Origin of the sequence: Brevundimonas intermedia (assembly GCF_027922165.1) — a bacterium.
Lineage (GTDB): Bacteria > Pseudomonadota > Alphaproteobacteria > Caulobacterales > Caulobacteraceae > Brevundimonas > Brevundimonas intermedia.
The window spans coordinates 863,248-917,500 of sequence record NZ_BSFD01000002.1; the positions used below are offsets into that span (position 1 = coordinate 863,248).

56 protein-coding genes, 1 pseudogene and 1 riboswitch (2 of these 58 running past the window's edge) are annotated in these 54,253 nt (G+C 68.2%); of the genes and pseudogenes, 22 read left to right on the plus strand and 35 right to left on the minus strand.

The window, feature by feature from the left end; genetic code table 11:
* The 12 genes and pseudogenes from hisG to PKE72_RS06785 all read left to right on the plus strand — a co-directional run.
* A protein-coding gene (gene hisG, locus PKE72_RS06730; protein WP_271164598.1) for an ATP phosphoribosyltransferase crosses the window boundary here: on the plus strand, window positions 1-532 show its 3' portion. It extends 350 nt beyond the left edge of the window; only the last 532 of its 882 coding nucleotides appear in the window; the start codon falls outside the window, past its left edge; the stop codon is at window positions 530-532.
* Window positions 532-1,839: a histidinol dehydrogenase gene (hisD, locus tag PKE72_RS06735; protein WP_271164599.1), complete on the plus strand. Its 1,308-nt coding sequence runs from the start codon at window positions 532-534 to the stop codon at window positions 1,837-1,839. Before hisG ends, hisD begins: the two co-directional genes overlap by 1 nt.
* Window positions 1,836-3,260, plus strand: a complete 1,425-nt coding sequence (gene hisB / locus PKE72_RS06740) for an imidazoleglycerol-phosphate dehydratase HisB (protein WP_271164600.1) — start codon at window positions 1,836-1,838, stop codon at window positions 3,258-3,260. The genes hisD and hisB overlap by 4 nt, the downstream gene beginning before the upstream one ends.
* Window positions 3,257-3,859 (plus strand): imidazole glycerol phosphate synthase subunit HisH, encoded by a 603-nt coding sequence (hisH, locus tag PKE72_RS06745; protein ID WP_271164601.1) that lies wholly within the window; start codon window positions 3,257-3,259, stop codon window positions 3,857-3,859. Before hisB ends, hisH begins: the two co-directional genes overlap by 4 nt.
* A gap of 145 nt (window positions 3,860-4,004) precedes the next feature.
* Complete coding sequence (gene hisA, locus PKE72_RS06750) at window positions 4,005-4,742, plus strand: 1-(5-phosphoribosyl)-5-[(5-phosphoribosylamino)methylideneamino]imidazole-4-carboxamide isomerase (protein WP_271164602.1); 738 nt, start codon at window positions 4,005-4,007, stop codon at window positions 4,740-4,742.
* The gene (hisF, locus tag PKE72_RS06755) at window positions 4,739-5,506 is read left to right on the plus strand and encodes an imidazole glycerol phosphate synthase subunit HisF (protein ID WP_271164603.1); all 768 of its coding nucleotides are present in this window, start codon (window positions 4,739-4,741) and stop codon (window positions 5,504-5,506) included. Before hisA ends, hisF begins: the two co-directional genes overlap by 4 nt.
* 143 nt (window positions 5,507-5,649) lie before the next feature.
* Entirely contained in the window at window positions 5,650-6,279 is a 630-nt protein-coding gene (hisIE, locus tag PKE72_RS06760) for a bifunctional phosphoribosyl-AMP cyclohydrolase/phosphoribosyl-ATP diphosphatase HisIE (protein WP_271164604.1), read from the plus strand.
* Window positions 6,280-6,321: 42 nt separating this feature from the next.
* Window positions 6,322-7,779 carry a glucose-6-phosphate dehydrogenase gene (zwf, locus tag PKE72_RS06765; RefSeq protein WP_271164605.1) on the plus strand — a complete coding sequence of 486 codons (1,458 nt, stop codon included), beginning with the start codon at window positions 6,322-6,324 and terminating at the stop codon, window positions 7,777-7,779.
* The gene (gene pgl, locus PKE72_RS06770; RefSeq protein WP_271164606.1) at window positions 7,772-8,488 is read left to right on the plus strand and encodes a 6-phosphogluconolactonase; all 717 of its coding nucleotides are present in this window, start codon (window positions 7,772-7,774) and stop codon (window positions 8,486-8,488) included. The genes zwf and pgl overlap by 8 nt, the downstream gene beginning before the upstream one ends.
* Window position 8,489: 1 nt before the next feature.
* On the plus strand, window positions 8,490-10,379 hold the full coding sequence (gene edd / locus PKE72_RS06775; RefSeq protein WP_271164607.1) for a phosphogluconate dehydratase: 1,890 nt from the start codon (window positions 8,490-8,492) through the stop codon (window positions 10,377-10,379).
* 27 nt (window positions 10,380-10,406) lie between these two features.
* A pseudogene (glk, locus tag PKE72_RS06780) lies at window positions 10,407-11,381 on the plus strand (glucokinase); the annotation flags it as partial.
* A 79-nt stretch (window positions 11,382-11,460) separates the two neighbouring features.
* Window positions 11,461-11,766 (plus strand): hypothetical protein, encoded by a 306-nt coding sequence (locus tag PKE72_RS06785; RefSeq protein WP_271164609.1) that lies wholly within the window; start codon window positions 11,461-11,463, stop codon window positions 11,764-11,766.
* 127 nt (window positions 11,767-11,893) lie between these two features.
* Here PKE72_RS06785 and PKE72_RS06790 read toward each other — a convergent pair whose 3' ends face one another.
* The 14 genes from PKE72_RS06790 to tolB all read right to left on the minus strand — a co-directional run bounded on the left by PKE72_RS06790 (window position 11,894) and on the right by tolB (window position 25,880).
* Window positions 11,894-12,706, minus strand: a complete 813-nt coding sequence (locus tag PKE72_RS06790) for a DUF1295 domain-containing protein (RefSeq protein ID WP_271164610.1) — start codon at window positions 12,704-12,706, stop codon at window positions 11,894-11,896.
* 37 nt (window positions 12,707-12,743) lie between these two features.
* Window positions 12,744-13,325 (minus strand): nucleotidyltransferase family protein, encoded by a 582-nt coding sequence (locus PKE72_RS06795; protein WP_271164611.1) that lies wholly within the window; start codon window positions 13,323-13,325, stop codon window positions 12,744-12,746.
* 528 nt (window positions 13,326-13,853) lie between these two features.
* Window positions 13,854-14,654, minus strand: a complete 801-nt coding sequence (gene thiD, locus PKE72_RS06800) for a bifunctional hydroxymethylpyrimidine kinase/phosphomethylpyrimidine kinase (protein ID WP_271164612.1) — start codon at window positions 14,652-14,654, stop codon at window positions 13,854-13,856.
* Window positions 14,651-14,995: a DMT family transporter gene (locus PKE72_RS06805; RefSeq protein WP_271164696.1), complete on the minus strand. Its 345-nt coding sequence runs from the start codon at window positions 14,993-14,995 to the stop codon at window positions 14,651-14,653. Before PKE72_RS06805 ends, thiD begins: the two co-directional genes overlap by 4 nt.
* Before the next feature lie 55 nt (window positions 14,996-15,050).
* Window positions 15,051-15,854, minus strand: a complete 804-nt coding sequence (folP, locus tag PKE72_RS06810; protein ID WP_271164613.1) for a dihydropteroate synthase — start codon at window positions 15,852-15,854, stop codon at window positions 15,051-15,053.
* Window positions 15,851-16,153: a winged helix-turn-helix domain-containing protein gene (locus PKE72_RS06815; protein WP_271164614.1), complete on the minus strand. Its 303-nt coding sequence runs from the start codon at window positions 16,151-16,153 to the stop codon at window positions 15,851-15,853. The genes folP and PKE72_RS06815 overlap by 4 nt, the downstream gene beginning before the upstream one ends.
* Window positions 16,154-16,156: 3 nt before the next feature.
* The gene (locus PKE72_RS06820) at window positions 16,157-16,810 is read right to left on the minus strand and encodes a hypothetical protein (protein WP_271164615.1); all 654 of its coding nucleotides are present in this window, start codon (window positions 16,808-16,810) and stop codon (window positions 16,157-16,159) included.
* A gap of 60 nt (window positions 16,811-16,870) precedes the next feature.
* The gene (locus PKE72_RS06825; protein ID WP_271164616.1) at window positions 16,871-18,085 is read right to left on the minus strand and encodes an acyltransferase family protein; all 1,215 of its coding nucleotides are present in this window, start codon (window positions 18,083-18,085) and stop codon (window positions 16,871-16,873) included.
* A 290-nt stretch (window positions 18,086-18,375) separates the two neighbouring features.
* Window positions 18,376-20,337 carry an ATP-dependent zinc metalloprotease FtsH gene (gene ftsH / locus PKE72_RS06830; RefSeq protein ID WP_271164617.1) on the minus strand — a complete coding sequence of 654 codons (1,962 nt, stop codon included), beginning with the start codon at window positions 20,335-20,337 and terminating at the stop codon, window positions 18,376-18,378.
* Window positions 20,338-20,387: 50 nt separating this feature from the next.
* Entirely contained in the window at window positions 20,388-21,686 is a 1,299-nt protein-coding gene (gene tilS, locus PKE72_RS06835) for a tRNA lysidine(34) synthetase TilS (protein ID WP_271164618.1), read from the minus strand.
* Complete coding sequence (locus PKE72_RS06840) at window positions 21,677-22,525, minus strand: tol-pal system YbgF family protein (RefSeq protein ID WP_271164619.1); 849 nt, start codon at window positions 22,523-22,525, stop codon at window positions 21,677-21,679. The genes tilS and PKE72_RS06840 overlap by 10 nt, the downstream gene beginning before the upstream one ends.
* A 43-nt stretch (window positions 22,526-22,568) precedes the next feature.
* On the minus strand, window positions 22,569-23,705 hold the full coding sequence (locus PKE72_RS06845; protein ID WP_271164620.1) for a DUF3667 domain-containing protein: 1,137 nt from the start codon (window positions 23,703-23,705) through the stop codon (window positions 22,569-22,571).
* 107 nt (window positions 23,706-23,812) lie between these two features.
* Window positions 23,813-24,367, minus strand: coding sequence for a peptidoglycan-associated lipoprotein Pal (pal, locus tag PKE72_RS06850; protein ID WP_271164621.1), 555 nt, complete (start codon window positions 24,365-24,367; stop codon window positions 23,813-23,815).
* 133 nt (window positions 24,368-24,500) lie between these two features.
* Entirely contained in the window at window positions 24,501-25,880 is a 1,380-nt protein-coding gene (gene tolB / locus PKE72_RS06855; RefSeq protein WP_271164622.1) for a Tol-Pal system beta propeller repeat protein TolB, read from the minus strand.
* A 142-nt stretch (window positions 25,881-26,022) separates the two neighbouring features.
* On the opposite strand from tolB, the gene PKE72_RS06860 reads away from it, so the two are divergent.
* Together PKE72_RS06860 and PKE72_RS06865 are read left to right on the plus strand one after the other, a co-directional pair.
* Complete coding sequence (locus PKE72_RS06860) at window positions 26,023-26,250, plus strand: CopG family transcriptional regulator (RefSeq protein ID WP_271164623.1); 228 nt, start codon at window positions 26,023-26,025, stop codon at window positions 26,248-26,250.
* Window positions 26,247-26,684 (plus strand): TA system VapC family ribonuclease toxin, encoded by a 438-nt coding sequence (locus tag PKE72_RS06865; RefSeq protein ID WP_271164624.1) that lies wholly within the window; start codon window positions 26,247-26,249, stop codon window positions 26,682-26,684. The genes PKE72_RS06860 and PKE72_RS06865 overlap by 4 nt, the downstream gene beginning before the upstream one ends.
* Before the next feature lie 3 nt (window positions 26,685-26,687).
* Here the strand turns inward: PKE72_RS06865 and tolA are convergent, their stop codons facing one another.
* From tolA to PKE72_RS06930, 13 genes are all read right to left on the minus strand, one after another.
* Entirely contained in the window at window positions 26,688-27,518 is an 831-nt protein-coding gene (gene tolA / locus PKE72_RS06870; protein ID WP_271164625.1) for a cell envelope integrity protein TolA, read from the minus strand.
* A gap of 4 nt (window positions 27,519-27,522) precedes the next feature.
* A complete protein-coding gene (tolR, locus tag PKE72_RS06875) occupies window positions 27,523-27,978 on the minus strand; it encodes a protein TolR (protein ID WP_271164626.1) in 456 nt (151 codons plus the stop codon).
* Window positions 27,979-27,981: 3 nt separating this feature from the next.
* Complete coding sequence (gene tolQ, locus PKE72_RS06880; protein ID WP_271164627.1) at window positions 27,982-28,737, minus strand: protein TolQ; 756 nt, start codon at window positions 28,735-28,737, stop codon at window positions 27,982-27,984.
* Between the two features lie 141 nt (window positions 28,738-28,878).
* Window positions 28,879-29,289, minus strand: a complete 411-nt coding sequence (locus tag PKE72_RS06885; RefSeq protein ID WP_271164628.1) for a hypothetical protein — start codon at window positions 29,287-29,289, stop codon at window positions 28,879-28,881.
* A 45-nt stretch (window positions 29,290-29,334) separates the two neighbouring features.
* A complete protein-coding gene (gene ybgC / locus PKE72_RS06890; protein WP_271164629.1) occupies window positions 29,335-29,793 on the minus strand; it encodes a tol-pal system-associated acyl-CoA thioesterase in 459 nt (152 codons plus the stop codon).
* A 9-nt stretch (window positions 29,794-29,802) separates the two neighbouring features.
* The gene (locus PKE72_RS06895; RefSeq protein ID WP_271164630.1) at window positions 29,803-30,084 is read right to left on the minus strand and encodes a hypothetical protein; all 282 of its coding nucleotides are present in this window, start codon (window positions 30,082-30,084) and stop codon (window positions 29,803-29,805) included.
* 102 nt (window positions 30,085-30,186) lie between these two features.
* The gene (locus PKE72_RS06900) at window positions 30,187-31,665 is read right to left on the minus strand and encodes an alpha/beta hydrolase (RefSeq protein ID WP_271164631.1); all 1,479 of its coding nucleotides are present in this window, start codon (window positions 31,663-31,665) and stop codon (window positions 30,187-30,189) included.
* Window positions 31,666-31,731: 66 nt separating this feature from the next.
* Window positions 31,732-32,772 carry a Holliday junction branch migration DNA helicase RuvB gene (gene ruvB, locus PKE72_RS06905; protein WP_271164632.1) on the minus strand — a complete coding sequence of 347 codons (1,041 nt, stop codon included), beginning with the start codon at window positions 32,770-32,772 and terminating at the stop codon, window positions 31,732-31,734.
* Between the two features lie 202 nt (window positions 32,773-32,974).
* Entirely contained in the window at window positions 32,975-33,592 is a 618-nt protein-coding gene (gene ruvA, locus PKE72_RS06910; protein ID WP_271164633.1) for a Holliday junction branch migration protein RuvA, read from the minus strand.
* 184 nt (window positions 33,593-33,776) lie between these two features.
* Window positions 33,777-34,295: a crossover junction endodeoxyribonuclease RuvC gene (gene ruvC, locus PKE72_RS06915; protein ID WP_271164634.1), complete on the minus strand. Its 519-nt coding sequence runs from the start codon at window positions 34,293-34,295 to the stop codon at window positions 33,777-33,779.
* 81 nt (window positions 34,296-34,376) lie between these two features.
* Window positions 34,377-34,895, minus strand: a complete 519-nt coding sequence (locus PKE72_RS06920) for a hemerythrin domain-containing protein (protein WP_271164635.1) — start codon at window positions 34,893-34,895, stop codon at window positions 34,377-34,379.
* Window positions 34,896-35,024: 129 nt separating this feature from the next.
* Window positions 35,025-36,374, minus strand: coding sequence for a hypothetical protein (locus PKE72_RS06925; protein WP_271164636.1), 1,350 nt, complete (start codon window positions 36,372-36,374; stop codon window positions 35,025-35,027).
* A 153-nt stretch (window positions 36,375-36,527) separates the two neighbouring features.
* Window positions 36,528-37,301 (minus strand): YebC/PmpR family DNA-binding transcriptional regulator, encoded by a 774-nt coding sequence (locus PKE72_RS06930; RefSeq protein ID WP_271164637.1) that lies wholly within the window; start codon window positions 37,299-37,301, stop codon window positions 36,528-36,530.
* 147 nt (window positions 37,302-37,448) lie between these two features.
* Here PKE72_RS06930 and PKE72_RS06935 point away from each other — a divergent pair, with 147 nt between their 5' ends.
* Entirely contained in the window at window positions 37,449-37,646 is a 198-nt protein-coding gene (locus PKE72_RS06935; protein WP_271164638.1) for a hypothetical protein, read from the plus strand.
* Between the two features lie 7 nt (window positions 37,647-37,653).
* Here PKE72_RS06935 and PKE72_RS06940 read toward each other — a convergent pair whose 3' ends face one another.
* On the minus strand, window positions 37,654-38,088 hold the full coding sequence (locus PKE72_RS06940; protein ID WP_271164639.1) for an acyl-CoA thioesterase: 435 nt from the start codon (window positions 38,086-38,088) through the stop codon (window positions 37,654-37,656).
* A gap of 114 nt (window positions 38,089-38,202) precedes the next feature.
* On the opposite strand from PKE72_RS06940, the gene PKE72_RS06945 reads away from it, so the two are divergent.
* Both PKE72_RS06945 and PKE72_RS06950 read left to right on the plus strand, forming a co-directional pair.
* A complete protein-coding gene (locus PKE72_RS06945) occupies window positions 38,203-39,333 on the plus strand; it encodes a zinc-dependent alcohol dehydrogenase family protein (RefSeq protein WP_271164640.1) in 1,131 nt (376 codons plus the stop codon).
* Between the two features lie 78 nt (window positions 39,334-39,411).
* The gene (locus tag PKE72_RS06950) at window positions 39,412-40,005 is read left to right on the plus strand and encodes a hypothetical protein (RefSeq protein WP_271164641.1); all 594 of its coding nucleotides are present in this window, start codon (window positions 39,412-39,414) and stop codon (window positions 40,003-40,005) included.
* Between the two features lie 4 nt (window positions 40,006-40,009).
* Here PKE72_RS06950 and PKE72_RS06955 read toward each other — a convergent pair whose 3' ends face one another.
* The gene (locus tag PKE72_RS06955) at window positions 40,010-42,472 is read right to left on the minus strand and encodes an alpha/beta hydrolase family protein (RefSeq protein WP_271164642.1); all 2,463 of its coding nucleotides are present in this window, start codon (window positions 42,470-42,472) and stop codon (window positions 40,010-40,012) included.
* A 236-nt stretch (window positions 42,473-42,708) separates the two neighbouring features.
* On the opposite strand from PKE72_RS06955, the gene PKE72_RS06960 reads away from it, so the two are divergent.
* Window positions 42,709-43,494: a hypothetical protein gene (locus tag PKE72_RS06960; protein ID WP_271164643.1), complete on the plus strand. Its 786-nt coding sequence runs from the start codon at window positions 42,709-42,711 to the stop codon at window positions 43,492-43,494.
* 30 nt (window positions 43,495-43,524) lie between these two features.
* On the opposite strand, the gene PKE72_RS06965 is transcribed toward PKE72_RS06960, so the two are convergent.
* Window positions 43,525-44,373 carry a ribokinase gene (locus tag PKE72_RS06965; RefSeq protein WP_271164644.1) on the minus strand — a complete coding sequence of 283 codons (849 nt, stop codon included), beginning with the start codon at window positions 44,371-44,373 and terminating at the stop codon, window positions 43,525-43,527.
* Window positions 44,370-45,308 (minus strand): nucleoside hydrolase, encoded by a 939-nt coding sequence (locus PKE72_RS06970; RefSeq protein WP_271164645.1) that lies wholly within the window; start codon window positions 45,306-45,308, stop codon window positions 44,370-44,372. The genes PKE72_RS06965 and PKE72_RS06970 overlap by 4 nt, the downstream gene beginning before the upstream one ends.
* 129 nt (window positions 45,309-45,437) lie before the next feature.
* A riboswitch (TPP riboswitch) is annotated at window positions 45,438-45,546 on the plus strand.
* 69 nt (window positions 45,547-45,615) lie between these two features.
* Here PKE72_RS06970 and thiC point away from each other — a divergent pair.
* The 4 genes from thiC to PKE72_RS06990 all read left to right on the plus strand — a co-directional run bounded on the left by thiC (window position 45,616) and on the right by PKE72_RS06990 (window position 50,065).
* Entirely contained in the window at window positions 45,616-47,526 is a 1,911-nt protein-coding gene (gene thiC, locus PKE72_RS06975) for a phosphomethylpyrimidine synthase ThiC (protein WP_373878072.1), read from the plus strand.
* A 610-nt stretch (window positions 47,527-48,136) separates the two neighbouring features.
* Window positions 48,137-49,426, plus strand: coding sequence for a reverse transcriptase domain-containing protein (locus tag PKE72_RS06980; RefSeq protein ID WP_271164646.1), 1,290 nt, complete (start codon window positions 48,137-48,139; stop codon window positions 49,424-49,426).
* Complete coding sequence (locus tag PKE72_RS06985) at window positions 49,426-49,566, plus strand: hypothetical protein (protein WP_271164647.1); 141 nt, start codon at window positions 49,426-49,428, stop codon at window positions 49,564-49,566. Before PKE72_RS06980 ends, PKE72_RS06985 begins: the two co-directional genes overlap by 1 nt.
* Before the next feature lie 247 nt (window positions 49,567-49,813).
* Window positions 49,814-50,065: a hypothetical protein gene (locus tag PKE72_RS06990; RefSeq protein WP_271164648.1), complete on the plus strand. Its 252-nt coding sequence runs from the start codon at window positions 49,814-49,816 to the stop codon at window positions 50,063-50,065.
* 376 nt (window positions 50,066-50,441) lie between these two features.
* On the opposite strand, the gene PKE72_RS06995 is transcribed toward PKE72_RS06990, so the two are convergent.
* The 4 genes from PKE72_RS06995 to PKE72_RS07010 form a co-directional block, all read right to left on the minus strand.
* The gene (locus PKE72_RS06995) at window positions 50,442-51,098 is read right to left on the minus strand and encodes a DsbA family oxidoreductase (protein WP_271164649.1); all 657 of its coding nucleotides are present in this window, start codon (window positions 51,096-51,098) and stop codon (window positions 50,442-50,444) included.
* A 221-nt stretch (window positions 51,099-51,319) separates the two neighbouring features.
* The gene (locus PKE72_RS07000; protein WP_271164650.1) at window positions 51,320-52,231 is read right to left on the minus strand and encodes a DUF1206 domain-containing protein; all 912 of its coding nucleotides are present in this window, start codon (window positions 52,229-52,231) and stop codon (window positions 51,320-51,322) included.
* Between the two features lie 73 nt (window positions 52,232-52,304).
* Window positions 52,305-53,765, minus strand: a complete 1,461-nt coding sequence (locus PKE72_RS07005; RefSeq protein ID WP_271164651.1) for a sensor histidine kinase — start codon at window positions 53,763-53,765, stop codon at window positions 52,305-52,307.
* Window positions 53,762-54,253: the 3' portion of a response regulator transcription factor gene (locus PKE72_RS07010; RefSeq protein WP_271164652.1), read on the minus strand. 189 nt of this gene lie beyond the right edge of the window; 492 of the gene's 681 nt are visible here — the last part of the coding sequence; its start codon lies off the right edge, out of view; it ends in the stop codon at window positions 53,762-53,764. The genes PKE72_RS07005 and PKE72_RS07010 overlap by 4 nt, the downstream gene beginning before the upstream one ends.

Below are 54,253 nucleotides of genomic sequence, written 5' to 3' on the forward strand. Positions count from 1 at the left end.
GGACGGGCTACGCATCGCCACCTCCTATCCCAAGATCCTGCGCCGCTTCCTGGACGAGCGCGGGGTCAAGGCCGACATCGTCGTCATGCGCGGCGCCGTCGAGGTCGCGCCCCGGCTGAAGCTGGCCGCCGCCATCTGCGACCTGGTCTCGACCGGCGCGACGCTGGAGGCCAACGGCCTGGGCGCCAAGGACACGGTGCTGGAAAGCCAGGCCGTCCTGATCCAGTCCCCCGTCGCCCCCGAGCCCGCCCTGCAACATCTGCTGGACAGTATCATCGAGCGGATGTCGGGCGTCGTGTCCTCGCAAGGCGCTAAATACGTCATGCTGAACGCCCCGCGTTCGGCGCTGGATCAGATCACCGCCATCCTGCCCGGCGCCGGCTCGCCCACCGTCATGCCCTTGATGGGCCGCGACGACGCGGTCGCCGTCCACGCCGTCTGCCAGGAGGCCGTCTTCTGGGAGACGCTGGAGAAGCTGAAGGCCGCCGGCGCCTCGGCCATCCTGGTCCTGCCCATTGAGAAGATGATGTGATGAAACTCATCGACTGGTCCTCCCTCGACGCCGCCGGGAAAAAATCGGCCCTCGCCCGCCCGGCCCAGCGCACCGCCGGCGACGTGACCGAGGTGGTCCGCACCATCCTGGACGACGTGCGCCAACGCGGCGGCGCGGCGGTCACCGACTGGTGCCTGAAGCTGGACAAGGCCCCGCCCCGCCGCATCGCCATCACGCCCGAGGCCGTGGCCGAGGCCCGCAACGCCCTGCCCCCCGGCGACGTGCGCGCCCTACGCATGGCGGCCGAGAATGTGCGGGTCTTCCACCAGGCGACCAAGCCGGAGGACACCCCCTTCATCGAGACCACCCCCGGCGTGCGTTCAAAACTGGCCTGGCGTCCCATCGCCTCGGCCGGGCTCTACATCCCCGGCGGCACCGCCCCCCTGTTCTCGTCCCTGCTGATGCTGGCCATACCGGCCGGCGTCGCGGGCGTGGGCCAGCGCGTCGCCGTCACCCCGCCTTCAAAAGACGGCGGCGTCCACCCCGCCATGATCCTGGCCGCCGCTGAGGCGGAGCTGGACGCCCTCTGGCTGATGGGCGGCGCCCAGGCCATCGCCGCCCTGACCTTCGGCGTCGAACTGGAGGACGGAATCATCCCCGCCTGCGACAAGCTGTTCGGCCCCGGCAACGCCTATGTCGCCGAAGCCAAGAAGCAGGCGAGCGCTCTGCCAGGCGGCCCCGCCGTCGACATGCCCGCCGGTCCGTCCGAACTGATGGTCATCGTCGACCGCGACGCCGCGCCCGAGATCGCCGCCGCCGACCTGCTCAGCCAGGCCGAGCACGACGCCGACGCCCAGGTCATCCTGGTCTCCACAAGCCGCGCAACCGTCGACTACATCCTGTCGGAGGTTGAGACCCAGGTCGCGACCCTGCCGCGCGAAGCCATCGCCCGCGCCTCGCTGACCGAAGCCCGCGCCATCCTGGTCCGCGATCTCGACGCCGCCGCAGAGGTCGCCAACCTGTATGGCCCCGAACACCTGGCGATCCAGGTGGACGATCCCGAGCCCCTGGTGGATTCGATCAAGGCCGCCGGCGCCGTCTTCGTCGGCCGGTTCGCAGCCGAGACCCTGGGCGACTACGCCGCCGGCCCCAGCCACGTCCTGCCGACCGACGGCGGCGCCCGCACCCTGGGCGGCGTCACCACCGCCAGCTTCATGACCACCATGTCGGTCCAGCTGGTCACCGAGGCCGGCGCCCGCGCGCTTGCGCCCATCGCCGCCCGCCTGGCCCGGATGGAAGGCCTGGAAGCCCACGCCCGCGCCGCCGACCTGAGGGCCGAAGGATGACCCTGCCCGCCCCCTATCCCCCGCTCGTCTCCGGCGGCGACGGCCTGGACCGCTATCCCGGCGAGCCTGCCGCCCTCGCCGCCCGCATGGCCGCCATCTACGCCGTGCCCGCCGACCAGGTCCTGCCGGTCCGCGGCCTGACCCACGGGCTGGAACTGGCCTATCGCCTCGCCGCCCGCGACGGCGGTTCGGTCGAGGCGCCCAAGGCCGAGCCCTATGACAGTCTCGCCGCCATCTATCCGGCCAAGGGCGAACCGGCAGTGGTGGTCATCCGCGCCCTCGGCTCGCCAGAGGCCGTCGCCGAAATGGCCGCCCGTGTCGCCCCCGCCCTGCTGGTGGTGGACGAAGGCCTGATCGAGTTCTCCGACAGCGTCTCCGCCGCCACCGTCGTCGCCGACCAGCCGAACCTGGTCGTGCTGCGCAGCCTGTCCCTGGCCTATGGTTTAGCCGGCGCCCGCGTCGGCGCCGCCATCGCCCAAGCCCCGACCCTGGCCCGCCTCGCCTCGGTGCTCGAGCCCTACGCCCTGCCCGAACCCCTGGTGCGGCTGGCGCAACAGGCGCTGGACCCGTCGCGGATGATCGAGACTGCCGAGCGGATCGCCTCGGTCCGGCGCGAGCGCGAGCGGATCGCCCGCGAACTGGGCCGCCAGATGCCGGTCGAGCCCGGCGTCGGCCCCATCGTCATGGCTCGACCGGAAAACCCCGCCGCCGCCCTGGCTGCGTTGGCCACCTATGGCGTCGCGGCCGACCTGTCCGGCGAGCGCCTGCGCCTGCCCGTCTCGATCAAGCCCGAGGTCAACGACCGGCTGCTGGCCGCCTTCGGCCTGACGCCCGCCAAGCGCCGCCCGGCCCGCGTCGGCCAGGCCGTGCGCGATACGAAGGAGACCCGTATCGTCTGCGCCGTCGACCTGGACGCCCCCGGCCCCATCAAGATCGAGACCGGCGTCGGCTTCTTCGACCATATGCTGGAGCAGATCGCGGCTCACGGCGGCTTCTCCCTGCGGCTCCAATGCGAGGGCGACCTGCACACCGACCCGCACCACACCATCGAGGACAGCGCCATCGCCCTGGGCCAGGCGCTGAAACAGGCGCTGGGCGAGCGAAAGGGCATCGCCCGCTACGGCTTCGTCCTGCCGATGGACGAGGCCAACGCCACCGTCTCCATCGACCTGTCCGGTCGTCCCTATCCGCTGTTCGAAGGCACGTTCGACACCCCCTTCATCGGCGACTACCGCACCGACCTGACGGCCCACGTCTTCCGCTCCCTGGCCGAGGCCATGGGCGCCGCCGTCCACATCTCGGTCACAGGCCAGGACGACCACCACAAGACCGAAGCCGTCTACAAGGCCTTCGGCCGCGCCCTACGCCAGGCCATCCGGGTCGAGGGCGACGCGGTGCCGTCCACCAAGGGGGTGCTGTGACCGAGGTCGCCGTCATCGCCTATGGCGCCGGCAACGTCGCCTCGGTCCAGTTCGCGCTCGAGCGTCTGGGCGCCACCGTCCGCCTGACCGACGATCCCGCCGTGATCGCCGAGGCCGAACGGGTCATCCTGCCCGGCGTCGGCGCGGCCGGCTACGCCATGAGCCGCCTGTCGGAACTGGGCCTGGTCGAACCGATCCGCGCCTTCCCCCGCCCCCTGCTGGGCGTCTGCCTGGGCCAGCAACTGCTGTTCGAAACCAGCCAGGAGGGCGAGGGCGTCGATCTGCTGGGCTTCATCCCCGGCGCCGTCTCCCGGCTGGAGCCGGCGGGCGCCCTGCCCGTGCCGCATATGGGCTGGAGCCGGCTGACGCGCGACCGCGACGACCCGCTGCTGGAGGGCGTCGCCGACGGCGCCTACGCCTATTTCGTCCACGGCTATGTCTGTCCCGACGGCCCCGCCACCCTGGCCCGCTCCGACTATGGCGGCCCGGTCCCCGCCATGGTCCGATCCGCCAACCGCTGGGGCTGCCAGTTCCACCCCGAACGCTCGGCCGAGGCCGGGGCCATGATTTTGCGGAACTTCCTGCAGGTCGCCGCTTGACCGGCGCCGCCTCCCCCTCTCCGTCATCCTCGGGCTTGACCCGAGGACCGGACCATCCGCCGCTCGTGCGAACGAGGCCCCGCACGAACCGATCCACGCCCGATCCTCGGGTCAAGCCCGAGGATGACGAACGGAAGCCGACCCCATGCTGATCTACCCCGCCATCGACCTGAAGGACGGCGTCTGCGTGCGCCTGATGCACGGCAAGTTCGACCAGGTGACGCAATACGACGAGCAGCCCGCCGTCCGCCTCAGCGCCTTCGCGGCCGAGGGCGCCGAGTGGATTCACATCGTCGATCTGGACGGCGCCGAGGCCGGCCAGGCCATGCAGCACGCCCTGATCGGCGACCTGACCCGCGCCATCCAGGTCAAGATCCAGTCCGGTGGCGGCGTCCGCGGCGCCAATGACGTGGCCAAGCTGCTGGACGCCGGCGTGTCGCGCGTCGTCGTCGGCTCGCTGGCGGTGACCCAACCCAACGACGTCGCCGCCTGGCTCAAGGGCTTCGGCGTCGAGCAGATCACCCTGGCCCTGGACGTCAAGATCGAGGACGGCATGCCCGTTCCCGCCCTGAAGGGCTGGACCCAGTCGTCGGGCGTCACCCTGTGGGAGGCGCTGGATCGGTATCCCAAGGGGACGGCCAAACACCTGCTGGTCACCGATGTCGGCCGCGACGGCGCAATGACCGGCCCCAATCTGGAGCTGCTGGCCGAAATCCGCCGCCGTCGCCCGGATCTGGTGCTGCAGGCCTCGGGCGGGGTCTCGTCGCTGGAGGATCTCGCGGCGGTGAAGGCCCTGGGCTGCAACGGCGCCATCGTCGGCCGCGCCCTGTACGAGAACCGCTTCACCCTGCCCGAAGCCATCGCGACGGCTAAACGGTCGTGACCGCCCGGCGCATCATCCCCTGCCTGGACGTCAAGGACGGCCGGGTGGTCAAGGGCGTCAAGTTCGTCGGCCACACCGACATGGGCGACGCCGCGGAGCTGGCCGCTCGATACCGCGACGCGGGCGCCGACGAACTGGTCTTCTACGACATCACCGCCAGTCCCGAAGGCCGGACCCTGGACTATGGCTGGATCAAGGATATCGCCCGGCTGCTGGACATCCCCTTCTGCGTCGCCGGCGGCATCCGCAGCGTCGATCAGGCCGCCCGCTGCCTGGACCACGGGGCCGACAAGGTGTCGATCAACTCCCCCGCCCTGGAACGCCCGGAACTGATCGCCGAAATGGCCGCGCGGCTGGGCAGCCAGTGCGTCGTCGTCGGCGTCGACAGTCGTCTGGAAGACGGCGAATGGGTGGTCCACAAATACACCGGCGATCCCGACGCGCGCCGCCGCGCCGGCAAGCGCACACTCGACTGGCTCGATGAGGCGCAGGGCCTGGGCGCCGGCGAGATCGTGCTGAACTGCATCGACCAGGACGGGGTCCGCAAAGGCTATGACATCGAACAACTGTCCGCCGCCCGCGCACGCCTGACCATCCCCCTGATCGCCTCGGGCGGCGCCGGCGCGCCCGAACATTTCAAGGCCGTGTTCGAACAATCGGACGTCTCCGGCGCCCTCGCCGCCAGCGTCTTCCACACGGGCGCGATAGCCATCCCCGACTTGAAGGCCTATCTGGCGGGCGAAGGGCTGGAGATGAGATTGTGATTTTATATCTCCGCTCATCCCCGCGAAAGCGGGGACCCAGTGCTTTGGGCGATCATCCTCGCGCCTCTGGCACAGAGCCCTATCCAAGACCCGTCAGACAACAGAACTGGTCCCCGCTTTCGCGGGGATGAGCGGTGAATAAAATGATCGACCCCAACACCATCGATTTCGAAAAAGGCGCCGGCCTGGTCCCCGTCGTGGTGCAGGACGCCGCCACGCTCCAGGTCCTGACCCTGGCCTATATGGACCGCGCCGCCCTGGACGAGACCCTCCAGTCCGGCGAGGCCACCTTCTTCTCACGCTCGCGCGGCGGACGCTGGCGCAAGGGCGAGACCTCGGGCGACCGGCTGCACGTCGTCGGCATCACGGCCGACTGCGACAGCGACGCCCTCGTCCTGGCGGTCAATCCGGTGGGCGACGCCTGCCACCTGCACCGCACCAGCTGCTTCGGCGAGGCCGACGCGCCGGGTCTCGGCCGCATCGCCCGGCTGGAACAGACCATCGCCGAACGCGCCGCCGCCGATCCGTCCGAAAGCTGGACGGCCAAACTGATCGGCAAGGGCGTCAAACGCATCGCCCAGAAGGTCGGCGAAGAAGGCGTAGAGACCGCGCTGGCGGGCGTCGCGGGTCCGGATGAGGAACTCGCCAGCGAGGCTGCGGATTTGATCTATCACCTCTTGGTGCTTCTCCACGCCCGTAACATGGTGTTTCAGGACGTGCTGGACGTGTTGGCCTCCAGAGCGGAAGCGGGCAAAGCGACGCCCAGACCTTAAAGGCGACTGATCCCGGATAATGGGATCGAGCAGGGGACAAGTATGGCGGCTCTCATTCTGTTCGGCGGCGGCGGCGATCTGGCGATGCGCATGCTGTTGCCGTCGCTCTATTTCCTCGAGCACGACGGGCTCTTGCCGGACGATCTCAAGATCATCGGCGCCGCCCGTTCCGAGGAAACCGCCGAAGAATATGTGGCCAAGGTCCACGACGCCGTGAAGGCCAAGGCCGAGACGGACAAGGCCTGGGACGATCACTCCTGGGCCAAGATGAAGGCGCGCCTCGACTATCTGGCCGTGGACGCCACCTCCGCCGACAGCCTGAAGCCGCTGAAGGACAAGGTCGGCGACGGCGAGGTCACCTCCTTCCTGGCCGTCTCGCCGTCGCTTTACGGCCGTATCGTCACGGCGATGAAGACGGCCGGCCTGGCCGAGCGCAACTGCCGCATCGTGTTGGAAAAGCCGGTCGGCCGTGACCTCAAGTCCTTCCTAGAGATCGACGACGCCGTGGCCCACGCCTTCCGCGAGGACCAGGTGTTCCGCATCGACCATTATCTGGGCAAGGAGACGGTCCAGAACCTGACGGCGCTGCGCTTCGGCAACACCATCTTCGAGCCGCTGTGGAACAATCTGACGATCGACCACGTCCAGATCACCATTGGTGAAACGGTCGGCGTCGGCGACCGCTGGCCCTATTATGACGAATACGGAGCATTGCGTGACATGCTCCAGAACCACATGCTCCAGCTGCTGTGCCTGGTGGCCATGGAGCCGCCGTCGGACCTGGACCCCGAGTCCCTGCGCAACGAGAAGGTCAAGGTGCTGCGGTCCCTGCGCCCCATCACTCACGAAGAGGCGGAACGCGTCACCGTGCGCGGCCAGTATGTGGCGGGCGTGTCCGAGGGCAAGCCGGCCAAGGGCTATGACGAGGAGCGCGGCGCGGATTCCGACACCGAGACCTTCGTCGCCATCCGCGCCGACATCGACAACTGGCGCTGGGCCGGCGTGCCCTTCTTCATGCGGACCGGCAAGCGGCTGCCGGAGAAGCGCACCGAGATCGTCATCCAGTTCAAGCCCGTCCCCCACTCCATCTTCGACAACGAAGAGGGCGAGGCGCCGGCCAACCGCATGATCATCGAGCTTCAGCCCGAGGAAGACATCTCCCTGACGGTGATGAACAAGCGCCCCGGCCTGGACAAGCGGATGCAGCTCCAGCCCATCACCATGAGCCTGTCGTGGGGGGTGGACGGCAAGTCGGCCGCCCCGCCGCGCCGCCGCATCGCCTATGAACGTCTGCTGCTGGACGCCATGCACGGCGACTCGACCCTGTTCGTCCGTCGCGACGAGGCCGAACAGGCCTGGAAATGGGTGGACGAGGTCGCCGAGGCCTGGGCCGAGTCCGGCCAGAAGCCCGACGAATATGTCGCCGGCACCTGGGGCCCCGACAGCGCCGACATGCTGATGATGCGCACCGGCCGCGACTGGAACACCACCGATGTCTGAGACGCCCGTGATCGAAACCTTCCCCACCGTCGACGCCTGGGCCGAGGCCATCGCCGCCCGCCTGTCCGAGACCCTGGGCGCCGCCGTCCGTGACAACGGCCGGGCCGTCTTCGCCGGTCCCGGCGGCACCACCCCCGCCCCCGTCTATCGCCGCCTCGCCGCGACCGACCTGGACTGGGCGAAGATCGCCGTCACCCTGGTGGACGAACGCTACGTCCCCGAGACCTCGCCTGAGTCCAACGCCCGGCTGATCCGCGACGTCCTGTTGCAGGACAAGGCCGCCGCCGGCCGGTTCATCCCCCTCTATACGCCCGAAGTCACGGTGGACCGCGCCGCCATCGTCGCCGCTCATGCTCTGGCGGCTGAAGGCGGTCGTTTCGACGCGGTCCTTCTCGGCATGGGTGAGGATGGCCATATCTGCTCCATGTTCCCCGACAGCCCCACCCTGAAGACCCTGCTGACCCCGACGCTGAAGCCGACCGTCCTGGGCGTGCCCCACGGCCGCGACGGCGCGGCGCCGACCCTCGAGCGCCTGTCGATCAACCTGGCCTATCTGATGTCCGCCGGCCGGGTGATCCTGGGCCTTAAGGGCGCAGCCAAACGCCGCGTGTTCGAGGAACAGGCTAAGGGCGACCCCAAGATCCAGCCCATCGCCGCCCTGATCGCCGCCGGCGTCCCGCTTGAAGTTCTGTACACGGAAGCCAGCTGACATGACCCTGCACCCCACGGTGGCCGCGGTCACCGCCCGGATCGTCGAGAAGAGCCGCGCCACCCGCGCCGACTACATCCGTCGCATGGACGCCGCCCGCGACAGCGGGACCGGCCGCGCCAAGCTGAGCTGCGCCAACTGGGCCCACGCCTTCGCCGGCCAGACCATCGCCGACAAACTGACCGCCATGGACGGGTCCAAGCCCAATCTGGGCATCGTCACCGCCTATAACGACATGCTGTCGGCCCACCAGCCGTTCGAGCGCTTCCCCGGCGTTGTTCGCGAAGCTGTGCGTCAGGTCGGCGCGACGGCCCAGGTCGCCGGCGGCACCCCCGCCATGTGCGATGGCGTCACCCAGGGTCGCCCCGGCATGGAGCTGTCGCTATTCAGCCGCGACGTCATCGCCATGTCCACCGGCGTCGCCCTGACGCATGACGCCTTCGACGCCGCCCTGATGCTGGGCGTCTGCGACAAGATCGTGCCCGGCCTGTTCATGGGGGCCCTGGCCTTCGGCCATCTGCCCGTCGTCTTCGCCCCCGCCGGCCCCATGCCCTCGGGCATTCCGAACGCCGAAAAGGCCCGCGTCCGTGCCGAGTACGCCCAGAACAAGGTCGACCGCCAGACCCTGCTGGAAAGCGAGATCGGCTCCTATCACTCGCCCGGCACCTGCACCTTCTACGGCACGGCCAACTCCAATCAGATGATGATGGAGCTGGCGGGCCTGCACATGCCCTCGACCGCCTTCGTCCATCCGGACACCGGCCTGCGCGACGCGCTGACCGCCGCCGCCGCCCAGCGCGCCGTCGAACTGGCCCGCAGCGGCGAAAGCCGCATGGCCGACGTCATCGACGAGAAGTCCATCGTCAACGCCATCGTCGCCCTGCTGGCCACCGGCGGCTCGACCAACCACGCCATCCACCTGGTCGCCATGGCTCGGGCGGCGGGCGTGCTGATCGACTGGACCGACATGGACGAGCTGTCGTCCGTCACCCCCCTGCTGGCCCGCGTCTATCCCAACGGCTCGGCCGATGTGAACGCCTTCCAGGCCGCCGGCGGCGTCGCCTTCGTGGCCCGCGAACTGGCCCAGGCCGGCCATATCCACTCGGACGTCACCACCATCATGGGCAAGGGTATAGAGCCCTATTTCCAGGAGCCGTCGATGGTGGACGGCCAGCTGGTCTGGCGCGACGGGGTCAAGGAAAGCCTGGATCTCGACATCCTGCGCCCCGCCTCCAACCCCTTCGACAAGGAGGGCGGTCTGCGCCTGGTCAAGGGCGACCTGGGCCGCGCGGTCATCAAGGTCTCGGCGGTCAAGCCCGAGAACCGCATCGTCGAGGCCCCTGCCGCCGTCTTCGAAACCCAGGAAGACGCGCTTCAGGCCTTCAAGGACGGCAAGCTTTACCGCGACGTCGTGGTGGTCCTGCGCTTCCAGGGGCCCAAGGCCAACGGCATGCCCGAACTGCACAGCCTGTCGCCCGCCCTGTCGATCATCCAGGACAAGGGGTTCAAGGTCGCCTTCGTCACCGACGGCCGCATGTCGGGCGCCAGCGGCAAGACTCCCGCCGCCATCCACGTCTCGCCCGAAGCCCTGGCCGGCGGCCCCCTGGCCCATGTCAAGGACGGCGACATCATCCGCCTGGACGCCGAGGCCGGGGTTCTGACCACGGTCGGGGTCGACGATCTGACCGCCCGCCCCGCCGCCGCCCGCTCCTCCGCCAACGCCGCCGGCTCGGCCTGGGGCTATGGCCGCGAGCTGTTCGGGGCCTTCCGCCACGTCGTCACCACCGCTGAAGAAGGCGCCACCGTCTGCTTCGCCTTCCCCAGCGGCGGCCAATCGCATACGGACACGCCACCCGATCCCAACTTCGTCGACCGGACCGTGGACGCCTGATCCGACGCACCGACCGCAGGAAACGATTATATGACTGACAAGACCCTCCTCGTCGGCGACGTCGGCGGCACCAATGCGCGCTTCGCCGTCGCACGCATGGTGGACGGCCGTCCCGTGCTGGACCACCACGAAAGCTTCCCGGCCGAGACCTATCCCACCTTCCTGGAAGGCGTAGCCGCCTTCATCGAGGGCTGCGAGGTCAAGCCCACCGGCGGCGTCATCGCCGTCGCCGGCCCCGTCACCGACGGCGAGATCGACCTGACCAACTCGCCCTGGCGCGTATCGGAGGCCGAGCTTCAGACCCTGGGTCTGAAGCCGGTCAAGCTGATCAACGACTTCGAGGCCCTGGCCTGGGGCGCCCCCGTGGTGCCGGAAGACCAGCTGGAAAGCCTGGGCGGCCCCGTCGACGGCGATCCGCACGCCACCATCGCCGTCCTCGGCCCCGGCACCGGCTTCGGCGTCTCAGCCCTGGTGCGCGACGCCCACGGCAAGGAAATGGCCATGCCGTCGGAAGGCGGCCACGCCTGTTTCCCCCCCGGCGATCCGGTCGAGGACGAGATCCTGCGCATCCTGCGCCGCCGCTATGACCGCGTCTCCATCGAACGCCTGATCTGCGGCCCCGGCCTGCTGAACATGCACCGGGCGCTGGCCGAGATCGACGGCCGCGAGACCCATATCGACGACCCGGCCCAGATCACCGAAACGGCGATGAACGACCCCAACAGCCCGTGCGGCGCCACCCTGGCCCGCTTCTGCGCCATCCTGGGCGCGGTCGCCGGCGACATCGCCCTGACCACTGGTTCGCGCGGCGGCGTCTATATCGCCGGCGGCATCGTCCCGCGCATCCTGCCCTTCATCAAGGCCAGCCCCTTCCGCCAGAGGTTCGAGCGCAAGGGCCGGTTCAAGGACTATATGTCCGAGATCCCGACCAAGGTGATCATGCACAAACACGCCGCGCTTCTGGGCGCCGCGCGGGTCGCCTTCGCCGAATCCGAAGGCTGATCTTCACGAAAAACTCACGGCGGCGTGAACCCATCCGCCGCCGTGACGTTTCCTCCGCTCCAAAACGGAAGGAAACCCCATGAAGAAGTTCGCCATCGCCGCCGCCTCGCTGTTCGTCCTGTCGGGCGTCGCCGCCTGCGGTGAAAGCGCCGCCGACAAGGCCGCCGAAAGCCGCGCCGACGCCGTCGAGGCCACGGGCGAAGCCCGCGCCGACCAGCTGGAAGCCCAGGCCGACGCCGCCCCGACCAACGCCCAGGAAGACGCGCTGAACCGCCAGGCCGACCAGGTCGAGGAAAACGCCGACCGTCGCGCCGACCAGATCGAGCAGCAGGGCGGCAACGCCGACGGCGGCATGACCACCAACAACACCCCGACCACCAACTAAGGTCGGCGCATAGGCGATCCGTCGCCCCGCCCCCCGTCCGTCATCCTCGGGCTTGACCCGAGGACCGGGCGCGGGGCGGTCTGTGCTTCGCCCGTTCGCACCAGGGGCGGATCGTCTAATCCTCGGGTCAAGCCCGAGGATGACGGGAGGGCGGCCACGGCACAAACGCACTCGTCCGCTTCACATAGTCCGCATACCCCGGCCGCGACCTGTTGATCGCCTTCTCGGTAATCCCGATCCCCGACCAGCGCGTCAGGGTGAAAGTCAGGAAGATCGGCCCCGCGATCGACCACAGGCCGACGCCCGTCTCCGCCGCGATCAGCCACAGCCCCCACCAGACACAGGCGTCGCCGAAATAGTTCGGATGCCGCGTATAGCGCCACAGGCCGGTGTCCAGCACCTTGCCCTTGTTGGCCGCATCGCGTTTGAACGCCGCCAGCTGAGCGTCGCCGACGCTTTCGAACACGATCCCGACCACCGCCAGAACCGCCCCGACCCCGGCGATCACGCCGAGCCCCGGCTGGGCCGCGACCTGTCCCAACTGCACCGGCAACGACGTCAGCCAGGCCAGCACGGCCTGGGGCAGAAACACGAACAACAGCGCCGTCTTGGCGAACGACCAGCCCTTGTTCCGTTCCTGATCCTCGACGATCTGAACATACCGCCCATCCGCCCCGCTGGCCCGCCAGCGCCGGAACAGGTGCCAGCCCAGCCGCAACGCCCAGACCGCGCACAGCCCGACCAGCAGCGCCTTGCGCGCCGGGTCGCCGTCCGCACGCGGCAGGGTCGCCACCGCCAGCAGCAACATCCCCAACGGCCAGACCGCATCGATGAAACTGACGTCCTTCAGCCTCAGCGCGACCCGCCAAAGCCCCAGCATCACGGCCACGATCAGGGCCAGGTTCAGTCCCAGCAGGATGAGGATGTCGGTCAGGGTCATGGGCATAGTACGCCGATCGTCAGTCTATGGATGGCGCCTAGGCCGCCTCCACCACCGCCAGCTCCGGCCATCGCCCCCGCGCATTCTCGATGGTCTTGACCCAGCCCTTGGCCAGCGGCCGGTTCGGGTTCGGCCGGACGACCATGGCGAACACATCCTCCAGCCCGAACGGCGCCGCCACGGTGATCGTGTCGTCCGCCTCCAGCCGCACCCCGACGGCGAAGGTCGGGGCCACGAACTGGCCCAGGGCTTCGTCGGTCGCGTGCAACGGCGCATAGGGTTCGCCGAACCGGTTCTGGAACCACAGGTGCACCCGCGCCTGATTGCGCACCTCGACCTGGCTGCGGAAGGGTTCGTCGAAGGCGGCGGCGACCTGTTTGATCACCACGTCCTCTGCCTCGTACGACAGGTCCGCGCCGTCGAAATAGGCCAGGTCATAGTCCTTGATCCCGTATCCCGCCGGTCGTCCTGTCTTGGCGTTCCACACCGCCTGATAGACGGCGCCCGACACCAGCCGCCAGTCGGGCAGGCCCAGCCCCCGCACCGTCCGCAAGACGTGCATCAGGGCGGGATCGGCGCGGACGATTTCGATTAGCTTCAGGCTCAGGGCGTCGCTCATCCCCACTCCTTAGCCTCCCGGTCTGTTAAGCGGGAGACGTCACCCGCCTTCATCCCCAGCCCTCTCCCTTCCCCCCCGTCATCCCAGGGCTTGTCCCTGGTATCCATACTCCCGGTATCGACGACGGCGCACTGCGTGGAAACACCGGGCGTATGGATCCTCGCCACAAGAACGAGGATGACGAACTCAATGGACGCCTGCCTTGCAACGGCGGACCCTGCCCATCGTCGACCGCCCGCTACGCGCATAATTTTCGAGCCGAGCCCTCATGGTTTCAAAGGCTTGCAGATTTATTCGGCGCAATATCCGGCGCCCTCTCCGACCTGCTTATAATGACGGCTCGATCTTTGACATCGCCAGCCCCACGACGACTTCTCCGCCGCGACATTGCACCCAATTGCACAGTGCAATTTCAGCTGAAGAATTTCCCATTTAAAAACAATCTGGTTTCGCCGAGATTGCACGCATTGCACCGATTTTCTCGCGTATCGCTCGGTCGCTGAGGCGCGCCTTCCCGCCGCGCCGCCCCTAGCCCCGCACCGGCCAGCCGTGATCCAGCGGCCCGTGTCCGCCGCCCAGGCCCGGCGCGCGCCGGATGGCCTCGCCGACATAGGCCCAGGCTTCCGCCACAGCGACCTCCAGCGGCCGCCCCAGGGCCAGGCCCGCCGCGCACGCACTCGCCAGAGTACAGCCGGTGCCGTGGGTGTGGCGGGTGTCGATCCGTTCCGCCTCCAGCACCGTCTCCCCGTCGGTCGTCATCAGCAGGTCGATCACCGTCGGCCCGTCCACATGGCCGCCCTTCATCAGCACGGCCCGGGCGCCCAGTTTCAGCAGGGCCTCGCCTGCCCGCCGCTGACCGTCGATATCGCGCACCGCCAGCCCGGTCAGGGCCTCGGCCTCGGGCGCATTGGGGGTCAGCAAGGCCGCGCGCGGGATCATCAGCGACCGGACCGCCTCCACCGCCGCATCGGGCAGCAGCGGATGCCCGCCCTTGGCCACCATGACCGGATCGACCACCGCCGGGGCGTCCGCCTCGTCCAGCAGGGCCGCCACCGTCTCGACCACCTCGACCGAGCCCAGCATGCCGGTCTTGAAAGCGTCGGTCCCGATATCCTCCAGCACCGCCCGCGCCTGGGCCGCGATCAGCGCCAACGGCAGGGGATGGACGCCGTGAACCCCCAGGGTGTTCTGCACCGTGATCGCGGTGATCGCCGTGGCGGCGAACCCGCCCATCATCGTCACGGCCTTGATGTCGGCCTGGATCCCGGCGCCGCCGCCCGAATCCGACCCCGCCAGGATCAGCACCCGGCCATGGTGCAGCCCGCTCATGCGTGCGCCCCCGAGAACAGCTTCAGCCCGACGATCCCCGCCACGATCAGCAGGATGCACACCGCCCGCACCGCCGTCGCCGGCTCGCCATAGACGACGATCCCGACCAGGGCCGCGCCCACCGCTCCGATCCCGGTCCAGATCGCATAGGCCGTGCCGATCGGCAGCTTCTGCGTCGCCACCCACAGCAGGACCATGCTGGCCGCCAGCGCGACCAGCACGCCCAGCGACGTCAGCGGCCTTTGCAGGCTGACATTCTTGAGGCCGGACGCCCACAGCACTTCCAGCAGACCGGCGACGACCAGCGTCACCCACGGATTGATCGACATGACCCAGGACATGCCGACCTGATGGCCCAGTCGGCGCGCCCGAGCAAGCATGGAGCAGGCAAGCGTGTCACTCCGCCGCCGCCACCGCCGCCTGCAGCTTCAGCGCCTGAACCGTCTCGCGCACATCATGGACCCGCACCATCCGCGCCCCGCGCCGCGCCCCCTCCAGGGCCAGGGCCAGCGAGCCGCCCAGCCGGTCGGTCGCCTCCACCGCCGTCGCATCGACCGCCTGGATCGTCCGCTTGCGGCTGGCGGCGTACAGCACCGGGAAGCCCAGCCCGACCAGCTCGCCCAACCGCGCCGTCAGCGCCATATTGTGCGCCAGCGTCTTGCCGAAGCCGATGCCCGGATCCAGCCAGATGCGGTCTCGCGCCACCCCCGCCGCCACCGCCGCCTCGGCCCTGTCGCGCAGATAGGCCACGACCTCGCCCACCACCTCGCCATAGCGGGGATCGGCCTGCATGGTCCGCGGCTCGCCCCGCATGTGCATCAGCACCACCTCGCACCCCAGCTCGGCGGCGACCGCCAGACTGTCGGCCGAATGACTCAGGGCCGTCACGTCGTTCCACATGCCCGCCCCCGCCGCCACGGCGGCCCGAGCCACGGCGGGCTTCATCGTATCGACGCTGATCGCCCCATCCCACCGCGCGCGAACCGCAGCGATCACCGGCGCAACCCGGTCGATCTCCTCGGCCTCGCCCACCGGCTCAGCCCCCGGCCGAGTGCTTTCGCCACCGATGTCCAGCACCGCCGCCCCCTGCTCGACCAGCCGCATCGCCTGGTCCACAGCCGCCTGCGTCGACGCCCACCGCCCCCCGTCGGAGAAGCTGTCGGGCGTCACATTGACGATCCCCATGACCTGAACCCTCATCCCGGCCTCCCGATCAGCCCGCCCAGGGCTTCCAGATAGACGCCGAACGCCTTGCGGCCCTCAGGCGTGATCGACACGCGGGTCAGCGGCTTGTTGTTCACGAAGCTCTTGGCCACGGCGACATAGCCGGCCTCCTCCAGCTTCTTGATATGGACCGACAGATTGCCCTGGGTCGCCTCCAGCACCGTCTTCAGCTCGGTGAAGTCGGCCGCCTCGGCGTCGGCCAGATAGACCATGATCCCCAGCCGCATGCGGCCGTGGATGACTTCGTCGATCCGCCCCAGGTCGTTCAGCCCCATGGGTCAGCCGGCGTCCGCATCGACGGGGCGCTTCCTCAGCGCCTCGCGGGTGATGATCCAGCCCGGTCCCGCGAACAGCAGGAACAGCGCCGCCGTGGCGACATACAGATAGATCAGCGGCTGGCGCACCAGCAGGCCCAGCGCCACCGCCGTCGCCCATCCGCCCAGCGACGCCGCCAGCATCCAGCCCTTCTTCTTCAGGGTCCAGGCCACATACCAGGCCGCCGACTGCAGGGCGAAGATCATGGCCGGGTAATAGAGCCAGACGGCGAAGTCCTGGTCCCGCGACGCGCCGAAACCGAAGACGATGATGATGGCCATATTGGCCATGCCCGCCCCGCTGAAGGCTGCGTTCAAGGTCCGGGTCACGATGGGGCTGGCCTTAACCCGCTTGCGGTCCTCCCGGATGGCCCAGACCATCACCACCAGAAAGGCGACGGTGATCCCGGCGACGAAAGTCAGGCTGACCGGCCCTGGCCAGCGGACGACGCCCAGGGACTGGCCGATGTGGACCAGGCACTGGAGGCCGTACAACAGGCCGCCGGCCAGATACATGACGCCCATGGTCAGGGTCGCGCGCGGATCGCCCCCGCCCTGGACGATTGAACGGAGGAAGGCCAGGTCGGCCTCGGGCGTGCTGCGGGACGTGTCGATCATCGATGATTCCTCTGCGGCGGGCGCGTCTCTCGGATGGACGCGGCGGCCGGGGTTGGCAAGCTATTCGGCGGGAGACAGGGCGGGCGTGGGGCTGCGCCGCCAGGGAACCCGGCGGCCGTTCAGCCAGCGGCCCATGAAGCTATGACGGATCAGCAGTTCATAGCTGGCCAGCGAGACGGCCAGCACCCCGCCGACGACCAGCCCCAGCTTGACCGGCCACGACAGGGCCCAATCTTGAACCAGCACCTGGGCCGCCATCACCAGCGGCAGATGGACGATGTAGATCCAGTACGAGGCGTCGGCGAGATAACGTCGCGTGCGGCTGTGTCCTCCGAAGAACCGCAGCGCCAAGGCCACGGCCGCAAAGACCGAGGCATAGGTCGCCACCCCGAACGCCGCCGCCGTCATCGCCTTGGTCGCCGGATCGGTCATCGGGACCAGTCTCGGGTCCGGTCCGCCCGCCAGCATCAGAGCCGTTGCGCCCGCGCCGATCGCCAGGCCCAGATAGGCTGGCCACCAGGCCTGGATTCGGCCCAGCAGGTCACGCCGACGATCCAGCAGGGCGCCGAAGCCGAAGGCCAGACCGAAACCGACCAGGGCCGAGCTATTGGGGATCAGGCCCGCATCCGGCGTCGGCACGCCGAAAAAGGCGATCCAGTTCGGCTGGAACCACAGGGCCAGCGCAAGCGGCGCACCCAGGACGAACGGTCCCCACGGCCCGATCAGGCCAGCGATCACGCCATCGACGACGCGCCCCCAGGCGCCGCTCCGGTCCAGCGCGGCGAAGGGCGCCCTTAGAAGCAGCAGAGCGACATAGAAGATCAGCAGCACCCACAGGAACCACAGGTGGGTCAGCGGAATATTGGTCCAGTCGTATTCCGGCGCCGGCGGCGCATCAGCAGCCGTCATGCCCTGAAGACCCGCGTTCCAGATCAGCACCACGACGATGGCCGTCAGCACCAGACCCCAGAAGACGCCCAGCGGCGCAGCGATCCGCACCAGGCGGTTCTTCACGAACCCCCATACCCCCGCGCGCGCCAGCATCATGTGGGCGAACAGCCCCGCGATCAGGAAGAAGCTCGTCATCCGGAACAGGTGGATAACGAAGAACAGCCCGCTGGCCCAAACCGACCGCTGGTCGTCGCCGACAATCCAGATCTGGGCGGGAAAGAAGGACATGGTCGCGTGGAGCACGACGCCCAGCAGCAGGGCGCCGCCTCTCAGCGCGTCGAGCCCGTGCAGGCGCTCGGATGAAACCGTCTCTGATATCGACATGACGTCCTCCCGTCTTGGATAACGCCGTATCTCACAGACTAGTCTGCAGTGCAAACTAGTTAACAACACTCTCTGGCGCCGCTTTTCGGATTGGGGCGATGGGTCGGGCGTTCACAGGCAAAGAAAAACCCGCCGGGAGATCTCTCCCGGCGGGTTCGTCCACCATCGTCATCCTCGGGCTTGACCCGAGGACCGGATGTTCAGCCGCATTGCGTCGAAGCCGACGCACAGCCAGGTCCCGCGCCGATCCTCGGGTCAAGCCCGAGGATGACGGAGGAGACGCGTCCGCCTCAGTGCACCGTCGGCACACTGGTGACTGCCGGCGCGGCCACCGGAACCTCGACCGTGGTTCCGTCCGAGACCGGCGTCACCGGCACCGAGACCGAGGGTCCGGCGTTGGGGAAGTTGTTCTCATCGCGGTTCGGGGCGACGCCCTTCTCCAGCAGGTCCTTGATCTCCTCGCCCGACAGGGTCTCGTATTCCAGCAGGGCCTGCGACAGCTTCTCGTGATGGTCGGCCTTGTCGGTCAGGATCTTGCGGGCCTCGTCCCAACCCGAGGCGACCAGACGGCGGACTTCCTCGTCGATGGTGCGGGCCGTCTCTTCCGAGACGTTCTGACTGCGAGCGACGGAGTGTCCCAGGAAGACCTCTTCCTGGTTGTCGCCGTAAGCCACCGTGCCCAGCTTCTCGGAGAAGCCCCAGCGCGTGACCATGGCGCGCGCCAGCTTGGTCGCCTGTTCGATGTCCGACGAGGCGCCCGAGGTGATGTTCTCCTTGCCGAAGATCAGCTCCTCGGCCACCCGACCGCCGGCCATGATGGCGATCCGGTCGATCATCTGCTGGTACTTCATCGAATAGCGGTCGCCTTCCGGCAACTGCATCACCATGCCCAGGGCGCGGCCACGCGGGACGATGGTCGCCTTGTGGACGGGGTCGGCCATCTTGACGTTCATGGCGACGATGGCGTGACCGGCCTCGTGATAGGCGGTCAGGCGCTTTTCTTCCTCGTTCATCGCCATGGAGCGACGTTCCGAGCCCATCAGCACCTTGTCCTTGGCGTCTTCAAAGTCGCGATGCGTGACCATGCGACGGTCCTTGCGAGCCGCCGTCAGGGCCGCCTCATTGACCAGATTGGCCAAGTCGGCGCCCGAGAAGCCGGGCGTGCCGCGCGCGATGGTCTTGACGTTGACGTCGGCGGCCAGGGGCACGTCCTTCATGTGGACGCGCAGAATCCGCTCGCGCCCCGAGACGTCGGGGTTGGGCACCACAACCTGACGGTCGAACCGGCCAGGACGCAGCAGGGCCGGGTCCAGCACGTCGGGACGGTTGGTGGCGGCGATCAGGATGATGTTCTCGGAGGCCTCAAAGCCATCCATCTCGACCAGCAGCTGGTTCAACGTCTGTTCGCGCTCGTCGTTTCCGCCGCCCAGGCCGGCGCCGCGATGACGGCCGACGGCGTCGATTTCATCGATGAAGATGATGCAGGGCGCATTCTTTTTGGCCTGTTCGAACATGTCGCGCACGCGGCTGGCGCCGACACCGACGAACATCTCGACGAAGTCCGAACCCGAGATCGAGAAGAAGGGCACGCCGGCCTCACCCGCCACAGCACGGGCCAGCAACGTCTTGCCGGTGCCGGGAGGGCCCACCAGCAGGGCGCCCTTGGGGATCTTGCCGCCCAGACGCTGGAACTTGCCCGGATCCTTCAGGAAGTCGACGACCTCCTGCAGTTCGTCCTTGGCCTCGTCCACGCCGGCGACGTCGTCGAAGGTCTTGCGGCCCTTGTGCTCGGTCAGCAGCTTGGCCTTGGACTTGCCGAAGCCCATGGCCCCGCGCGCCCCGCCCTGCATCTGGCGCATGAAGAATATCCACACCCCGACCAGAAGGGCGATGGGCAGGATGCCCATCAGCAGGCTCATCCAAATCGACTGGCGCGTGGTCTTGGCGTCGACATTGACGTTGGCCGCCAGCATGGCGTTGACCAGCTGTTCGTTCGGATAGGGGGTGGTGGCGGTGAAGCGGCCGTTGTTCTTGTACACGCCGGTCACCTGGTCGCCACGAACGGTGGCGTCTTTGATGTCTCCGGCCTCGACCCGCTGCACCAGCTGGGAATAGGTGATGGTTTCGGGCCGAGCGGCGCCGGGCCCCTGGGCCGTCATGCCAGTCATGGCTCCGCCTTGCGAGACGGCGGCATAGGCCGCGAGCAGGGCCAGGATGATAACGCCCGTGATCGCCAGATTACGCAGGTTCATTGAGGTCCTCGGTCGTCCGCCGGCTCCGATTGGACCGACGGTCTGGATTGTCAGGCACGGAAAATAGGCGCTTCCGCCGCTTTACGCCATGGCGGCGCATTCAGATCGTGTTCATGCGTCGTTTCGTCCAGCGCCAGACTGAGCCTTTCGGAGACCAGTTCGCGCCTTTCGACCTGCGGGTTTGCAAGAACCGGTCCCGCCTCTGCGTTCCGGATCAGGACCGGAAACGCGCCACGAGTCCCGGCCGGCAGCGTGCCGATCATCGTCCTATCCGCAGCAGACAGGGCCGATAATCGCCCCCGCGCCGGAACGACGGACCATCCCGGCGTCCGCGCCAGAAAGGCGAACCGTCCGTCCCAGACCGCCTCGACGCCGGGCGTCAGAACCAGGGGCGACGGCGCGCGTCGCACCAGCTCCCCAGCCTCTCGCATCACGACCACCGCCTCGCCGTTGGCTTCGATCCGCGCCCCGCACAGGGTCGCCGCGAAGTCCTCGCCCACCCGCAATCTTTGCATCAGCCGCCCCAGTCGATCCCCGCGCGGCGGCGTCGCCCCTCCGCCGACGCAGACCAGAACGGCAGCCAGCCCTCTGGCCCCGGCGTCGCGCGCGACCCGCACCGTCCCGTCGGGCGATGCCGAAATCCCGGCGTGCGGCGAGCCATTTTCCACGCCCTCGGTTTCGACATCCGGCGTCGTTCCCGCCAGCGCCCGTCGCGCCCGGCTGCGGCCAAAGCGCGGATCGACGTTGGCCGGGTCGTCGATCCAGTCCGCCGCCTGATCCGCCAACCAGGCCCGCAAGGTCTCGCGCCGCTCGCCCAGCAGCGGCCGCAGCAGCATCAGCCCCCGCCCCTCAGGCCAGACCGGCGCAGGCGACCATTCCCGCACCCTGCCCAGGGTCGAACCCTCGGCTCGCATCAGGTCGGCCTCCGCGACATCGTCGGCCGTATGGGCGAACAGGACGACCCGCGCGCCGGCCTCGCGCGCCGCCTGAGCGATCAGCCGATGCCGCGCCGCACGCGCCGCAGCCGTCAGGCCTGTCGTCGGCTTTTCACCGTTCCAAGCCAGCGCCCGCCAATCAGCGCCCATAGCCCGCGCCGCCTCGCCAGAGAACCGGGTCCAGTCGTCGCTGCGGGGGTTCAGCCCATGATCGACCGTCAGGGCGAACAGGGGCCGTCCGCGCCCGCTCGCCCAAGCGGCCGCCAGCCTCAACAAGGCGATAGAATCCCCGCCGCCGGACAGGGCCAGGGCGACGGGGCGGTCTTCGTCCCATTTCAGCCGTCGATCCAGCCCAGCAAAGACCCGGGCCGTCAGACCCGAGCCGTTTGCAGCGCCGTCGCGCGTCAGCTGCACCCGTTGGCGGTCTTCATCTGGGCCGCGCGGGCCTTCTGAGGGTCAGAGGCGGCGGGCGCATAGCGGCGCGTGAACTCACCCAGGGCCGCGCAGCCTTGCGTCTTGCGGTCTGTGGCGAACAGGGCGTCGGCCAGTTTCAGCGTCGTGTCGGCGGCCCAGCCGATGCGCGGCCAATCCTTCAGAGCGGCGGCGTAGAAGGGCACCGCCCCGGCCTTGTCGTTCGACGACACCCGGATATCGCCCAGGCGCGAATTGGCCTCGCGCGCCTGGGGCGTGTCGGGCCAGGTTGCGACCACCGTCTCCAGCGCCCGCGCGCCGCGCGGTCGGTCGCTGCTCATCAGGCTAACGGCCGCCGCCAGGTCCCGAATCGCGTCGCCGGTCGGGGAATTGGCTTCGATGGGCGCGTTCAGCTCGGCCGCCGTCTCCAGCTTCTCGATCCGAGCCTCGGCGTCCAGCAATCGGGCGCGCAGGGCGGCGCTATCGCGCTGGGCCTCGTCCAGTTGGAAGGTCAGCCGTTCATTGTCGCCGTTGATCCGACGCACCGTCGCTTCCAAATCCCCAAGGCGTTGGTTCATCAAGCCGAACTGGCTCTGCAGCGTGACCACCTCGGGATCCGGCTCGACCAGCACAGGCTCGCCCGCAGCATTGCGCTGCGTCAGCGCCCGCTCAAGCCGGCGGACATTGCGGTCCAGCTGCTCGAGACGGCGTTTGTCCCATTCAATCGGCTGCATGATATTGGGAGCCGCCTGTTGCGCCACTGCTCCCCCGGCGATCAGGACAAGACCGACGGCGGTGGCGGCGAAGGCGCGGGTGCGCATGAAGGAGAGCTTGAGCATCATGGGTCTCTAGGTTCCACCGATTTGGGGCCGCCGCAAGGCGTGGTCAGTGCCCAAGTCCCAGATAGAGGATCGACATGACGAACAGAACCACCACGATGTTGCAGAAGAACAGCAGCAGGATCGTCCGCCACAGGGCCGAAAAGATCGACAGGCTGTAGGCCCCCTTCAGTTGGGCGAAGACATGGACCGGCATGGCCAGCAGTCCGAGCCCGCTGACCCAACCGCCTAGGGCGCTGTTGATCGTGCCGGCCAACACCATGGCCATCAACAGCAGAGCCATGAAGGTCAGGGAATACAGGACGAACACCCCGTGATCATACAGGGTGAAGCCTCGCCGCCACAGAAACAGAAGCGCGAGGAAAGGGATCGAGAACGGCACAAGCAGGAAGGCGAACTTGTACATCGTCTGTTGCAGCTTATAGACGGCCAGGTCCGGATTCTGCAGCTTCTTCAGCACCGTCGCGCCGAAGCCGTGGCCCTCTTTGTCGGCCTCCTTGCCCATGATCGTCAGCTTGGTCGAACCGCCCGACGACTTTTCGCCCGAAGCGATGTCCTTGATGCTGGCCTGCCAACTGCCCGGCTTAAGGCCATCGGCGCGGCCCTCGCGCTGCTCGGTCTCGAGCCGCGCCAGTTCGGCGCGCTTCTGGACCACCAGCGCCTGACCGCCCTCGATGCCGACCCGAGCCATGCCTGACGGGTCTGTCGCCGCATCGGCCCGCACCTCCGCCAGGGCCTTCTCGGCCTCGACCAGCTCCTGCCGCTGTTCTTGAATGTCTTGGGCCAACACTACGGGCGCCTCGTGCTGGGGCATGAAGCTCAGCGCGAAGAACATGACGAACAGGGTGAACAGGAAGATCGCCAGCGGCGACACATACCGTGTCCGCTTGCCCTCGACCCATTCCCGCGTAAGGCGACCGGGATTGAAGGCCAGCAGCGGCAGGGTGCGCCAGACGCGGGCGTCGAAGTGCATGACGCCGTGCAGCAACTCCTCGCCCAGATGCAGCAGAGTGCGGTGGACATGGGTAGGCTGGCCGCAGTTGGAGCAGAAATTACCGCTGGTCGGCGCGCCGCAGTCGGAACAGAGGCCATGTCCCGCCTCGCCCGCATGACCGGTGGGCTTTTCGATCGCCCCCGCGATCAGTCCGCCGGTGATCGCGCCACCGGCTCCTTCGATATCCAACTTCAATCCCCCGACCGAACCAAGCGCCACTTTGAGGACATAGAGCGCAAAAGAAAAGAGGCGCCGGCCTTCGCCGACGCCTCCATTCATTCAGCCTGTCGATCGTCTCAGCGCGGGGCACCCGAGACGATGGCGGTGTGGGCGTTGCGGTTGCGCGCCCAGCTGTCCTCGCTCGAGCCTTCGGCGATCGGGCGCTCCTTGCCATAGCTGATGGTGTCGATACGGCCGGCCGGCACGCCGCGATTGATCAGATAGGTGCGCACGGCCTCGGCACGGCGGGCGCCCAGGGCGAGGTTGTACTCGCGCGTGCCGCGTTCGTCGGCATTGCCTTCGATGCGGACCGTAACCTGGGGATAGCGCGCCAGCCACTGGGCCTGGGCGTCCAGGCGCGGCATGGCTTCCGGACGGACGTCATAAGAGTCGAGGTCGAAATAGATCCGATCGCCGACATTGACGACGAAGTCCTGCTCCGAGCCCGGCGCGGCGGCGCCCATGTTTCCACCCGAGATGGGGCCGGTCGGCGCTGTCGGATAGGCGGGGCCGGTCGTCGGGGCGGTCGGCTCGGTCGGCACTGCGCCTTCTACCGGCTTGCGGGCGCAGGCGGACATGGCGGCGACGGCGCAACCGACCATGGCCAGGGTGATGATGCGTGAAGTCTTCATTGGGTCGTCTCCTGAAACGGTCTTGTTGAGGACGGCGGCCTCAAGCTTGGCCTTATCTTCTGCCTCGGGCGGTTTTGGGGCGCCAGATCGATAACACACTGTTGAGCGCGAAGCTCCCGATCGCCGAACGGCGTCAGGCGGGGCAGCTGTCGGCTCCCTGGCCGAGACCGATGTTCGACGGCGGCGCGTCCAGCAGCGGCGACCATGCGGGATCCGTACCCCGGCCGTTATAGCCGGCCTGGGCCACGACACGCCCCGACAGGTCCACGGTCCACAGCCGGGTGTCGCCGCCCCGCGTCTGGCGGGCGAACATCACATAGCGGCCATTGGGGGCCCAGTTCGGCCCCTCCTCGAAATAGCTGGACGACAGGATGCGCTCACCTGATCCGTCGGCATTCATCACCCCGGTCGAGAACCGACCACCGCCCTGTTTGGTGAAGGCGATCAGATTTCCGGTCGGGCTCCACGACGGCGCCGTATAGACGCCGCCCCCGCGCGAGATCGGGCGCTGGCCCGATCCGTCGGCCCGCATGACATACAGCCGCGCCGTGCCCGAACGGTCCGAGTTGAACACGATCTGGCTGCCGTCCGGGCTGAAGGACGGCGAGGTGTCGATGCCCGGATCCGAGGTCAGGCGCGACAGCTGCCGGCTGCGCAGGTCCATCACATAGATGTCGGTATTGCCGTTGCGGATGATCGAGAAGGCTATCTTGTTGCCGTCGTTCGAGAATCGTGGGGCCAGAACCTGGCCGTCGAACTCGCCCAGGCTCTCGGTGCGTCCGGTCGTCAGGTTGCGCAGATAGATCCGGCTGTAGTCCTTGCCCAGCGCCACATAGGTGATCTCGTCCGGCTGCGAGATCGAGAAGCGCGGCGACATGATCACCTCGTCGCCCTGGGTCAGATAGGTGGGGTTGAACCCGTCCTGGTCGGCGATGGTCAGGCGGTTGATCCGGTTCAGCTGCGTCCCCTCTTCGGAGACGAACAGGACGCGGGAATCGAAGAAGCCGGCCTCGCCGGTCATCCGCTGATAGATGACGTCCGAAATCTTGTGCGCGATCCGGCGCCACTGCTCCTGGGTGGCGGTGAACTGATAGCTGACCAGCTGGCACTGGCGGTAGGGATCATACAGTCGGAAGCCGACGTCCAGCCGGTTGTCCGCCCGCGGCGTCACCGCCCCATACAACACCGCCTGGGCCCCGATCTGGGTCCACTGCGGGAAGTTGGGCGCGTTCGCCAGCGTCAGCCCCGTCTCGATGAACCCGGCCGGGTCCAACGGTTCGAAGAAACCCGAACGCCGCAGATTGCCGCTGACCACATTGGAGATGTCCGTCCCATGGTCGCCGGTGAAGGGCACGACGGCGATCTGGAGCGGCTTCAGCACCCCTTGGTCGATCTCGACCTCGACCGGCTGACCGGCCTGGGCTGGAGGCGCCTGGACCTGGGCCTGGGTCTGGACCGAGGAGGCCGTCAAAGCCAAGGCGGCGGCAGAGGCCAGAAGAAGGTTCAGACGCATGGAATGCTCCCGTAAATATCGAAGGATCGCCGCCCCTTATCGCCGGGTCGTGTGACATTCGCCAGCTTCATGGCGAATGGGGCGACTTTCGGGACAGGGCGATCACATTGATGCGTGATGCGTGATGCACTATCTTCCGCCCATGCGCACCACCCTCGCCATCGACGACGACGTGCTGAACGCCGCACGAGCCATCGCGGTCCATCAAGACCGAACGGTCGGCGAAGTGGTTTCCGAGCTCGCGCGACAGGCGCTGCGAAAGCGGGAGACGACCGTCCGCTTTCGCAATGGCGTTCCCCTTCTGCCAGATCGACCAGGACCAATGGTCACGCTGGAGGATGTCAACGCGCTCCGCGACGAACTGCCTTGATCTATCTGCTGGACGTCAACGTGCTGATCGCCCTCGTCGATCCGCGTCACGTCTTTCACGACGCGACAAACGATTGGTTTCATCGCGAGGCCGCCCGGTCATGGGCCACCTGTCCGATAACCGAAAACGGCCTGGTCCGGATTGTCGGCAACAGTCGCTATCGCAATCCGGTCGGACCTCCGTCCGAGGTTATTCGGATTCTCGAACTGTTGCGGGACATGGCGGGGCACGTCTTCTGGCCGGACGCTATCAGTCTGGCAGACGATCGCCTGTTCGATCCATCGGCCCTGACGACGCCCGAACAGATCACCGATGCCTATCTACTGGCTCTGGCCGTCTCGAACGGCGGTCGCTTGGCGACTCTGGATCGTCGCCTGTCGCCGGACGCGGTCAAGGGCGGCCGAGCGGCCCTACACTTAATAACCGACGCCTGAACCTCAGCGATTACGGCAGGCCCGTTCCGTGTTGAACGTCGGACGATAGACCCCGCCCGGGAAGCCCTGGGGCACGTCGAACGGCGCGGTCTGGCGCAAGGCGCGCAGGGCGCCGTCGGCGGCGGCGCGATAGATCGGCGACGATTGAGGATTGATTAGTGTCGGCCCTCGGGTGATCCGCCCGTCCGCCGACAGGGTCAGCTCCACCTGAATCCGAAGCTGGTCGGCGCCGGGGATGTCGCAGGGCAGAACCCAGTTCGGATAGACTTGGTTGAAGATGGCCGTCACCTGCGGGCCCGTCGCCTGGGAGGCGCTGCCCGAACCCTGCTGCCCCGTCGCCGGGCGTCCGCGCTGGTTGGTGTTGCGCGTCGGTCCCGCCAAGGCGTCCAGGTCCAAGCTGGGCTCATCCCGCTTTGGCGCGGGCCGGGCGGGGGTCGGCGGGGTCGGACGCGGCGGGGTCGGACGCGCCTTTTCCGGGGTCGGCGGCGCGGGCCGGGGGGGCGTGGGTCGCGGCGGCGTGGGCGTCGGCCGTGGAGTCGGACGCGGCGGCGCGGGCGTCGGGGTCGGCGGCGGCGGCGTGGGCTGCGGGACCGGCGGGGTCGGGGTCTCCGGCGCGCTGACCGGCGCGGTCGCGGCGTCGTCGGGCGAGGGTTCCGGCTGCGGATTGTCGGCGGCTGCAGCCTCGATCACCGTCTCCGAGACGATGGACACCGGCACCGAATTCACCAGAGGCGGCGCGTCCTCGGCCTTCTGCGAAAACGACACGAAGGCGAGCACGACCACACCCGCGTGCAGGGCGATGGATCCCAGAATGGCGGGGCTGGGACGGCGCAAGCGATCAGGCCTCCGGCGCCGTGTCGGTGATCAGGTTCAGCTTGGTGAAGCCCGAGGCCGACAGACGCGCCATCACCCGCGCCACCGCCTGATAGGGCGCACGCCCGTCAGCCCGCACGAAGACCGGACGCTCGGACGCCTTGTCCGACCCACCGGCCTCGGTCAGCAGGCGCACGGCCAGATCGTCGAACGCGGTCTCGCTGTCGCCGATGAAGATGGCGCCCTGCTGGTCGATGCTGACCGACAGGGGTTCGTTGTTCGTCTCGACCGCGCTGGCCTCGGTCTTGGGCAGTTCGACCGGCACCCCGACCGTCAGCAGGGGCGCCGAGATCATGAAGATGATCAGCAGCACCAGCATCACGTCCACCAGCGGCGTGACGTTGATTTCGGTCAGGGGACCTCTGCGCCCCCGCCGCCCACGACGCGACCCGCCGCCGCTCGCACCGCCGCCCAGCGCCATGGCTCAGACGCCCCGCTTGAGGTTGAGGCCCGAGGTCGGGGCCGGCGCCGGCGCCGGCGGCGTCGCCGAACTGCCCAGGCGTCGCGCCACGGCCGCCTGCAGATCATCAGCGAAGGCCTCCAGCCGGCCGGTGAACTTGCCAGCGTCGATCGAGAATTTGTTGTAGGCGATATAGGCCGGGATGGCCGCCGCCAGGCCGATGGCCGTGGCGAACAGGGCCTCGGCGATGGCCGGCGCCACAGTGGTCAGATTGGTGTTGCCCGCCGCAGCGATGCGGCCGAAGGCGTTCATGATGCCCCAGACCGTGCCGAACAGGCCGATGAAGGGCGAGGCCGTCGCCACGACCGACAGCACGCCCAGGCCGTTCTCGATCCGCTGGCCTTCACGCGAGATCAGGCTGTTCAGCGCCCGGTCGATACGGGTCATCAGCAGGTCGCCCTGGTGGTCGTTCAACGCCCCGCGCTGACGCGCCTCGCGCCAGTCGGACAGGGCGATGACCAGCATGCGCGGCAGGGCGTGTTCCGGCGCCGGCCCGGCCTGGGTCGCGACGTCTTCCAGCGACCGGCCCGACTGAACCGCCTTTTCGAACTCGTCCGCCTGCTTGTTCAGGGCGAAGAACCGCACGCCCTTGTCGATAATGATGGTCCAGGACCACAGCGAGGCCAGCGCCAGGCCGATCATCACCGTCTTAACCACCCAGTCGGCGGTCAGGAACAGCGCAACGGGGTTCATCATCGAGGCGTCGACGGGCGTAGTCATTCAGGCGCTCCGGGCGGAATCGGGTGCGGGTTGGAAACAGGCGACGCCCCTCTTCGACCGAGCGGGCGTGACCATTGTGTGGCGAGGGCGGCTTCTAGCGGTCCAGAGGACGCCCGTCACCTGACAGGCGCGTCATCCGGATCACTCGGACGCCGAACGACGGTTCGGATCGACCGCCACCGAGACAGGGGCGCCGAGGCTGATGATCACGCCCTCATGGCCTTCCTTGGCGATGGAATAGGTGGCGGCGTCGCGGACCAGCTGTTCCTCGCAGGCCCGGTCGCCGGGTCGGCCCAGGGCCTCGCAACCGCGCTTGGCCGCGTCGGTCCAGCCCAGCACCCGGCGCGTCGCCGCCTCGGCCCGCTTGATCGCGGCCTCGTCCTCGGCCGCCGCCTGGGCGATCAGGGCCTGACGCGCGCCCTGCTGGTATTGCAGCTCGGCTTGGCCCGCCATCTTGCGTTCCCAGACCTTGTAATAGGGGCAGCCGGCAAGCCCGCCGCCGATCACAAGCACCAGCAGCAGGAAACTCACGATGACAGCGCTGGCGGTCATTCCCTGGTTTTGCATGGTCTTCCCCTCCCCCGAGTTCGCCCGATCCTAATCGGCCGCGGTGGCTTTCGCCAGCCAGGGCGTCACCTTCTCGACCAGCCCCTTCGACGGGCGGCGCGGGCGACCGTCCAGGTGGATGCAGACGGCCGTCACCTCGGCCCGGCACAAGACCTCTCCGGCTCGCTCCACGCTCTGGCGGATGATCAGCCGCACGCCCTTCACCTGCTCATAGATTGTGCGCACCACCAGGGCGTCGTCGATCCGCGCCGGTTTCAGATAGCGGATGTTCAGTTCGGACACGACGAAGGCCAGAGGCTCGGCCTCCTCAAGCAGATCCGCATGACCCACGCCGATGGCGCGCAGAAAGTCCGACCGCCCCCGCTCGAAATAGCGGACATAGTTGGCGTGATAGACCAGGCCGGTGAAATCCGTGTCCTCGTAATAGACGCGCACCGGCAACAGGTGGTCGCGTCCGTCAAAACGGCCGGCGGTGGGCAGATCGGTCATGACCCCAGTCTAGCGCGTCGGCGGGGTGGTCAGGAAGCCGGGGCAGTAGCGTTCGCGTATCTCGGCGAATTCGGCCGGCAGGGGATCGTCGCTGAACAGGATGCGGTTGGGCAGGGAGACGAAACCCACCGCCGGCCCGCCCCGTGCACGGCCGACATAGCCGCAAACGGCCCGCTTCTGTCCAGCCTCCGCGTACCGCGGTTCGGCGCGACCTCCCAACTGTTCGCGGATCTGACGGACGGCCCGAAGCGACGGCGCCTCGGGCGGGGCGATGCCGGAGCGTTGGGTCATCAGCCATGTCCCGGCCCCAATCGCGATCACGACGATCAGGACGAACAGGGGCGCCACGAAGGCCCTCGGGGATGACGGGAAGACCCTTGGCTGCAGCATCGGTCAGGTCGCGGCGGCGTCCTCTATGAAGTCCAGCGGCGTGTCGGCGGCCGGCAGGCAACTGCGATCCACCGGCGCCGACGGGTTGCGCAGAAAGTCGCGCGCCATTCGCCGGGTGCAGGGACTGGCGTCGATCACGCCGTGGGTGGCGTTGGTCACGATCACCACCTGGCTGTTGGCGTAGCCCTTGGCCGCAGCCTCCGTCAAATGAGGCGGGCAGCCCGGATCGATCTCGGCGGCGACGAACAAGGTGGGGATCGTGGTCGTAACGGGCTGGTTCTCCACCGGATCGGCGGCGCCGACATCCACGGCCGCGCAGACGTCGAACAGGCGCGCCAGCGACGGGACCAGCACTTGAGCCACAGGATCGCCCTCGGCGCCCGCCGTCAGCCGCGCCCTGGATTCGAACGGCAGCTCTTCCTTGCACAGATGGGCCATGTGCTGGCCTTCGGAATAGTACGTCCTGTTCTCCGCGACCTCCGCCACCGGCGTCAGGTCGCCGGCGATGATCCGGTCCAGGTCGGCGGGCAGGCTGCGCACGCCCTGGCCGCTGTAGGTGGTGTCCATCAGGAAGGCGGACAGGTCGTCAACGGTGAAGGTGCGACCGTCCTTGCCCGTGACCGGTCCGGCCAGCCATTTGCGCGCCTCGGCCTCGAACCGGGCCTGGATGTCCGGATGGCGCGCGGCGCAGGCCGCCTGGGCTGCGCATTTGCTAAGGATCAGCCGCACCGCCGTGGACACCTGCTCGGGCGTGCCGACGGCCCAGTCGCCTTCGGGCGGCCAGGGGCTGTCCATCACCACCGCGCGGACGATCTGCGGCTGGTGGGTGATGACGGCGGCCTCGATCCGCGGCCCGTAGGAGCCGCCGCGCAGGTCGATCTTCTCAAGCCCCAGGGCCTGGGTCAGGTCGCGCACATCATCGGCGATGGCGGCGGCGTTGTACCAGCGCAGGTCCACCCCCTGGGCCTGATAGGATTTCAGACAGGCGATCAGACCGTCGCGGTCCTTGTCCGTGGGCGGGCCGGCGTCGGTCAGCTCGACCCCGGGACAATCCATCGAAGGATCGCTGCGGCCGCCGCCCCTCTGGTCGAACAGGATCACGTCCTGATCCATCGCCGCCAGATCCGGCCGGCGCGACAGACCGGCCAGCAGGCGGCCGGCGCCGGGCGTCAGCGCCCCGCCGGGTCCACCATGAAACATCACCACCGGCGGCAGGAAATGACCCGAGACGTCCTTGTAGGGCTGGCTGGCTTTCAGGATCACCACGGCGACGCCGATGCGCCGGTCGGTCGATCCGTCGCGCGCCTCATCGACCGTCAGGGTTCCGCACCGCACCTCGCTCACGCCCGTCGGCCAATCCGCCGGACAGGGCGTTTCGGTGAACACCGGCGCGGCGGCTCGGGCGGAGGAGTCCGGGAGCGCGCCCAGCCCAAGGAACAGGCCGCCGGCCAGCAGCAGAAGGGCGAGAGGTCGAACGGTCATGGCGCGCTCCAGCGAGGCCTCACATGACGACGCCGTTTCAGGCTTGGCAAGCCTGCGCGCGAGACCTCAGTCGAACAGATCTCCGGGAACCGGCGGAGCGTTCGGGTTGGGCGCAGGCGCGCTGAGGCCCAGGTGGGCGTAGGCCTTGGCGCAGGCCATGCGGCCGCGCGGGGTGCGCATGATGAAGCCCTGTTGCAGCAGATAGGGTTCGATCACATCCTCGACCGCGTCGCGCGCCTCGGCGATCGCCGCCGCCAATGTGTCCATCCCCACCGGCCCGCCGCCGTAGTTCTCGATCAGGGCCTTCAGGAAACGCCGGTCCAGACTGTCCAGCCCGGCCTCGTCCACCTCCAGCCGCGCCAGGGCCTTGGCCGCGACCAGTTTCGAAATGGTCTCGGCGCCGTCCGCCGAAGCGAAGTCGCGCACCCGGCGCAGCAGCCGCCCGGCGATCCGGGGCGTGCCGCGCGCCCGCGAGGCGATCTCGCGCGCGCCGCCCTCGTCGATGGCCGCGCCCATCTTGCGCGCCGTGCCCCGAACTACCGCCGTCAGTTCGTCGGCGGTGTAGAACTCCAGCCTCAGCGGAATGCCGAACCGGTCCCGCAGCGGCGTGGCCAACAGGCCCGCCCGCGTCGTCGCCCCGACCAGGGTGAAGGGCGCCAGATCGATCCGCACCGACCGCGCCGACGGCCCCTCGCCGATAATCAGGTCCAGCACATGGTCCTCCATGGCCGGATACAGGATCTCCTCGACATTGGGGCTCAGCCGGTGGATCTCGTCGATGAACAGGACGTCGCGCGGCTCCAGATTGGTCAGGATCGCCGCCAGGTCCCCCGCCTTGGCCAGGATGGGGCCCGAGGTCGCCCGGAACCCGACCCCCAGTTCGCGCGCCACGATCTGCGCCAGGGTCGTCTTGCCCAGTCCCGGCGGCCCGAACAGCAGCACATGGTCCAGCGCCTCGGCCCGGCCGCGCGCCGCGTCGATGAAGACCTTCAGATTGCCCTTGGCCTGCGACTGCCCGACGAATTCGGACAGGGTCTGGGGACGCAGCGCGCGGTCATAGGCTTCGCCGGGGGCGGCGTCGGCGGCGACCAGTCTGTCATCGCTCATTGAACCGCCCCCCGACGCGACAGGCTTACAGCCCCTTCAACACGACATAGCCGATCACCATGGTGACCAGGCCGACGACGAAGACCAGGACGGTTTGCAATTTCTTGTTCATTATCAAATCCATTTTGACATTCAGGCGCACGAACGACCGAGGCCGCCCGGCCTCGCCCTGAAGTCGCGATCCCCGAGAAGAGTTCCCCCTTCACCGCCCCAACTCCTGCAGGGCCGCACGGATCACCGCCGGCAGTGCGGCCTCTTCGCCCAGCCGGATCAGGGCCTGATCAACCGCCCGACGTGCATTGACCTCGGCCACGCCCAGCCCCAGCAGGGCCGACACGGCCTCGCCGGTGAGGGACGGCGGCGGGGGCGCGATCTCGAGATGAACGCCCGGCGCAGTCGGCGCAAAACTGACGTCGCCGAGCGGTTTGCCCTTCAGCTCGGTGACGATCCGCAGCGCCAGCTTGGGCCCCACCCCATTGGCCCGCGCCACCGCCGCCTTGTCCTCGCGCGCCACGGCCCCCGCCAGTTCGCTTGGCGGCAGCACGTCCAGCACCGCCAGGGCCGCCTTGGGCCCGACCCCCTGAATGGCCAACAGGGTGGTGAAGGCCCGCCGCTCGTCCCGCGTCAGAAATCCGTACAGGCGCGGCCCCGCGTCCTCGCTCCACTGCGAATGGACATGGACCGTGGCCTCGTCGCCCGGCGCCGGCAGCCGCCCCAGGGTCCGCGCCCCGCACGACACCACATAGCCGACCCCGGCGCAGTCGATCAGACAATCCGCCTCCCCGACCTCGGCCAGCACGCCTCTCAGACGACCGATCACGAAAGTCTCCTCCCTGTTCGCGCAGCGAATGGGGAGGGGGACCGCCGGCGCAGCCGGGGGTGGAGGGGCTCTTGACGCCCCACCGACACCTGCCGCGCGGAAAGAACCCCTCCGTCACGGCGCGAAGCCGCGCCGCGCCACCTCCCCATTGCAAGCAATGGGGAGGAGACATGATCCGCCGCCCTCACGCCGCCCCCCGGTGCATGGCTTCCAACAGAGACCGTTTCCTCAGCTGCGCATGGGTGACTGCAACGGCCAGGGCGTCGGCGGCGTCGGCCTTCACGTCGCCGGCAGTCGGCAACAGCCGCTTGATCATGAAGGCAATCTGGCTCTTGTCCGCATGGCCGGCGCCGACCACGGCCTTCTTGATCAGATTGGGCGAATATTCCGCGACCGCCAGGCCCAGCTTGGCCGGGGCCAGCATCACCGCCGCCCGGGCATGGCCCAGCTTCAGCGTAGAGGACGGGTTCACGTTGACGAACACCTCTTCCACCGCCGCCTCCTCGCAGCCGTGGTCGGTGCAAATGACGCCCAGGGCCTCGAACAGGAACAGCAGGCGCTCGGAAAAGGGCGCCGCCTCGGGCGGGGCCACCACTCCGTGCGCGACCCACCGCAGACGCGCGCCGTCCGAGACGATCACCCCCCAGCCGGTGCGCCGCAGGCCCGGGTCCAGCCCGATGATTCTGACAGGTTCGTTCGCCATCCGTTCCCCTCATGCCGCAAAGAGGGTTATCGGGCAATGAACAGCTTGGCCTCCCGGATCGAAACGGCGCCGACGCCAACCTCAGCCGTGCGCCTCGACATAGGCCTCGGGGTCCTTGTTGACCGGTTTCACCCCCGTGATGTGCTCGGCTTCGAAGGCGGCGAACTTCACCGCCAGGGCATGCCGCGTCGCCACGTCGGCGTTCAGGCGGAAGTCGGTCAGGCCCTGGCGTTCCTCCTCGCCCATATGTTTGGAGTTGACCACATTGGCCTCGCCCACGGCGGCGAACCAGGCGGGGCTGCCGACCTCATGCGCCTCCACGGCCTTGACCGCGTCGCGCAGCTTGTTGTGATCCTCGATGGCGTCCTCGGTCTCGCCCTCGACCGTGCCGTCTTCAGCGTCGTTGGCGCCCTCGCCCAGTTTCATCAGGTCGGGATAGAAGAACCGCTCTTCGGCCTCGGCATGGACGTCCAGAAAGGCCGACAGCCTCAGCCATACCGCGCTCAGCGCCTCGACGTCCGTCGGCTCGATTTGTTCGATGATCGAGAACAGCCGGCGTTGCTCGGCGTGGTCGTCGAGGATCAGCTGGGTGATGTCCATGGGCGGTCGTCGTCTCTGCGACCCGGACGCCATCCACCCCGATATGCGGGGCGGCCGCCGGGATCGGCGGGTCTCGCGGTCCCCGCCTTAATCCAGCTCAAAGGCGCAGGTTCCGCGCTTCGATCCCGATCAGCCGACGATGGCCTGCAATTGGGCGGCGGCATCGGCGATGGTGGCCCGCCCGCCACGGCCGCGACGGGCGGCGTCCAGGGCGGCGGCGGACATGGCCCCCTCGGCGCGGGCGCTTTCCAGATCCTCGCGCAGGGCGCTGATCTGCTGAGTCAGGGTCTGGACCCGGGCCTCATGCTCGTCCTGGGCGGCGGCCAGTTTGGCCTGCAGCTTGGCGGTGCGCTCCTCAGCGCGGGCGATGGCCTTGTCGTGGGCCATGGCCGCCTTGGTCAGGGCCTCGGCGCGATCGACGGCGGCGACGCGCGCCACTTCCATCGAAGCCTGACGCTGACGCGATTCCTCGGTCTCGATCTCCAGGGTGCGGACTCGTTCCACGGCCCGGTCCAGCGCGACCTGAAGCGTGTCGGCCCGCCGTTCGACGGCATGGGCGCCGGTCTGAAGCTCGTTCAGGCGCGACGCCTGTTCGCTGTTCAGCACTTCCAGCCCATTGGCGCGCGCCGTGGCGGTGTCCAGTCGGGCGGTCAGGGCGGCGATCTCGGCGCGGGCCGATTCCACCTGGGTCTCCAGCGAGCGGATCGCGCGGGCGGCCTCGGCCTGTTCCGAGGCGGCGCGGGCGCGTTCGGTGGCCAGCTGGCCTTCGCCGGCGGCGGCGGTGCGGGCCAGCCCCGCGACCTCGGCGCCGACCTCGTCGATCCGGCGGCGCAGGGCGGTGTTTTCTTCCAGCACCAGGGCCAAGTCGCGCTGCACCTGACTGCGCGTCTTGTCGGATTCGGCGCGACCGGCCTCGGTCTGTTTCAACTGGTTGCGCAGGGCGTCCTGATCCTGCTCCAGCTCGCGGATCCGTTGAGCTGAGGCGCGTTCGGTCGTCTCAAGCCCCTCCAACCGCGTCGCGGCCTGGGCCAGTTCGCTGCGCAGCCGGCCCAGATCGACCCGGGCTTCCTGCAAATTGTTCGTCGCCTCGCCGCCGCGCGCCGCCAGATCTTCGGCCTTGGCCTCGGACTCGGCCAGGGCGTCCGACAGTTTGCGGACCTCGGCGTTCAACGCGCCGACCTGTTTCATCGTCGCCGCATTGGCGTTGCGCAGATTGATCAGCTCGATGTGGTTGTCGCGCCGCGATTTGAACTCGGCGTCCAGCGGTTCGCGCAGCTGACCCAGCAGGCTTTCGAACGTCCCGAACCGCTGCGCCATTTCCGACAGCTGATCCAGACTGTCCTGGATCGTCTCGAACCGTTCGCCGATCAGGCCGGCGACGTCCTGTTCAGCAGCGCGATCCAGCGCAGACGGCGCATCCTTGGCCTGTTCCGTCTTGCCGCCGCGCGACAGGACCCGGTCAATTCTGGTCAGTTTCATGGTCGCGCCCCGCGTCGTATGCCCGCATCGCGGTAGGCGGCACCGATGTCTGCCCCAGAGGCGAATCGAACCGCTCACCGTCCTAAGACCATACGTTAATCTCGGGTTACGAAGGTGTCGAGACCTCCGTTCGTCGATCACCCCGTATACGTATTATCCAGCGTATTTGGCCGCGTCTTCGTCCGAGATGTCCTCGTTCGAATAGACGTTCTGCACATCGTCCTCGGCGTCCAGGGCGTCCAGCAGTTTGAACAGGGTGCCGACAGCCTCGCCGGTCACGGTCACTTCCGACTGGGGCTTCCAGACGATGGCGGTTGACTTGGGGTCGCCCAGCACCTTGGACATGGCCTCGGCCACTTCGTTCAGGTCCTCGAAGGCGGTCCAGATGGTGTGGCCCGGCGCATCCTCGTAGATATCCGGCTTGACCAGGTCGCTCTCGACGTCCTGGGCGCCGGCCTCGATGGCGGCCTCCATCACTTCGTCCTCGGTGCCGGCCTCGGCCTTGTAGATAATCTGGCCGACCTTATCCCACATGAAGGCGACCGAGTTCATCTCGCTCAGCGCGCCGCCGTTCTTCTTGAAGGCCGCACCGATGTTCGAGGCCGCGCGGTTGCGGTTGTCGGTCAGGGCCTCGACGATGATGCCGACGCCGCCGGGGCCCCGGCCCTCGTAGCGGACCTCTTCCATCGTATCGACGTCGCCGCCCGAGGCCTTGTTGATGGCCCGTTGGATCACGTCCTTGGGCAGGCTTTCGGCCTTTGCGTTGTTGACCGCCAAACGCAGGCGCGGATTGGCCGCCGGATCGGGCAGGCCCGACTTGGCCGCCACCGTGATGTCGCGCGACAACTTGGAGAACAGCTTGGAGCGCTGCGCATCGGCGCGCCCCTTGCGGTGCATGATGTTCTTGAATTTCGAGTGGCCGGCCATGGGGATCGTCTTCGAGAGTCTGAAACCTGAGCCGCGCGTCCTAGCCGATGCGCGACGGGCTGTCACGATGGGCCGAGAACAGGCGTGTGGGGTGGAACCGCGACGGTTTGCGGGTATTGATCCCTGAAGCCGACGAAGGAGCCCCCGATGAACACCACCGACATCTATGAAGCCGAGGGCCGCGCCGACGACGACCTGCACGAGGCCGACATCGTCGAATGGTACGAGACCCGCCCCGTCACCGTCCCCGCCGCCGTCGCCGCCGGCTCAATCCTCGCCGCCTTCACCCTGGGCGCCCTGACCGCCGTCGGCGTGCTGTTCCTGACCGGTCGGCTGGACGACTGAACCGTCCTCAGTCGGCCCGCAGATTCTCCACAACCGCCCTCAGCTTGGCGGGCAGGGGTTTGGGTCGGCGCGTCTCGGCGTCGACATAGACATGGACGAAATGGCCGACGGCGGCAGGCACGTCGGCGCTGCGCTTGAACACGGCGAAGCCGTAGCTGACGCTCGAGGTGCCGATCCGGTCCACCTTGATCCCGACCTCAATTACATCGGGGAATTTCAGCGCCGAGGTGTATTGGCAGCCGCTGTCGACCACCAGGCCGATGGACTCGTCCAGCGCATTGGCGATCAGCAGATGGGCGTTCACCGCCGAGTCCACGAATTCGTAGAATTTGGCGTTGTTGATATGGCCGTACTGGTCGTTGTCGGCCCAGCGGGTCGAGACCATGTGAAACGCCTTGTAGGTCGCGCGTTCGGCCAAGGGCCCCAGTTCGGTCTTCGGCATTGTCAGTCGTCCTCTACCGGGCGACATTCCGCGCCGCCCTGCCCGTGACGCTCGGGCTTGGACGACGTTGCGTCAAGCGCCTATCGATAAGGGACCGATGACGAAGGCTTGACCATGAGCATCCAGACCCGCGCCGCTGTTCTGTTCGCCATGGGCGCCACGCCCCCTTACGCCGACAGCCGCCCCCTGTCGGTCGAGACCGTGACGCTCGCCCCGCCCGGCCCCGGCGAGGTGCTGGTGTCGATCAAGGCCGCGGGCCTGTGCCACTCCGACCTCAGCGTCATCAACGGAGACCGGCCTCGCCCCCTGCCCATGGCCCTGGGTCATGAAGCCGCAGGCGTGGTCGAAGCCCTCGGCGAAGGCGTAACGGACTTGGCCGTCGGCGATCACGTCGTCATGGTCTTCATGCCGTCCTGCGGCCATTGCGCGCCCTGCGCCGGCGGCCGCCCCGCTCTCTGCGAGCCCGGCGCCGCCGCCAACGGCCGGGGCGAACTTCTGTCCGGCGGGCGGCGCATTTTCCGCGAGGGCGAACCCGTCAGCCATCACCTCGGCTGTTCCGCCTTCGCCCAGCGCGCCGTGGTCTCGCGCCGGTCGCTGGTGAAGATCGACCCGGAGCTGTCGTTCGAGGAGGCGGCCCTGTTCGGCTGCGCCGTCCTGACCGGCGTCGGCGCCGTGGTGAACACCGCCGGCGTCAAGGCGGGACAGAGCGTTGTCGTGATCGGCCTGGGCGGCGTGGGTCTCGCCAGCGTCCTCGGCGCCCTGGCAAGCGGCGCCAGCCCCGTGATCGCCGTCGATCTGTCCGAGGACAAGCTGGATTTGGCCCGGTCGCTCGGTCCCGTCCAGACCGTCAACGCCGCCGACGCCGATGCGGTGGATCAGATCCGCGCCCTGACCAACGGCGGCGCCGACTTCGCCTTCGAGATGGCCGGCTCGGCCCGCGCCCTCGACAACGCCTGGAAGATGACCCGGCGCGGCGGAACCACCGTCACCGCCGGCCTGCCCCCGCCCGACGCCGCCTTGGCCGTCAACATCGTCTCACTGGTCGGCGAGGAGCGGACGCTGAAGGGCTCCTACATCGGCGCCTGCGTGCCCAGCCGCGACATCCCCCGCTACGTCGCGCTGTACCGCCAGGGCCGCTTGCCGGTGGACCGTCTGATGAGCGGCGTCATCCCCCTGGACGACATCAACGCCGGCTTCGACCGCCTGCATGCCGGCGAAGTGGTGCGGCTGATCGTCAGACCCTGACAGCACCGTAATCCCGCCGCCCGGATTCGGCCGCAAACACGCCGATCAATCCCGGCTCAAACTTCAGCGGAGATCCCAATGCGTCTGTCCTGCGCCGCCGCCGTCGCGGCCGTCGTCCTCGCCATCGGCGCGCCCGCCTTCGCCCAGAACGCCCCGGTCCAGGACAACGCCGAAATGGCCGCCATCTTCGCCGCCGACCAGTCCATCCGCCAGGTCGCGCCCGAACGGTTCAGGGACCGCGCCTTCGTCACGGAAATGCACGCCGCCGACGCCGCCCGCCGCGTCCAGACCCGCGCCCTGCTCGACGCCGGCGCGCTTCAGACCGGCGAGGACTACCGCGCCGCCGCCTTCGTCTTCCAGCACGGCTCCACGCCCGAAGACTATCTTCTGGCCCACAGCCTGGCCGTCGCCGCCGTCGCCAAGGGCTCGCCCGAAGGCGCCTGGATCGCCGCCGCGACCCTGGACCGCTATCTGCAAATGATCGACAAGCCGCAGATCTACGGCACCCAGACCCGCAAGACCCGCGACGCCCCAGCCACCCTGGAACCCTACGACCGCGCCCTGGTCCCCGACAGCCTGCGCGCGGTCTTCGGCGTCCCGCGCCAGGCGGAACAGGACGCCCGGCTCGCCGCCGTCAACGCCGCAACCGAAGCGGCTGCGGCGAAGCCTTGAGCCCTTAGTTAGCCGCCGGCTTCGGCGGCGCGTTCTTCACGTACAGGTCCAGCCAACGGGTCATCTCCCACAGGGTATGACCCACGGATTCCCGCGCGCGATAGCCGTGCGCCTCCAGCGGCAGGGTGACGTAACGCGCCGTCGCCCCCAGCCCCTTCAGCGCCGCATAGAAGCGCTCGGACTGGACCGGGAAGGTGCCCGAGTTGTCGTCCGCCTCGCCGTGGATCAGCAGGATCGGCTCGTTCAGCCTGTTCGCATAGGTGAAGGGCGACATCTCGGTATAGATCTCGGTCGCCTCCCAATAGTTGCGCTGCTCCGACTGGAAGCCGAACGGGGTCAGGGTGCGGTTATAGGCGCCGGACCGCGCGATGCCGGTGCGGAACAGGTCGCTGTGCGCCAGCAGGTTGGCGGTCATGAAGGCCCCGTAGCTGTGGCCCCCGACGGCGATCCGGTCGCGATCCGCCACCCCCATCCCGACCACCGCATCGACGGCCGCCTGGGCGTCGGCGACCAGCTGTTCGACATAGGTGTCGTTCGGCTCGGCCCCGTCCTTGCCGATGATGGGCATGGAGGGGTTGTCGAAGATCGCATAGCCCTGGGTCAGCAGGAACAGATGGCTGGACCCGCCCGGCCGCACGAACCGGTTCTGCACATCCACCGTCTGGCCCGCCACCGCCGCATCGGTGAACTCGGCCGGATAGGCCCACATCAGCATCGGCAACGGCCCGTCGCGATCCTTGTCGTAGCCGGCCGGCAGATACAGGGTCCCCGACAGCTTCACCCCGTCCGCCCGCTCATAGGTCACCAGCTGGCGCGTCGCCCCGGCCAGCTGCGGGGCCGGATCGGGGAACTGGGTCAGTTGCGTGGTCTGGCCCGTCGTCAGATCGCGGATCTGCAGGTTGGGCGGATCCAGCCGCGTCTCGCGCTGCGTCACCACCCGTTTGCCGTCCGCGTCCAGGAAGCCGACCACCGCCTCGTAGTCCGTGTCGGCCGATGTCCACAGCCGCTCGCTGCGCCCCGTCGCCGGGTCCATAGCGGCCAGGAAGGGGAACTCGCCCTGCGGCGTCGCCCCGGCGCCCGACATCAGGATCCGCCCCTGCGGATCGAACCGGATCACCGACCGGCCCGCCGCATTCGGCTGGGTCACCGGCTGGCCCGGATTGTCGTAGCGGGCCTGATAGTTCCGCTCCAGCAGCAGCCTGCCCTCGCCCGGGTTCGACGGATCGACCACGAAGCGCGTCTCGTGCCGGGTGTTGAACCAGCGGCTGTTGACGACGGCCAGGTCGTCCTTGCCCCAGACGATCCCGCCGAACCGCTCCTTCAGATCGATCAGCTTGATCGGCTCGCCCGCGAAGGGCGCGGCCTGCATGAAGACCCGGTCCCTGAACTCGGCCTCGCGCTTGATGTCGCCGCCGTCCAGCGCCTCGACCCAGGTCAGGGTCGCCGGCGCATCGGCCCTCCAGCCCACCGAACGCGGCCCCGGCGCCACGGCGTCAAAGGCGGTCGGCACATCGTCCCTCAGCGGCAGATCGGCGACGGTGCGCACCACCCGCCCGTTCAGGTCCGTCACCACGATCTCGGTCGGGAACAGGCCCGCAGGCACGGCATAGGAATAGGGCCGCTTGGCGATCTCGTGCAGGATATAGCGCCCGTCCGGCGACACGGCGCTGTCCAGATAGACCGCAGGCGCTCCGATCGTCCGTACACGGCCGTTCAGCGGAACCAGGGTCAGCTGCGACGTGAAATAGTGATCAAACAGAGCCTCGTCGCCGGGGTTCGACAGCAGGTCCTGATAGGTCCGCACCGGCGCTGCGCGCCCGGCCGTCTCCTCGATATTCGGCCCCGTCGGCGCCGTCGTCACATCGGGCGCCGGCCCCCGACCGGCCGGGACCGCCTCGACCAGCAGGCCCGAACTGTCGGGCAGCCATTCATAGCCCGTTCCGCCCGTCATATTGACCACCGGCTCGGTCAGTTTGCGCGCCCGCGCCGTTGCCACATCCACGATCCACAGCTCCAGCCCCGTCGGCCGGTCCAGCACCAGGGCCAGATGTTTGGCGTCGGGCGAGAACCGCGGCGCGGTGAACCGCGCCTCGGCCGGCAGAGCCACCACGCGAGACGGTCCGCCATCCACCGCCTGCAGACTCAGCCCTGTCAGCCACGACACCCGGCTTTCCGCCATGCCGTTGTTGCGCGGATTAATCCGCGTTCCCGCCAGCCGTAGCATCGGCTCGGCCAGGGCCTTGATGCTGGGCAGGTTCGACCGGTCCATCAGCACAAGAGTCTTGCGATCAGGGCTCAGCATCGACGACGGCGTCGGCTTGGCGTCCAGAATGTCGGCGATGGGCTGTGGCGGCTGCTGATAGACGCTAATCGCCGGCGCCGGGCTTTGGGCGAACGCCGCCCCCGTCGCCGACGCCATCAATACAGCCGCCAGCGCTACACCGGCCCCACGAACGCGCATCATCATCAGACATCCCCACAAAACTCGAAGCCGCAGCTAAGGGCGCCGCGACGCAGGCGGCAAGCCCTTACGGCGTTACAGTGTCACATCGCCGCTGAACTGATATCTTCGAGCCTTCCTCGACAACAGCGCTCGCTCCAGCCCAAACCGCCCTCGACCCGGCCCCTCACATTTCGTTGATATTCGAGATTGAAATCTTCATGCCGGGCGATACAGTCCCGCGCGGACATCGGGGGGTGGTTATGACAAACGCACACAATGCGCCCGCGCGCACGCCGGCGGTTGAACGGGTCTTTCCGGGACTCGCCATCGTCATGGTTCTGGTGATCGTCGCGGGCTTTTCGCTTCAGCTGGCGATGGGGCGGTCCAGCTTTGACGCCCCGCTGCTGCTGCACGCGCATGCCGTCGTCTTCATGGGCTGGCTGGCGATCTTTCTGACGCAGAATCTGCTGATCGCCACAGGTCAGGTCCGGTGGCATCGGCCGCTGGGATGGCTGGCGACCGTCTGGCTGGCGCCCATGCTGATCCTGGGCTGGCTGGTGACCGAGGCTATGGTGCGTCGGGGCGAGGTTCCCTTCTTCTTCCGGCCCCTGCAATTCCTCGTCTTCGACCCCCTGTCGCTCATCACCTTCGTGGGCCTGACGATTGCGGCGGTCGTTCTTCGGCGATCGACCGACTGGCATCGCCGCCTTCACTATTCGGCCATGGCCATCCTGCTGGGGCCGGGCGTCGGTCGGCTGCTGCCCATGCCGTTGCTAGCTCCTTGGGCGTGGGAGGCGACGGCGGTCGTGACCCTGCTGTTTCCGGTCATCGGCATGATCGTGGACCTGCGGAAAGCCCGTCGGATACACCCGGCCTGGTATTGGGGTCTGGGGGTCCAGGTCGCGATGATCGTGGTGATCGAGGCCGTCACCTGGTCGCCGGTCGGAACGCGTCTGTACGAAATGGTCGTCGCCGGCTCCCCCGGGGCCGCCGTCGCCCCCCTCGACTTCCCCCCGCCTCCCGGCCCGCCGCCCCCGGCCGCTTGAGCCGAGACGTCCCGGTCTGCGCCCGGTCGATCAGCCCCTCGCCACCGCGGCCAAAACCTCCGCCCGCTCCGGCGCGGACGGCTGAGCTCCCGGCCGCGTGGCGGCGACAGCGCCCGCCGCACAGGCGAAGCGCAGCGCCTCGTCCGGCTCCATCCCCTCCAGCAGGGCCACGGTGATGGCCGCCACGAAGGCGTCGCCGGCTCCGGTCGCATCGACGGCTTCGACCATGGGCGGGGTCGCCCAGGCCATTTCGACTCCGCGCTGGTACATGGCCGCGCCCTTGGCGCCCTTGGTCACGACCACGCGGCCGCCGCCGCGGTGCAGGCTGTCGCCGTAGAAGGCGGCCTCGATCTCGTTGACGACGATCAGGTCGGCGCGGCGCAGCAGCAGTTCCGACACCGGCGCCGCCGGGGCCAGGTTGGCGCAGACGAAACCGGTCGCACGGCCCACCGCCGCCTCGACCGTCTCGACCGGCAGCTCCAGCTGGACGATCAGAGCGCCCTCTATCCGCTGCGGCAACTGCTCTGGTGTGACGAGGTGATTAGCCCCGGCCGCCACCACGATCTGGTTCTCGCCGCCGGGATCGACGGCGATCAGGGCCACGCCGGTCGGGGCCGCAAGGTCCACCTCGACCCCCGCCAGATCGACGCCCAGATCCGACATCAGAGCCAGGGCCTCGCCGGCCATGGCGTCGTTCCCGACCCGGCCGATCAGGCTGACCTCGGCGCCCAGTTTCTCGGCGGCATAGGCCTGGTTGGCGCCCTTGCCGCCCGGATAACGGGCCAGGCTGGCCCCCGTCACCGTCTCGCCCGGGGCCGGCAGGCGGGGCGCCGCCGCCACCAGGTCCAGGTTGATCGAGCCGACGACGGTAATCCTCATTTTTTGGCCTTCAGCGTCTCGGCCAGCAGGTCGAACACCCCCTGCGCATCCGCCGCGACGGCCCAGCGGTGGCGCGCGGCGGCGGGATCGACGCGGAACTCCACCGCCGTATGGCCGCGCGTCAGCTCCGAGTTGGTCTCGACCTCGATCCGGCAGGGCTTCAGGGTGAACAGGTCCGGCCTCATCAGCCAGGCGATGGGACAGGGGTCGTGCAGGGGCGGCGCCGCCTCTCCTGTCGCCTGCCGCTCGGTCCGTTGCGAGAACCGCAGCAGGGCCGCCGTCGTGCGCGCCGGTTCGGTGCGAATCTTCTCGATGGCGCGGATCCGGTCCTCGGTCGCCCGCACCTGGTGCGTCGCGTCCAGGCCGAAGGCGATCACCTCGCAGCCCGCGCCGAACACCACCGCCGCCGCATCCGGGTCGGCCCAGATGTTGAACTCGGCCGAGGCGGTGACATTGCCCCCCTCCGACCGCGCCCCGCCCATGACCACGACCGGGCCCAGATGCTCGGCCAGACGCCGTTCGCGCTTCATCGCCAGGGCCAGATTGGTCATGGGGCCCAGGACGGCGACGGCGACCGATCCGGCCGGGCGTTTCATCACCAGGTCGACGATGGCGTTGGCCGCCGGCCCGTCGGCGATGATGCCGGTCGGCGCGAACGGCTCCAGGTCGCCCAGACCCTCCGCCCCGTGGAAGTCGCCCGCCCCGGCCGGCGGCCGTTTCAGCGGCCGTTCGGCGCCGCCGAACACCGGCACGTCTTCACGGCCGGCGATCTGGCGCATCATCCGCGCATTACGCTGGGTCAGGGCGCCGGGGACGTTGCCGCCCACGGTGGTGACGGCCAGCACCTCCAGCTCGGGGGCGGCGAAGGCCAGGAAAAGCGCCACGGCGTCGTCCACGCCGGGGTCGCAGTCGATGATCAGGGATTGGATAGACACCGGCCCCGTTTGCCGCCCCGAAGACCGACGGGCAAGACCGTTTCGCCCCTTATCCCACGCGAATTCGAGGTGTTTTCCAGCCAAGCTCGCCCCCCGCTTGACGCCGACCTCCCCCGGCGTCACCCTGATCCTCGTTCTCCGGGGGGTCGCGATCGAGCGGCTGAGATTGGCGTAGCCGCCTGACCCGTCGAACCTGATCCGGGTCATGCCGGCGAAGGGATGAGTACGCTTTTGGTCCACGCGCCCTGTTCGCGCTCAAGGACCGGCACGCCCGACGTCGGCGGACCTCAAACCGTTTGAGGCCGCCATGAACATCCAAGTCACCCCGCCCGCCCTGCCCGAAGAGCCCAACGTCGAGCTCGCCCTCAAGGACGCCCGCGAGCAGGTGATGAAGGAGACCGGCGCCATCCCCACCGGCGAACGCGCCGGCAGCCGCAAGGTCTATGTCGCCGGCGAACTCTACCCCGATATCCGTGTCCCGTTCCGCGAGGTCGCCGTCCACCCGTCGGCCAACGAGCCGCCGGTGACCATCTATGACTCCTCCGGCCCCTACACCGACCCGACCGTGACCATCGACATCAAGCGCGGCCTGCCCTCGGTGAAGTCGTCGTGGCAACTGGATCGCGGCGACATCGCCCCCGTCGCCAACCCGCGCGAGGTCAAGCCTGAGGACAACGGCCACGCCAGCGGCAAGAACCTGGCCCCCCGGTTCGACACCTCGCACCACCGCGTCTTCAAGGGCGTCGAGGGCCGCCCGGTGACCCAGTACGAATACGCCCAGGCCGGGATCATCACGCCCGAGATGGAATATGTCGCCATCCGCGAGAACCTGCGCCGCGAGCAAAACAGCCCCTGTATCCGCGACGGCGAAGACTTCGGCGCCGCCATCCCCGACTTCGTGACGCCCGAGTTCGTCCGGCAAGAGATCGCCCGCGGCCGCGCCATCATCCCGCACAATATCAACCACCCCGAGGTCGAGCCGATGATCATCGGCCGAAACTTCCTGGTGAAGATCAACGCCAACATCGGCAACTCGGCCGTCCTGTCGAGCGTGGACGACGAGGTCGACAAACTGGTCTGGGCCACCCGCTGGGGCGCGGACAATGTCATGGACCTGTCGACCGGCCGCAACATCCACAACATCCGCGACTGGATCATCCGCAACAGTTCCGTCCCCATCGGCACCGTGCCCATCTATCAGGCGCTGGAGAAGGTGAACGGCATAGCCGAGGACCTGACCTGGGAGGTGTTCCGCGACACCCTGATCGAACAGGCGGAACAGGGCGTCGACTATTTCACCATCCACGCCGGGGTGCGCCTGCCCTTCGTGCCGATGACGGCGAAACGCGTCACCGGCATCGTCTCGCGCGGCGGCTCCATCATGGCCAAGTGGTGCCTGGCCCACCACAAGGAGAGCTTCCTCTACGAGCATTTCGAGGACATCTGCGACATCATGCGGGCCTATGACGTCAGCTTCAGCCTGGGCGACGGCCTGCGCCCCGGCTCGATCGCCGACGCCAATGACGAGGCCCAGTTCGCCGAGCTGCGGACCCTGGGCGAACTGACCAAGATCGCCTGGGCCAAGGGCTGCCAGGTCATGATCGAAGGCCCCGGCCATGTGCCGATGCACAAGATCAAGGCCAATATGGATGAGCAGCTGAAACACTGCCACGAGGCGCCCTTCTATACGCTTGGCCCGCTGACCACCGACATCGCCCCTGGCTATGACCACATCACCAGCGCCATCGGGGCGGCCATGATCGGCTGGTTCGGCACGGCCATGCTCTGCTACGTCACGCCCAAGGAGCATCTGGGCCTGCCCGACCGTCAGGACGTCAAGGACGGCGTCATCACCTACAAGATCGCCGCCCACGCCGCCGACCTGGCCAAGGGCCACCCCGCCGCCCGGATGCATGACGACGCCCTGTCGCGCGCCCGGTTCGAGTTCCGCTGGGAGGACCAGTTCAACCTCGGCCTCGACCCCGAGACCGCCCGCAAATACCACGACGCCACCCTGCCCAAGGAAGCCCACAAGACCGCCCACTTCTGCTCCATGTGCGGCCCGAAATTCTGCAGCATGAAGATCAGCCAGGACATCCGGCGGGATGCGATGGCGCAGAATGATGCGGGGGCGAGTTTGGTGGATGCCGAGGCCGGGATGGCGGAGATGAGCGCGAAGTTCCGGGCCGGGGGCGGGGTGGTGGAGGTGAAGGTGTGACACCTCAAGCGCCATTTTGACTATGGTCCAAGATTGGGTATAATGTTCTTACTACGTTCGCGTCCGGAGTGAAGGTGACCGGTTCTACTGGTGCGCTGGATTTCCGAGGCGGCGGGTCGGTGGCGGGACAACTCGTCGCCGCGCCCGTTCGGATAGGGCCGAAAGGCACCTCCGGAGAGGGTAGCCAGGACCCGTTCGACTCTCGACCTGCTGCAACTCTCACCCTCCAAGTTAGGGGGACGATCTGGGCGGCTGGTTCCTTTTCAACGATGGGTCCCGTGGAGGAGGCGCGTTTTCGCCGCGAGACCTTGTCAGAGCCCGCAAAAACGATACGCGGGTCCCCAAGGAGATTTCGGTGGCGGAAATTCGCAAAAACGTGCGCCTGTCGCACGCTCCCTCATAGGTTGTGTCCTCGTGGCGCTTCTGGGGGGATCGCTTCTTGCGTCCGGAGTGAAGGTGACCGGTTCTACTGGTGCGCTGGATTTCCGAGGCGGCGGGTCGGTGGCGGGACAACTCGTCGCCGCGCCCGTTCGGATAGGGCCGAAAGGCACCTCCGGAGAGGGTAGCCACCGTCGGACGGGTTTGGGCGAACCAGATCGGACCCTGAGACGTGTCAGCTGACCCTTTCAAAGCAGTCTACAAGCAAGCCAACCTTGAAGCCGCGTGGCGTGCGATCGAGGGCAACGGTCGATTTTCGACCTCCGCAACGGTGCGAAGCGAAATCGATCAGTTTCGCGAGAATGCCAGTGGGAAACTTCGCTCGTTAGCCTATCGCTTGAGCAGAGAGCGATTTGTGTTTCCGCCCGCGAAGGGCTTGCCGATCCCAAAACTGAGAGACGGAAAGAAGACGGGCGAGTTCCGTCCTATCGTGCTCGCCAGCGTGGAGTCACGGATCGTCCAGCGAGCCATATTGAACGTGTTGACCGACACGGAAGCGCTTCGTCCCTATTTCGAGAGTCCGTTCAGCTTCGGTGGATTGAGGAAGCGGAGCGAGACGGAACCATCCGCAGTCCCTGGAGCGATTGCCTGTGCACTGCAATCTATTGGGGATGGAGCGACTCACGTTGTGTCAGCTGACATAACCAGCTTTTTCACGCGCATCCCTAAATCGCGGGTTATCAACATAGTCGAGAAGGCAGTTCCAAACGCCCGGTTCATGGCGTTGTTCGAGCAGGCGATATCCGTTGAGCTGGCCAATATGGCGGAGCTACGGTCTCGGCAGAGCGCCTTTCCAATCGGAGAAATTGGGGTTGCTCAGGGGAATTCCCTTTCACCTTTGCTGGGCAACATCTGCCTGAGTGAGTTCGACAAACTTATGAATGAGGGAGACTGTAGGTGCGTCCGTTACATAGACGACATACTGATCCTTGCACCAACCAAACGGGCTGCATCTGCACGCTTGGTTAAAGCGAAACGGTATCTGTCTAACTTGGGCATGGAATTTTCTGCTCAGAAAACTTCTGCAGAGCCCATCGCCATTCAAAAGCAGTTCGAATTTCTGGGTATCGAGTTCGCAAACGGCCTTCTACGCGCGAACTCGAAATCTCGCGAGCGCCTGATCACATCTATCGAAGCGGTTTTTGACAAGAGTTGCCAAGGATTCGTCGAGGCGTCGAAATCTGAAAACACCCTCGATAGAGGTTTATCGCTGACACACACGCTTAGAAAGGTCGATGGCATTCTGAACGGATGGGGTAAGCACTATCGCTTCTGTAATGACGGTCGCGTCTTAGAAGACTTAGATCGTCGAGTAGACGAACTCATCAGAAACTATATCGGCCGATATCGGGAGATGCGTCAAAAAGCGGACGCTAGCCGATCAAGATCGTTGATTGGTATAGCTTTGCTGTCCGGCATCGAACGCACCCCACTTCAATGGCCGAAGAAAGCTAGGGCATAATGCCCACCTTCATCCTCCTCGCCGGCCCGAACGGCACCGGCAAAACCACCTTCATCAACCGCTTCCTGTGTCAGCGGGCAAAGGCGTTTCGGGTCGTGAACCCGGATGAGGTCTCCTTCTCCCGTTGGGAGAGGGCTTGAGCGCCTGAGAGCCGTCAGGCGATCAGACTTGCGCGAAAGGGTGAGGGTCGGACCTCGCCGCAGACGCACGACCCTCACCCTTTCGGCTGGCGCATCGCTACGCTCTGCGAGCCTCAAGCCCTCTCCCAACGGGAGAGGGACGGCGGTGGCGGCGTGGTGCGGGCTTGGGTGACGGGTTGGGGTGGCGAAGGCGCGTCCGCCGTCAAGCGCGGTTGACCCCGCCGTCCCCCCGGCGTCTTCTGCCGCCATGACCACCGCCCCGCGCCCCTCCATCGCCGTCAAGTCCGTCGCCGCCCGATCCGTCGCGACAGGCGGCGGGGCTGCGGGGGCGCTGGCCGTGGGGGCCTTGGCGATCGGGGCCTTGTCGCTGGGGGCGCTGGCGATCGGGGCCGTGGCCGTCGGCGCCCTGGCGGTGGGTCGGGCGCGGGTGCGGCGCCTGCATGTGGACGAGCTGACGGTGGGGCGGCTGCGGATCGGCCGGATCGAGGGGCTGGACTGAGGCCCTTCCTTCTCCCCTTGCGGGGGAAGGTGGCCCGAAGGGCCGGATGAGGGGTCGGTTCGACGTCGACAGGTCGTAAGGGGGTGGCCGGAGAAACCCCTCATCCGACCTCCCCTCGGGTCAAGCCCGAGGGTCGGCCACCTTCTCCCGCAAGGGGAGAAGGAAAGTCCCGGCGCGCGCAATTCCGCGACGAAAGCCCCCGGTTTTCAAACCCCTGATCCCCGCCTCGGGCGATCATCTGATCACGGTCCGAAACGCGCCTATACTGCCCGCCGGGTCTTTGACATCGCCATCCCCTGCGCCCGTCGCCGCGCGCAAGAATAGACGAAAATAGACTCATTTTTTTTCGAGTCGAATGAGTCTATTTCGCCGGCCGTCAGACCTCGGCCGCGATCTTCCTCAGGGCCTCTTCGAACACCTGGGCCGGCTGGCCGCCGCTGATCAGATATTTGCCCTCGACCACCACCGCCGGGACCGAGGTGATCCCCCGCGACCGCCACAGCTCCTCGGCTCCGCGCACGGCCTGCGCATAGCGGCCCGAGGCCAGGACCTCGCCCGCCTCGGCCCGGTCCAGCCCGGCGGCCTCGGCGGCGCTGGTCAGGACGCCGGCGTCGGTCAGGTTGCGGTTCTCGGTGAAGTGGGCCGTGAACAGGGCCTGTTTCAGCGCCTTCTGCTTGTCGGGCGCGGTCTCGTGCGCCCAGTGCAGCAGGCGGTGGGCGTCGAAGGTGTTCCAGATGCGGCTGTCGTCGGTCATGCGCATGTCGAAGCCGCTCTCGGCGGCGCGCTCGCGGATCATGGCGCGGTTGGCGGCCGACTGTTCCGGGCTGGCGCCGTATTTGCGGCCGATGTGCTCGACGATGTTCTCGCCCTCGGGCGCGATCTGGGGGTTCAGTTCGAAGGGCTGGAAGGCGATGTCGGCGCCGATCCCCTCGCCCTCCAGCCTGGCCAGCGCCGTCTCCAGCCCACCCAGGCCGACCACGCACCAGGGGCAGACCACGTCGGAAACGAAGTCGATCTTCAGGGTCTTGGTCATGGCGAGGGCCTTCTGGAACAGCGGGTGTTGCGGAGCATATGGGAAAGGACGCGCCGAACGCCAGACCGTCTCCTCCCCATGAAATGGGGAGGGGGACCCCGAAGGGGTGGAGGGGCTCTCGACGCCGCACAGGCGCCGGGGATGCGGTAAAGAACCCCTCCGTCACGGCGCGAAGGGGCGCCGCGCCACCTCCCCGCTGCGCAGGGAGGAGACAGGGAGCCTCAGCCCAGCTTCAGATCCCGCGGCGGCCGGATCCTGCGCCAGCGCGCCTCCACGAAGGCGAAAGCGCCGAAGGCCATCAGCCCCGCCGCCGTCAGGCCCAGAATCCACGAGCCGCCGGGCTGGGCCTCCAGCGCGTCCAGCGCCGCCGCCGTCGTCGTCACCTCGCCCGAGCGCGCGTGCAGCCCCGCCAGGACCACGAACACCCCCAGCGGCACATAGGCGAAGCCGCGCGCGCCATAGCCGATCCGCGCCAGGGCCGACGCCGGTTTTCGCACCGCCGGCGGACAGGCCAGGGCCGCGTCGAAGTCGTCCCTGAAGGCCCTGACGATATTGCCGATCCCGACGCCCAGCACCACCAGCCCCGCCACGATCAGCAGCAGGCCGCCGAACGGCAGGCCCAGAACCATGGCCGCCTTCTCCTGGTTCTCGGCCACGCTCTCGGCCTGGTCTGCGGCCCGCGAGGTCGCCTCGCCGACCTCGTCCAGATATTCGAACACCCCGGCCGCCAGCAGGCCGTAGAACAGACCGCTGGCCGCCTGGCCCGCCCGCGTGGCCCAGCCCTTCAGGTCGCCGCCCTCATGGTCCGCGTCGAACACGGCCTGCAACAGGCGCCAGCCGACGAAGGCCCACAGGCCCAGGCCCAGCAGCACCAGCCAGACCCGCCCGAACGGCTGTTCCGCCAGCCAGCCCGCCGCTCCGCCCGTGCCCACCGCCTCGCCGATCCGGTCGGTCGCCGCCAGCAGGGTCAGCGCCCCCGCCGACAGATAGACGAAGCCCCGCGCCCCATAACCGACCCGCGCCGCACCCTCGATCAGGGTCGTCAGCTTGGGGATGCGGCGGGTGGCGGGGATACGGCCGCGAACGGTCTTGCCCAGGGCGGCGGCGGCGTGACGAAGACGGGCGGCGAACATGAGGGCTCCAGCGCGGCGGAGCGGTTCAACGCGCCTGAATGCCGATGGCTCCGCCCGACCTAGGCGGCCCGCCCTAACCGGCTTGAGCCGCCGGCAGCTCCAGCACCACCTTCAGCCCGCCCATCTCGCTGTCGCCCAGGGTCAGCCGCCCGCCATAGGCGCGCGTCAGGTCCTCGACGATCGACAGGCCCAGGCCCGAGCCGGGCGCGCTCTCGTCCAGCCGGGCGCCGCGCTTCATGACCGCCTCGCGCTGGTCGGCGGGCAGGCCGGGGCCGTCGTCCTCGACCACCACGATCATCTGGCCCAGACCGCTGGGGCCGGCCGAGACGCGGACGCGCCGCTTGCTGAACTTGGCCGCGTTCTCGATCAGATTGCCCAGGATCTCCTGCAGGTCCTGACGTTCGCCCAGGAAGGCCAGGTCGTCGGGGGCGCGCCAGTCGATCTCGACGCCCTTGTCGCGGAACACCTGTTCGATCATCACCGCCAGCTCGTCCAGCACCTCGGGCACGGGGGTGGTCTCGCCCAGGCCGTGGGCGGCGCGGGCGGCGGCGCGGGCGCGGCGCAGGTGGTGGTCGACCTGGCCCTGCATGACCTTGGTCTGGCGCCGCACCAGTTCGGGCAGGGCGCCGTCGGCGGTCCCGGCCTCGGCCAGCATGACCGAGATCGGGGTCTTCAGCGCGTGGGCCAGATTGCCGACATGGGTGCGCTGGCGATCCACCACCTCCTGGTTATGGTCCAGCAGGCGGTTGACCTGCTCGGCCAGGGGCTGGATCTCCAGCGGATAGGATCGTCCGATCCGCGCCGCCTTGCCGTGGCGCACGGCCGCGATCTCGTTGCGCAGGTCATAGAGAGGCCGCAAGCCGACCTGAACCTGGATGAAGACCGCCAATACCAGGCCCAGGCCCAGGATCAGCAGGGCCACCCAGGTGACGGTGGCGAACTGGCGCGTATCGGCGTCCACTTCGGACCGGTCGATGGCGGCCAGGAAGACGACCGGGTTATCGCGCCGGGGGATGGACTTCATGCTGGCCGCGACCCGCAGCGGCTCGCGCGTGGTCGGGTCGTTCTTGGGCCCCCGGGTATTGTAGGTGATCACCTCGCCGAAGGCCGCATCCAGGCGGGACGGCAGGTCGACCGGCAAGGCCAGGTCATAGGTCCACAGCGAGGTCGAGCGGGCGATGCTGACCATGGTCCCGTCCGGCTGAACCTCCAGGATCTGCCAGTATTTTCCCGACAGCAGCCGCAGGGTGCGGGCGTCCTGAATCTGGGGCACGACCTCGCCCTCGCCGGTGCGGCTGGCCGCCACCACGATCTCGTCGATGGTCTCATTGAGCATGTCGCCCAGTCGCCGCAGCGCCGATTCCTGGAAGGCCTGGGTCAGGACGATGGCCGCGATCACCAGAGCCACCAGGATCCAGGCCGAGGCCAGCCAGATCAGCCGGCGCGTCAGGGATCGGCCGGGACGACCCAGATAGCGGCCCCAGTCGGCGCTTCGATCGCCAGAGGGCAGCTCGGGCGTCGCCGCCTCGCTCACGCCGCCTCGGACTCGCCGATCAGGGGCGTCAGCCGATAGCCCAGGCCGCGTACGGTCTCGATCCGGTCCGGCCCGACCTTCTTGCGCAGCCGGCCGATGAAGACCTCGATGGTGTTGGAGTCGCGGTCGAAGTCCTGATCATACAGGTGCTCCACCAGTTCGGTGCGGCTGATGACCCGGCCCTGGTGCATCATCATGTAGTGAAGCAGCCGATACTCAAGCGATGTCAGCCGCAGAGGCTCGCCGTTGACGCTGGCGCGCGCCGCGCGCGGGTCCAGCCTCAGGCCGCCGCACGCCAGGGTCGCCGAAGCGATGCCGGCCGAGCGGCGCAGCAGGGCCCGCAGCCGCGCCAGGAGCTCCTCGGTGTGGAAGGGCTTGGTCAGATAGTCGTCAGCGCCGGCGTCGAAGCCCGCCACCTTGTCCGACCAGGCGCCGCGCGCGGTCAGGATCAGCACCGGCGTGGTCTTGCCCTCGCGCCGCCAGCGCTC

Bases quoted from the DNA above. Each gene is read 5' to 3' on its own strand.
- hisD (WP_271164599.1), top strand. From the start codon at position 532: ATGAAACTCATCGACTGGTCCTCCCTCGACGCCGCCGGGAAAAAATCG.
- hisB (WP_271164600.1), top strand. From the start codon at position 1,836: ATGACCCTGCCCGCCCCCTATCCCCCGCTCGTCTCCGGCGGCGACGGC.
- hisA (WP_271164602.1), top strand. From the start codon at position 4,005: ATGCTGATCTACCCCGCCATCGACCTGAAGGACGGCGTCTGCGTGCGC.
- hisIE (WP_271164604.1), top strand. From the start codon at position 5,650: ATGATCGACCCCAACACCATCGATTTCGAAAAAGGCGCCGGCCTGGTC.
- zwf (WP_271164605.1), top strand. From the start codon at position 6,322: ATGGCGGCTCTCATTCTGTTCGGCGGCGGCGGCGATCTGGCGATGCGC.
- pgl (WP_271164606.1), top strand. From the start codon at position 7,772: ATGTCTGAGACGCCCGTGATCGAAACCTTCCCCACCGTCGACGCCTGG.
- edd (WP_271164607.1), top strand. From the start codon at position 8,490: ATGACCCTGCACCCCACGGTGGCCGCGGTCACCGCCCGGATCGTCGAG.
- PKE72_RS06785 (WP_271164609.1), top strand. From the start codon at position 11,461: ATGAAGAAGTTCGCCATCGCCGCCGCCTCGCTGTTCGTCCTGTCGGGC.
- PKE72_RS06790 (WP_271164610.1), bottom strand. From the start codon at position 12,706: ATGACCCTGACCGACATCCTCATCCTGCTGGGACTGAACCTGGCCCTG.
- PKE72_RS06795 (WP_271164611.1), bottom strand. From the start codon at position 13,325: ATGAGCGACGCCCTGAGCCTGAAGCTAATCGAAATCGTCCGCGCCGAT.
- thiD (WP_271164612.1), bottom strand. From the start codon at position 14,654: ATGAGCGGGCTGCACCATGGCCGGGTGCTGATCCTGGCGGGGTCGGAT.
- PKE72_RS06805 (WP_271164696.1), bottom strand. From the start codon at position 14,995: ATGTCCTGGGTCATGTCGATCAATCCGTGGGTGACGCTGGTCGTCGCC.
- folP (WP_271164613.1), bottom strand. From the start codon at position 15,854: ATGAGGGTTCAGGTCATGGGGATCGTCAATGTGACGCCCGACAGCTTC.
- PKE72_RS06815 (WP_271164614.1), bottom strand. From the start codon at position 16,153: ATGGGGCTGAACGACCTGGGGCGGATCGACGAAGTCATCCACGGCCGC.
- PKE72_RS06820 (WP_271164615.1), bottom strand. From the start codon at position 16,810: ATGATCGACACGTCCCGCAGCACGCCCGAGGCCGACCTGGCCTTCCTC.
- PKE72_RS06825 (WP_271164616.1), bottom strand. From the start codon at position 18,085: ATGTCGATATCAGAGACGGTTTCATCCGAGCGCCTGCACGGGCTCGAC.
- ftsH (WP_271164617.1), bottom strand. From the start codon at position 20,337: ATGAACCTGCGTAATCTGGCGATCACGGGCGTTATCATCCTGGCCCTG.
- PKE72_RS06840 (WP_271164619.1), bottom strand. From the start codon at position 22,525: ATGATGCTCAAGCTCTCCTTCATGCGCACCCGCGCCTTCGCCGCCACC.
- pal (WP_271164621.1), bottom strand. From the start codon at position 24,367: ATGAAGACTTCACGCATCATCACCCTGGCCATGGTCGGTTGCGCCGTC.
- tolB (WP_271164622.1), bottom strand. From the start codon at position 25,880: ATGCGTCTGAACCTTCTTCTGGCCTCTGCCGCCGCCTTGGCTTTGACG.
- PKE72_RS06860 (WP_271164623.1), top strand. From the start codon at position 26,023: ATGCGCACCACCCTCGCCATCGACGACGACGTGCTGAACGCCGCACGA.
- tolR (WP_271164626.1), bottom strand. From the start codon at position 27,978: ATGGCGCTGGGCGGCGGTGCGAGCGGCGGCGGGTCGCGTCGTGGGCGG.
- tolQ (WP_271164627.1), bottom strand. From the start codon at position 28,737: ATGACTACGCCCGTCGACGCCTCGATGATGAACCCCGTTGCGCTGTTC.
- PKE72_RS06885 (WP_271164628.1), bottom strand. From the start codon at position 29,289: ATGACCGCCAGCGCTGTCATCGTGAGTTTCCTGCTGCTGGTGCTTGTG.
- ybgC (WP_271164629.1), bottom strand. From the start codon at position 29,793: ATGACCGATCTGCCCACCGCCGGCCGTTTTGACGGACGCGACCACCTG.
- PKE72_RS06895 (WP_271164630.1), bottom strand. From the start codon at position 30,084: ATGACCCAACGCTCCGGCATCGCCCCGCCCGAGGCGCCGTCGCTTCGG.
- PKE72_RS06900 (WP_271164631.1), bottom strand. From the start codon at position 31,665: ATGACCGTTCGACCTCTCGCCCTTCTGCTGCTGGCCGGCGGCCTGTTC.
- ruvB (WP_271164632.1), bottom strand. From the start codon at position 32,772: ATGAGCGATGACAGACTGGTCGCCGCCGACGCCGCCCCCGGCGAAGCC.
- ruvC (WP_271164634.1), bottom strand. From the start codon at position 34,295: ATGGCGAACGAACCTGTCAGAATCATCGGGCTGGACCCGGGCCTGCGG.
- PKE72_RS06920 (WP_271164635.1), bottom strand. From the start codon at position 34,895: ATGGACATCACCCAGCTGATCCTCGACGACCACGCCGAGCAACGCCGG.
- PKE72_RS06925 (WP_271164636.1), bottom strand. From the start codon at position 36,374: ATGAAACTGACCAGAATTGACCGGGTCCTGTCGCGCGGCGGCAAGACG.
- PKE72_RS06930 (WP_271164637.1), bottom strand. From the start codon at position 37,301: ATGGCCGGCCACTCGAAATTCAAGAACATCATGCACCGCAAGGGGCGC.
- PKE72_RS06935 (WP_271164638.1), top strand. From the start codon at position 37,449: ATGAACACCACCGACATCTATGAAGCCGAGGGCCGCGCCGACGACGAC.
- PKE72_RS06940 (WP_271164639.1), bottom strand. From the start codon at position 38,088: ATGCCGAAGACCGAACTGGGGCCCTTGGCCGAACGCGCGACCTACAAG.
- PKE72_RS06945 (WP_271164640.1), top strand. From the start codon at position 38,203: ATGAGCATCCAGACCCGCGCCGCTGTTCTGTTCGCCATGGGCGCCACG.
- PKE72_RS06950 (WP_271164641.1), top strand. From the start codon at position 39,412: ATGCGTCTGTCCTGCGCCGCCGCCGTCGCGGCCGTCGTCCTCGCCATC.
- PKE72_RS06955 (WP_271164642.1), bottom strand. From the start codon at position 42,472: ATGATGATGCGCGTTCGTGGGGCCGGTGTAGCGCTGGCGGCTGTATTG.
- PKE72_RS06960 (WP_271164643.1), top strand. From the start codon at position 42,709: ATGACAAACGCACACAATGCGCCCGCGCGCACGCCGGCGGTTGAACGG.
- PKE72_RS06965 (WP_271164644.1), bottom strand. From the start codon at position 44,373: ATGAGGATTACCGTCGTCGGCTCGATCAACCTGGACCTGGTGGCGGCG.
- thiC (WP_373878072.1), top strand. From the start codon at position 45,616: ATGAACATCCAAGTCACCCCGCCCGCCCTGCCCGAAGAGCCCAACGTC.
- PKE72_RS06985 (WP_271164647.1), top strand. From the start codon at position 49,426: ATGCCCACCTTCATCCTCCTCGCCGGCCCGAACGGCACCGGCAAAACC.
- PKE72_RS06990 (WP_271164648.1), top strand. From the start codon at position 49,814: ATGACCACCGCCCCGCGCCCCTCCATCGCCGTCAAGTCCGTCGCCGCC.
- PKE72_RS06995 (WP_271164649.1), bottom strand. From the start codon at position 51,098: ATGACCAAGACCCTGAAGATCGACTTCGTTTCCGACGTGGTCTGCCCC.
- PKE72_RS07000 (WP_271164650.1), bottom strand. From the start codon at position 52,231: ATGTTCGCCGCCCGTCTTCGTCACGCCGCCGCCGCCCTGGGCAAGACC.